Annotated in this window: 57 protein-coding genes (1 of these 57 running past the window's edge); 26 read left to right on the top strand and 31 right to left on the bottom strand. The window is 67.4% G+C overall.

Annotation, left to right across the window (positions count from 1 at the left end; translation table 11 throughout):
• A protein-coding gene (gene ampC, locus IEX25_RS05595; RefSeq protein WP_229665064.1) for a class C beta-lactamase crosses the window boundary here: on the top strand, positions 1-1069 show its 3' portion. It extends 92 nt beyond the left edge of the window; the window shows 1069 of its 1161 coding nt (coding positions 93-1161); its start codon lies off the left edge, out of view; it ends in the stop codon at positions 1067-1069.
• 206 nt (positions 1070-1275) lie between these two features.
• On the opposite strand, the gene IEX25_RS05590 is transcribed toward ampC, so the two are convergent.
• The 8 genes from IEX25_RS05590 to IEX25_RS05555 form a co-directional block, all read right to left on the bottom strand.
• Entirely contained in the window at positions 1276-2805 is a 1530-nt protein-coding gene (locus IEX25_RS05590) for a PhnE/PtxC family ABC transporter permease (protein WP_188714388.1), read from the bottom strand.
• Positions 2786-3445 carry an ATP-binding cassette domain-containing protein gene (locus IEX25_RS05585; protein WP_188714387.1) on the bottom strand — a complete coding sequence of 220 codons (660 nt, stop codon included), beginning with the start codon at positions 3443-3445 and terminating at the stop codon, positions 2786-2788. Before IEX25_RS05585 ends, IEX25_RS05590 begins: the two co-directional genes overlap by 20 nt.
• Positions 3446-3452: 7 nt before the next feature.
• The gene (locus IEX25_RS05580) at positions 3453-4322 is read right to left on the bottom strand and encodes a putative selenate ABC transporter substrate-binding protein (RefSeq protein WP_188714386.1); all 870 of its coding nucleotides are present in this window, start codon (positions 4320-4322) and stop codon (positions 3453-3455) included.
• Between the two features lie 409 nt (positions 4323-4731).
• Positions 4732-5658, bottom strand: coding sequence for an AEC family transporter (locus IEX25_RS05575; protein ID WP_188714385.1), 927 nt, complete (start codon positions 5656-5658; stop codon positions 4732-4734).
• Between the two features lie 14 nt (positions 5659-5672).
• A complete protein-coding gene (locus IEX25_RS05570) occupies positions 5673-5951 on the bottom strand; it encodes a sulfurtransferase TusA family protein (RefSeq protein WP_308421431.1) in 279 nt (92 codons plus the stop codon).
• Positions 5948-6460, bottom strand: coding sequence for a DUF2478 domain-containing protein (locus IEX25_RS05565; RefSeq protein WP_103172522.1), 513 nt, complete (start codon positions 6458-6460; stop codon positions 5948-5950). Before IEX25_RS05565 ends, IEX25_RS05570 begins: the two co-directional genes overlap by 4 nt.
• A 5-nt stretch (positions 6461-6465) precedes the next feature.
• The gene (locus IEX25_RS05560; RefSeq protein WP_103172521.1) at positions 6466-7089 is read right to left on the bottom strand and encodes a response regulator; all 624 of its coding nucleotides are present in this window, start codon (positions 7087-7089) and stop codon (positions 6466-6468) included.
• 9 nt (positions 7090-7098) lie between these two features.
• The gene (locus tag IEX25_RS05555) at positions 7099-8421 is read right to left on the bottom strand and encodes an ATP-binding protein (protein ID WP_188714383.1); all 1323 of its coding nucleotides are present in this window, start codon (positions 8419-8421) and stop codon (positions 7099-7101) included.
• 86 nt (positions 8422-8507) lie between these two features.
• Here IEX25_RS05555 and msrC point away from each other — a divergent pair, with 86 nt between their 5' ends.
• From msrC to IEX25_RS05535, 4 genes are read left to right on the top strand one after another with little or no spacing between them, the layout of a single operon-like run.
• The gene (msrC, locus tag IEX25_RS05550) at positions 8508-8960 is read left to right on the top strand and encodes a free L-methionine (R)-S-oxide reductase MsrC (protein WP_103172519.1); all 453 of its coding nucleotides are present in this window, start codon (positions 8508-8510) and stop codon (positions 8958-8960) included.
• Positions 8953-9330 (top strand): GFA family protein, encoded by a 378-nt coding sequence (locus IEX25_RS05545; protein WP_188714382.1) that lies wholly within the window; start codon positions 8953-8955, stop codon positions 9328-9330. Before msrC ends, IEX25_RS05545 begins: the two co-directional genes overlap by 8 nt.
• Positions 9327-9953, top strand: a complete 627-nt coding sequence (locus tag IEX25_RS05540; RefSeq protein ID WP_188714381.1) for a LysE family translocator — start codon at positions 9327-9329, stop codon at positions 9951-9953. The genes IEX25_RS05545 and IEX25_RS05540 overlap by 4 nt, the downstream gene beginning before the upstream one ends.
• The gene (locus tag IEX25_RS05535; protein ID WP_188714380.1) at positions 9950-10600 is read left to right on the top strand and encodes a pseudouridine synthase; all 651 of its coding nucleotides are present in this window, start codon (positions 9950-9952) and stop codon (positions 10598-10600) included. The genes IEX25_RS05540 and IEX25_RS05535 overlap by 4 nt, the downstream gene beginning before the upstream one ends.
• On the opposite strand, the gene IEX25_RS05530 is transcribed toward IEX25_RS05535, so the two are convergent.
• Positions 10597-11049, bottom strand: coding sequence for an RrF2 family transcriptional regulator (locus IEX25_RS05530; protein ID WP_103172515.1), 453 nt, complete (start codon positions 11047-11049; stop codon positions 10597-10599). The two genes, IEX25_RS05535 and IEX25_RS05530, sit on opposite strands and share 4 nt — an antisense overlap.
• A gap of 142 nt (positions 11050-11191) precedes the next feature.
• On the opposite strand from IEX25_RS05530, the gene IEX25_RS05525 reads away from it, so the two are divergent.
• The 4 genes from IEX25_RS05525 (at position 11192) to IEX25_RS05510 (ending at position 14010) form a co-directional block, all read left to right on the top strand.
• A complete protein-coding gene (locus tag IEX25_RS05525; protein WP_188714379.1) occupies positions 11192-11665 on the top strand; it encodes an Lrp/AsnC family transcriptional regulator in 474 nt (157 codons plus the stop codon).
• A gap of 89 nt (positions 11666-11754) precedes the next feature.
• On the top strand, positions 11755-12360 hold the full coding sequence (locus IEX25_RS05520) for an RBBP9/YdeN family alpha/beta hydrolase (protein WP_188714378.1): 606 nt from the start codon (positions 11755-11757) through the stop codon (positions 12358-12360).
• Positions 12357-12596, top strand: a complete 240-nt coding sequence (locus tag IEX25_RS05515) for a hypothetical protein (protein WP_188714377.1) — start codon at positions 12357-12359, stop codon at positions 12594-12596. The genes IEX25_RS05520 and IEX25_RS05515 overlap by 4 nt, the downstream gene beginning before the upstream one ends.
• Positions 12597-12612: 16 nt before the next feature.
• On the top strand, positions 12613-14010 hold the full coding sequence (locus IEX25_RS05510; protein WP_229665063.1) for an FAD/NAD(P)-binding protein: 1398 nt from the start codon (positions 12613-12615) through the stop codon (positions 14008-14010).
• Here IEX25_RS05510 and IEX25_RS05505 read toward each other — a convergent pair.
• Positions 14007-14600, bottom strand: a complete 594-nt coding sequence (locus IEX25_RS05505; RefSeq protein WP_188714376.1) for a TetR/AcrR family transcriptional regulator — start codon at positions 14598-14600, stop codon at positions 14007-14009. The two genes, IEX25_RS05510 and IEX25_RS05505, sit on opposite strands and share 4 nt — an antisense overlap.
• Positions 14601-14710: 110 nt before the next feature.
• Here IEX25_RS05505 and IEX25_RS05500 point away from each other — a divergent pair, with 110 nt between their 5' ends.
• From IEX25_RS05500 to IEX25_RS05490, 3 genes are read left to right on the top strand one after another with little or no spacing between them, the layout of a single operon-like run.
• Positions 14711-15892: an efflux RND transporter periplasmic adaptor subunit gene (locus tag IEX25_RS05500; protein ID WP_188714375.1), complete on the top strand. Its 1182-nt coding sequence runs from the start codon at positions 14711-14713 to the stop codon at positions 15890-15892.
• Positions 15893-15898: 6 nt separating this feature from the next.
• On the top strand, positions 15899-19009 hold the full coding sequence (locus IEX25_RS05495) for an efflux RND transporter permease subunit (protein WP_188714374.1): 3111 nt from the start codon (positions 15899-15901) through the stop codon (positions 19007-19009).
• Positions 19006-20358, top strand: a complete 1353-nt coding sequence (locus IEX25_RS05490; protein ID WP_229665062.1) for an efflux transporter outer membrane subunit — start codon at positions 19006-19008, stop codon at positions 20356-20358. The genes IEX25_RS05495 and IEX25_RS05490 overlap by 4 nt, the downstream gene beginning before the upstream one ends.
• A 75-nt stretch (positions 20359-20433) precedes the next feature.
• Here IEX25_RS05490 and IEX25_RS05485 read toward each other — a convergent pair whose 3' ends face one another.
• Positions 20434-21123, bottom strand: coding sequence for a fumarylacetoacetate hydrolase family protein (locus IEX25_RS05485; RefSeq protein WP_188714373.1), 690 nt, complete (start codon positions 21121-21123; stop codon positions 20434-20436).
• 57 nt (positions 21124-21180) lie between these two features.
• Complete coding sequence (locus tag IEX25_RS05480) at positions 21181-21996, bottom strand: MBL fold metallo-hydrolase (RefSeq protein WP_188714372.1); 816 nt, start codon at positions 21994-21996, stop codon at positions 21181-21183.
• A gap of 138 nt (positions 21997-22134) precedes the next feature.
• Between IEX25_RS05480 and hmuQ the strand changes: the two genes are divergently transcribed.
• Complete coding sequence (gene hmuQ, locus IEX25_RS05475; RefSeq protein WP_188714371.1) at positions 22135-22455, top strand: heme-degrading protein HmuQ; 321 nt, start codon at positions 22135-22137, stop codon at positions 22453-22455.
• A gap of 23 nt (positions 22456-22478) precedes the next feature.
• Positions 22479-24101 (top strand): acyl-CoA synthetase, encoded by a 1623-nt coding sequence (locus tag IEX25_RS05470; protein ID WP_188714370.1) that lies wholly within the window; start codon positions 22479-22481, stop codon positions 24099-24101.
• Here IEX25_RS05470 and IEX25_RS05465 read toward each other — a convergent pair.
• From IEX25_RS05465 to IEX25_RS05445, 5 genes are all read right to left on the bottom strand, one after another.
• On the bottom strand, positions 24077-24523 hold the full coding sequence (locus IEX25_RS05465) for a DUF1284 domain-containing protein (protein WP_188714369.1): 447 nt from the start codon (positions 24521-24523) through the stop codon (positions 24077-24079). The two genes, IEX25_RS05470 and IEX25_RS05465, sit on opposite strands and share 25 nt — an antisense overlap.
• Positions 24520-25083, bottom strand: coding sequence for a biotin transporter BioY (locus IEX25_RS05460; RefSeq protein WP_188714368.1), 564 nt, complete (start codon positions 25081-25083; stop codon positions 24520-24522). The genes IEX25_RS05465 and IEX25_RS05460 overlap by 4 nt, the downstream gene beginning before the upstream one ends.
• Before the next feature lie 89 nt (positions 25084-25172).
• On the bottom strand, positions 25173-25796 hold the full coding sequence (locus IEX25_RS05455) for a GntR family transcriptional regulator (RefSeq protein WP_188714367.1): 624 nt from the start codon (positions 25794-25796) through the stop codon (positions 25173-25175).
• A gap of 45 nt (positions 25797-25841) precedes the next feature.
• The gene (locus IEX25_RS05450; protein WP_188714366.1) at positions 25842-26387 is read right to left on the bottom strand and encodes a DUF924 family protein; all 546 of its coding nucleotides are present in this window, start codon (positions 26385-26387) and stop codon (positions 25842-25844) included.
• 3 nt (positions 26388-26390) lie between these two features.
• Positions 26391-27332, bottom strand: a complete 942-nt coding sequence (locus IEX25_RS05445; protein WP_188714365.1) for a pirin family protein — start codon at positions 27330-27332, stop codon at positions 26391-26393.
• Between the two features lie 165 nt (positions 27333-27497).
• Between IEX25_RS05445 and IEX25_RS20385 the strand changes: the two genes are divergently transcribed.
• From IEX25_RS20385 to IEX25_RS05435, 3 genes are read left to right on the top strand one after another with little or no spacing between them, the layout of a single operon-like run.
• Positions 27498-27773 (top strand): VOC family protein, encoded by a 276-nt coding sequence (locus IEX25_RS20385; RefSeq protein WP_308421430.1) that lies wholly within the window; start codon positions 27498-27500, stop codon positions 27771-27773.
• Positions 27722-29008, top strand: a complete 1287-nt coding sequence (locus IEX25_RS05440; RefSeq protein WP_308421429.1) for a ring-cleaving dioxygenase — start codon at positions 27722-27724, stop codon at positions 29006-29008. The genes IEX25_RS20385 and IEX25_RS05440 overlap by 52 nt, the downstream gene beginning before the upstream one ends.
• Positions 29009-29012: 4 nt before the next feature.
• Entirely contained in the window at positions 29013-29321 is a 309-nt protein-coding gene (locus tag IEX25_RS05435) for a GNAT family N-acetyltransferase (RefSeq protein WP_103172499.1), read from the top strand.
• Positions 29322-29375: 54 nt separating this feature from the next.
• On the opposite strand, the gene IEX25_RS05430 is transcribed toward IEX25_RS05435, so the two are convergent.
• The 3 genes from IEX25_RS05430 to IEX25_RS05420 are packed head-to-tail and all read right to left on the bottom strand — an operon-like array spanning position 29376 to position 31654.
• A complete protein-coding gene (locus tag IEX25_RS05430) occupies positions 29376-30134 on the bottom strand; it encodes a VOC family protein (protein ID WP_188714364.1) in 759 nt (252 codons plus the stop codon).
• Positions 30131-30691, bottom strand: coding sequence for an NADPH-dependent FMN reductase (locus IEX25_RS05425; protein WP_188714363.1), 561 nt, complete (start codon positions 30689-30691; stop codon positions 30131-30133). The genes IEX25_RS05430 and IEX25_RS05425 overlap by 4 nt, the downstream gene beginning before the upstream one ends.
• 21 nt (positions 30692-30712) lie before the next feature.
• Positions 30713-31654 carry a ring-cleaving dioxygenase gene (locus IEX25_RS05420; RefSeq protein WP_188714362.1) on the bottom strand — a complete coding sequence of 314 codons (942 nt, stop codon included), beginning with the start codon at positions 31652-31654 and terminating at the stop codon, positions 30713-30715.
• 123 nt (positions 31655-31777) lie between these two features.
• Here IEX25_RS05420 and IEX25_RS05415 point away from each other — a divergent pair, with 123 nt between their 5' ends.
• The gene (locus IEX25_RS05415) at positions 31778-32674 is read left to right on the top strand and encodes a LysR family transcriptional regulator (protein ID WP_188714361.1); all 897 of its coding nucleotides are present in this window, start codon (positions 31778-31780) and stop codon (positions 32672-32674) included.
• A 66-nt stretch (positions 32675-32740) separates the two neighbouring features.
• Entirely contained in the window at positions 32741-32923 is a 183-nt protein-coding gene (locus tag IEX25_RS05410) for a hypothetical protein (protein ID WP_188714360.1), read from the top strand.
• Here IEX25_RS05410 and IEX25_RS05405 read toward each other — a convergent pair whose 3' ends face one another.
• The gene (locus IEX25_RS05405; RefSeq protein WP_188714359.1) at positions 32924-34525 is read right to left on the bottom strand and encodes an alpha-glucosidase family protein; all 1602 of its coding nucleotides are present in this window, start codon (positions 34523-34525) and stop codon (positions 32924-32926) included.
• A gap of 114 nt (positions 34526-34639) precedes the next feature.
• Between IEX25_RS05405 and glgB the strand changes: the two genes are divergently transcribed.
• The 5 genes from glgB (at position 34640) to IEX25_RS05380 (ending at position 44144) form a co-directional block, all read left to right on the top strand.
• On the top strand, positions 34640-36832 hold the full coding sequence (glgB, locus tag IEX25_RS05400) for a 1,4-alpha-glucan branching protein GlgB (protein WP_188714358.1): 2193 nt from the start codon (positions 34640-34642) through the stop codon (positions 36830-36832).
• Complete coding sequence (glgC, locus tag IEX25_RS05395) at positions 36832-38088, top strand: glucose-1-phosphate adenylyltransferase (protein WP_188714357.1); 1257 nt, start codon at positions 36832-36834, stop codon at positions 38086-38088. Before glgB ends, glgC begins: the two co-directional genes overlap by 1 nt.
• Entirely contained in the window at positions 38085-39512 is a 1428-nt protein-coding gene (gene glgA, locus IEX25_RS05390; protein WP_188714356.1) for a glycogen synthase GlgA, read from the top strand. The genes glgC and glgA overlap by 4 nt, the downstream gene beginning before the upstream one ends.
• Positions 39509-41590 carry a glycogen debranching protein GlgX gene (gene glgX / locus IEX25_RS05385; RefSeq protein ID WP_188714355.1) on the top strand — a complete coding sequence of 694 codons (2082 nt, stop codon included), beginning with the start codon at positions 39509-39511 and terminating at the stop codon, positions 41588-41590. Before glgA ends, glgX begins: the two co-directional genes overlap by 4 nt.
• Before the next feature lie 169 nt (positions 41591-41759).
• Entirely contained in the window at positions 41760-44144 is a 2385-nt protein-coding gene (locus IEX25_RS05380; RefSeq protein ID WP_188714354.1) for a glycogen/starch/alpha-glucan phosphorylase, read from the top strand.
• Between the two features lie 51 nt (positions 44145-44195).
• Here the strand turns inward: IEX25_RS05380 and IEX25_RS05375 are convergent, their stop codons facing one another.
• The 8 genes from IEX25_RS05375 to IEX25_RS05340 all read right to left on the bottom strand — a co-directional run bounded on the left by IEX25_RS05375 (position 44196) and on the right by IEX25_RS05340 (position 50745).
• Positions 44196-44930, bottom strand: a complete 735-nt coding sequence (locus IEX25_RS05375) for an ABC transporter permease (protein ID WP_188714353.1) — start codon at positions 44928-44930, stop codon at positions 44196-44198.
• Positions 44927-45847: an ABC transporter ATP-binding protein gene (locus IEX25_RS05370; RefSeq protein ID WP_188714352.1), complete on the bottom strand. Its 921-nt coding sequence runs from the start codon at positions 45845-45847 to the stop codon at positions 44927-44929. The genes IEX25_RS05375 and IEX25_RS05370 overlap by 4 nt, the downstream gene beginning before the upstream one ends.
• Positions 45844-46983 carry an ABC transporter permease gene (locus IEX25_RS05365; RefSeq protein ID WP_188714351.1) on the bottom strand — a complete coding sequence of 380 codons (1140 nt, stop codon included), beginning with the start codon at positions 46981-46983 and terminating at the stop codon, positions 45844-45846. Before IEX25_RS05365 ends, IEX25_RS05370 begins: the two co-directional genes overlap by 4 nt.
• Positions 46984-46986: 3 nt before the next feature.
• Complete coding sequence (osmF, locus tag IEX25_RS05360) at positions 46987-47892, bottom strand: glycine betaine ABC transporter substrate-binding protein OsmF (RefSeq protein ID WP_188714350.1); 906 nt, start codon at positions 47890-47892, stop codon at positions 46987-46989.
• A gap of 72 nt (positions 47893-47964) precedes the next feature.
• A complete protein-coding gene (locus IEX25_RS05355) occupies positions 47965-48543 on the bottom strand; it encodes a DUF1190 domain-containing protein (protein ID WP_188714349.1) in 579 nt (192 codons plus the stop codon).
• Positions 48544-48555: 12 nt separating this feature from the next.
• Positions 48556-49782 carry a glutathionylspermidine synthase family protein gene (locus IEX25_RS05350; protein WP_188714348.1) on the bottom strand — a complete coding sequence of 409 codons (1227 nt, stop codon included), beginning with the start codon at positions 49780-49782 and terminating at the stop codon, positions 48556-48558.
• Between the two features lie 49 nt (positions 49783-49831).
• Entirely contained in the window at positions 49832-50293 is a 462-nt protein-coding gene (locus tag IEX25_RS05345; protein ID WP_103173052.1) for an Lrp/AsnC family transcriptional regulator, read from the bottom strand.
• Entirely contained in the window at positions 50290-50745 is a 456-nt protein-coding gene (locus IEX25_RS05340) for an Lrp/AsnC family transcriptional regulator (RefSeq protein ID WP_188714628.1), read from the bottom strand. Before IEX25_RS05340 ends, IEX25_RS05345 begins: the two co-directional genes overlap by 4 nt.
• 130 nt (positions 50746-50875) lie before the next feature.
• On the opposite strand from IEX25_RS05340, the gene ilvC reads away from it, so the two are divergent.
• A complete protein-coding gene (ilvC, locus tag IEX25_RS05335) occupies positions 50876-51898 on the top strand; it encodes a ketol-acid reductoisomerase (RefSeq protein ID WP_188714347.1) in 1023 nt (340 codons plus the stop codon).
• A 133-nt stretch (positions 51899-52031) separates the two neighbouring features.
• Here ilvC and yghU read toward each other — a convergent pair whose 3' ends face one another.
• Positions 52032-52898 carry a glutathione-dependent disulfide-bond oxidoreductase gene (yghU, locus tag IEX25_RS05330; protein ID WP_188714346.1) on the bottom strand — a complete coding sequence of 289 codons (867 nt, stop codon included), beginning with the start codon at positions 52896-52898 and terminating at the stop codon, positions 52032-52034.
• 104 nt (positions 52899-53002) lie between these two features.
• Here yghU and IEX25_RS05325 point away from each other — a divergent pair, with 104 nt between their 5' ends.
• Positions 53003-54082 (top strand): PA0069 family radical SAM protein, encoded by a 1080-nt coding sequence (locus IEX25_RS05325; protein WP_188714345.1) that lies wholly within the window; start codon positions 53003-53005, stop codon positions 54080-54082.
• On the opposite strand, the gene IEX25_RS05320 is transcribed toward IEX25_RS05325, so the two are convergent.
• Positions 54079-54399 (bottom strand): DUF983 domain-containing protein, encoded by a 321-nt coding sequence (locus IEX25_RS05320; RefSeq protein ID WP_229665061.1) that lies wholly within the window; start codon positions 54397-54399, stop codon positions 54079-54081. The two genes, IEX25_RS05325 and IEX25_RS05320, sit on opposite strands and share 4 nt — an antisense overlap.
• Positions 54400-54854: the final 455 nt, after the last annotated feature.

The following is a 54854-nucleotide window of genomic DNA, read 5'->3' as shown; positions in this document are numbered from 1 at the left end:
CAGCGAAAGTGTCTTCCGGCCGGTCATCGAGGAGTTTGACATTCCAGGTATCGCAGTCGGCGTCACGCTGGAGGGGCGGCATTACGTCTTTACCGACGGCATGGCCGATCGCGCGGCGTCTCGTCCCATAGGGCCCGATACCATTTTCGAGCTTGGATCGAACAGCAAGCTGTTCAACGTGGCGCTTGCCGCCCTGGCGGAAGAAAAGGGTCTTCTGTCATTGCAGGACCCTGTTTCGGCAGGGCTTCCCGTGCTTGCTGGCACGGCTTTCGACGGGATCTCGCTTTACGATCTGGCCGCCCATGCCACCGGCGGCCTGCCTTTGCAGGTCCCGGATGATATCGCCGATCATCAGGCGCTGATGACCTATCTTGCCGCCTGGAAGCCCGAAGGAGACACCAAATCCCTCCGTTCCTATTCGAACGTCAGCATCGGCCTGCTTGGCGTGATCACGGCCGAACGGTTCGGAAAGTCCTATGAAGATGCCATCAACGAGGATTTGCTGCCTGCGCTTGGCCTGAACAGCACCTTTGTCACGGTGCCGAAGGCGGCGATGGGACATTATGCCTTCGGATACGCGCGGACCGACGACAGCCCGGTCCGGGTAAGCCCCGGCATGCTGGATTCCGAAGCCTATGGCATCAAATCCACGGTCACAGACATGATCCGCTTTCTCGATGCCCACCTTGGCAATCTCGCCCTTGATGACGCGATGACGGCGGCACTGGCCAAGACCCGGATGTCAGAGTTCGATACCGCCCACTATGCCCAGGCCATGGTCTGGGAGGGCTATCCGTGGCCGGTGGATGCTTCCGAACTCGCGGCCGGCAACTCGGCTGACATGGCGATGACGCCGCAGCCGATGACACGACGGGCAGCGATAGCCCTGGACGGCAAGGTCCTTCTCAACAAGACCGGCGCGACCAACGGGTTCGGCTCCTATGTCGCGATGATCCCTTCCGAGCAGATCGGCGTGGTGGTGCTGGCGAACCGGAACTATCCCAACCCTGTCAGGGCCGAGGCCACGCGCAAACTGATCCACCTGCTTCTGGAGGAGGGCGCGGAATAGTCATCAAGGTGGGCGCATCGAATTGGCTCTTTCGTCCCGCATCACGGCCGCCTGGCGGCGCGGCGACAACCGGGCTGATGGGTGCCTGCGCCGAATGGCAGGGCTGCCTGCGAAAGTTTTTGCACCCCTTTTGGCGGGAAGCGGCCTGACAGCACTGCGCTGCGGCCTTCCGACCTGACATGCTCTTCAACGGTGTTCAGGCGGCCTCATGCAGCCGCGGCGCCTTGCCGCAGGTCCTTGGGCGCGATGGCCGCCCGCGTCTTTCGGGACAGCCAGTCGATGGCCACCGTCGCCAGCATCGTCACGATCAGCAGCACGACCGCCCGGTCGATGCGGATTTCCTGGATCGCGCGGTCGACGTAGAAGCCCAGGGTCGGGATGCCCAGCAGGCCGATGATCGCGGATTCGCGAACGATGATCTCCCACCGATAAAGGCACAGCGCCAGGAACGAGCCATAGATGCGCGGCAGCAGCTCATAGGCGTAAAGCACGATCCCGCGAGAGGCGTCGGGCCGCAGGTTCTGGTGGAGATGCGCCGATTGCCGGCCCAGCAGATGGGCGATGATCGCGCCATTATGCAGCCCCAGCGCCAGCACGGCAGGCAGCATCGAGGGGCCGAAGATCTGCAGGGCGATATAGGCCAGCATGTATTCGGGGGTCGAGCGGGCGATGACCAGCGCCACATGGCCGAGCGCCGCCCCCAGCCTTCCCGCGACCGGCGGAACGGTCAGCGGAAAGCCCAGCAGCGCGACAAGCCCGGCCAGCACCAGCGCCAGTTGCGCCACGATCAGCGTCGCCGCCAGCCCCGGCAGCGCCTGCCCGGCCAGCAGCGTCCACAGCCAGTCGCCGAAATGCGCCCATGTTCCCGGATCGCCGGGATCGCCGCTTCTCAGCGGCGCGGGCAGGATGTCGTGGGTCAGAAAGCGGGCCAGCGCGCCGGGGGCCATCGGCGGATTGGGCATGGCGGCCATGACAAGGATCGCGGCGGTCAGGTAGACCGGCACCAGCGGCCGGCGCATCCACAGCCGCATCGTCCCGATCAGCACATAATAGATGATGAGCACGGCGGCGACCGCGCCATACATCCCCTGCTTGAAGAACGTGTCGAGCGAAAAGCCCAGCGTCGGCAGGCCCACGAAGCCCAGGACCGCGCTGGACCGCAGCCCGCATTCCAGCCGGTAGAGCAGGTAGGTCCGGAATTCGCGCCGCGCCAGCGGCAGGCGGGCGAAGAAATGGACCGAGATCAGGTCGGCGCGCGGCGGCATGGCGGCGGCGGGCCGGGGGTCGCCCTCGTCCAGATACTCGGCAAGGACCTTGGCGAAGATGCCCGCATAGGGGATCGCGATGGCCAGGATCCCCGTCGTTGCCGAAAGCCCCGTGATCTGCATCAACAGGATCGCCCAGAACAGTTCATGGATCGACCGAACGGCGATGCAGAAGTTCCGCACCGGCACGAAGCGGTAGAATGGTGCAAGCGCGAAGCCCGCCGAGGCCCCCAGCGCGACCCCGCACATGGCAAAGGTCACGGTCAGCACGGCCGCCCAGCCAAGCGCCTCGATCGACGAGAAGTCCGGCGAGAGAAGCCCCGACGCCATCCGCTGCAACTCGGCCCAGGGGTCGTGCCCGCCCAGCCGGAAGTCCGCGAAGGGCAGCAGCATCGCCGCCAGCACGACGAAGACAAGCGCCGTGCCGACCCGGCCCAGCCGCCGCCGGCGTTCAGGCACGGTAGAGGTCATGGATGTCACCGTCCGAAACGTCGGCCGTCGGCCGGTCGAAGAATATCCGGCCCGCGCGGATACCGACAAGGCGGGTGGCGATCCGCCGCGCCAGAGCCACGTCGTGCAGGGCCAGAAGAATCGTCCCGAACCGCCGCCCCAACTCGTCGATCAGGGCGGCCGCGTGACGTTCATCCACCGCCGACACCGGCTCGTCGCCGATCAGCACGCGGCCGCCGCGATGGATGGCGCGGGCCAGTGCCGTCCGCTGCTTCTGACCGCCCGACAGGGTCTCGACGGTCGCGCGCGCAAAGCCGTCCAGCCCCACCGTTTCCAGCACCGGCGCGATGGCGCGGCGCTCGGCCCGGAAGGGCCAGACGAGGTTGGCAAGGTTGTAGGCCGCCCCATGCGCGTCGAGCCGGCCCATATAGACGTTGTGAAAGACCGACAGTTGCGGAACCAGCCCGTGTTCCTGCGGGATCAGCGCGATGTCGGGGAAGCTTTCGGCCATGCGGGCATAGGCGGCGTTGAGCAGCGTGCTCTTGCCTGCGCCGCTGCGGCCAAGCAGGACGACCCGTTCCCCCGGACGCAGGGTGAAGTCCACGTCCGAAAGAACCGTGGTGCGTCCATAGGACAGCGCCTCTCCGCTGAAGTTCAGCATGGGCGCTTCAGTCCAGGATGCCCAGCGCCCGCCCCGTTTCCTCGATCGGCGCATAGTCGTCGTTGGTGGCCTCGACGAACCCCTCGCGCGGGAACGAGGCGAGAAGCTCGGGGTCGTCCATGCCGATCAGCGCCTGCTTCACCTTCTCGGTGAAGCCCGCGCCGAAGCGTTCGTCGGCATCGCCCCGGATGGTCCAGTTATAGTCGGGATAGGGCGGCGTCTTCCAGATGACGCGGGTGGTCGCAACCTCGGGGGCGCCTTCGGCCACCGCCGTGTCATAGACGGTATAGTTCAGCGCGCCCACCTGATAGGCGCCGGTCGAGACGAGCCGCAGCGTCTGCCCGTGATCGCCCGAGAAGCCCACCTGCGAGAAGAATTCCTCCGGCGCCTTGCCCGTTTCCTCGCGGATGTGGAACTCCGGCATCAGCCGGCCCGAGGTCGAGGTCTGGGCCCCGAATGTGAAGCTCATCCCTGCCGCGTCCAGGGGGAAATCCTCGGACGGCTCCAGCCCCGTGCTTTCATGGGCGATGAAGTAGGACACGAAGGCCCCGTCCTCGGTCCCCTGCGCCAGCGCCTGCGAGCCGGGCACCGCCAGCCGCGCCTGCACGCCCGAAAGGCCGCCGAACCAGGCCAGCTGGATCTGGTCGTTGCGGAAGGCCGTGACCGAAGCGGCATAGCTTTTCACTGGCACATATTGCACGTCCACGCCAAGTTCCTCCGACAGATATTCGGCGACCTTGCCGAACCTCTCCATCAGGCGGGTCTCGTCGTCGTCCGGGATGGCCGAGAAATAGAGGGTCGGGGTCTGGGCGCTTGCCGCAATGCCGCCGAGCACAAGGCCGAGGGCTGCGACCGCGCCGCCGATCAGGCGATGCATGTCGATTCTCCGTGATAAAACTGGGCCTGCACCTGAACGGCGCCGACAGCCGCTTTCGGCCGTCCGCAGGTTCGACCGCCATACGTCGTCAGACGTGAGCGCCCACGGCGCATCGAGGGTCTATTCCAGAGCTTGGAGGGACGCTAGCCGCAGACGCTTGCAGAGGCAAGATTGCTGATCACCGGGCAGCGGGTCGGTTTGGGTTGGGGCGCCGACAGGGCCCGCAGGGACCGCACTTCCCCGGCAGATCCCCCGGACGCCTCGACCCGCCAGGATGTCCTCGATCTCCCCGGCCAATTCGGCAAGCCGTTCGGCCGGTTCAGCGGGCAAGTCCACCATCATGGCGCTGCGGACGCCCACGCTCTTGACGAAGATTGCGGGGCGGAACTTCAATGCCCGGATCTCCCTTCTACGCCTGCCCGATCAACAGCATGACCACCGGTATCGTCACGATGCTGGCGGCGGTCGATATCAGGATCGCGGCCGATACGCGCTGCTGGGCCACGCCGAAATACTGCGCCAGGATATAGACATTGCCCGCCACGGGCAGGGCGGCTGCGGCCACCATGACGCCCGCCGCCACCGGCTCGACCCGCAAGGCCCAGGCTGCCAGCCCGACGGCCAGCGGATGCAGCACCAGCTTGGCCGCGCTCAGCCAGCCAGAGGCCGCAAGCCTGCCGATCCGGCGCCCGGCCAGGCTGGCACCGATGGCGAACAGCGCCCCCGGTGTCGCGGCCGCCCCCAGCATCACCAGGAACTCGTCCAGGGGACCGGGCAGGGGCAGCCGCATCTGCGCCCAGGCCAGCCCCGCCACCATCGACAGGATCATCGGATTGGCGACGATGCCGCGCAGGATCGGCACGACCGTCGCCAGGCGAAGCCCGCCGCTGCGGCCCGCATGGATGATCAGGGTGATCAGCGTGGAAAAGACCAGCATGTCGATGGTCAGCACCATCAGCACCGGCCCGACGGCCTGTTCGCCCAGCAGCACCACAAGCATCGGCACGCCCAGAAAGCCCGTGTTGCCGATCATGCAGCACTGCGCCTCCATCGCCGCCTCGGCCACGGGCAGGCCGCGCGCCCGCGCCGCGGCCATGCCGATCACCCAGACGGCCAGCGATCCCCCAAGATAGGCCAGGACGAACCGCCCGTCGAACAGCGCCGCCAGATCCAGCCCTGCCGCAAACCGGAACAGCATGGCCGACAACGCGAAATAGAAGACGAACTTCGTCAGCCATGCCGCGCCTTCCTGCGGAAAGAACCGCGTCCGCGCGGCCAGCCAGCCCAGGCCGATCAGCCCGAAGAAGGGCAGGGTTTTCAGAAAGACCGCCAGCATCCCATCTTCTGTGTCTAAATATCCTCGGGGGGTAAGGCCGCCATGGCGGCCGAGGGGGCGGAAGGCCCCCTTTCGACGGTGAATTCATGGACACCGCCGCCGATGTCGCGCTGCGCCACCAGCCGATGCCCGGCGCCGTCGCAGAAATGCGGCACATCGACCAGGGCCATGGCATCGCTCGCCCACAGCCGCACCCGCGCGCCTGCCGGCTGGTCCAGCAGGACCTTGCGCAGCCGCAGGACCGGCAGCGGGCACAGCAGCCCGCGCGCGTCGATGACCGGGGCCTGGGTCACTGCACGCCCGTGACCTGGTCCAGGCACCATTCGATCAGGCCCCCCGGCGGGACAGGCTCTCCCATGCCGTCGCAGAATTCCGCAAAGGCCGCGCGCTGTTCGGCGGGCACATGCAGCAGGACCGGCACGTCCTGGGCAATGGCCTGGGCGATCACGCTGCGAAAGCCGCGGCCAATCGCCTCTTGCCGGCCGAACTTCGGCACGATCAGCAGTTCCGCCCCGGCAAGCCTTGCTGAGACCCGCGCCGCCGCCATCTCCAGGGCGCCGGGATCCAGGCGGCAGCCGCTGGAGCCCGTGCCCAGCGACTGGGAAATGCGGATCGGCATGTCTTCCTCGCCCAGGACCAGCACGTCCATGTCGCAGGCGCAATCCGCGCCGCGGTCGGTGTTCTGCTGAATGGCGCCCGCCAGCCGCAATCCCGCATCCGCCAGGCCGGAACACAGCCGCGCCAGGATGCGGTCGGCCTCTCCCGGCGGGGCGTCGTCGTCCAGGCTGAACCATCCCAGCATCGGTCTCATACTCCGCTGTCCAGGGCGAATTTCATCAACCCGTTGATGCCATCCACGCCCAGCTTCTTCTTCAGGGCCGAGGATGTGTTCGCCGCCGTCTTGTAGCTGACATCCAGTTCGTCGGCGATGGCCTGAAGGCCAAGACCCCGGCCGATCAGCGCCAGCACCTGCCTTTCGCGGTCCGACAGCGCCCCCAGCGGATCGGCCGAAGCCCCCGCCCGCAGCGTCGCCAGGGCCATCGCGTGCTTGGGCGACAGAAAGAATTCGCCCGCTTCCAGCACCCGCACCGCCTCGCGGAAATCGGCGGGGGGCGCGTTCTTCGACAGGAATCCCTGCGCGCCCGCCTGCAGGGCGCGGGCGGCAAAGCCGGTCTGGTCGTTCATCGAAAAGATCAGGATGCGCGCGTCGGGGGCGACATTTCGCAGCGGCGCCACCAGGTCAAGGCCGCCCGCGCCCGGCAGGCTGATGTCCAGCACGATCAGGTCCGGCGCCTCGCCCGATGCCAGTTGCGCCAGCGCATCCTCGCCCGACATGGCCTGGCCGATCCGCTCGTATCCCAGGTCGCGCAGCAGGCGGTTGGCGCCCAGATGGGTGATCGGGTGATCGTCGATGACAAGCGCGGATTTCATCTGTGGCCTTCATTCGGACTGCTGCAAGGGCAGGCTGGCGCTGATGGTGGTCCCCCCCGCCCCCGAGGACAAGGACAAATCGCCGCCCAGCAAGGTGATGCGTTCGCGCATCCCGGTCAAGCCGGTGCCTTCGCGCGTGCCGGGCGCCATGCCTTGCCCGTCGTCCGACAGTTCGATCCGCCAATGGGCGGGATCGGTCCACAACCGCACCGTCACGCGCGACGCCCCCGCATGGCGCAGCGCGTTCGTCGTGCCCTCCTGCACGATGCGGAACAGGGTCAGGGCGGTCGCCTCGTCGGGTTCGGCCAGGCCGGGTGCCAGATCCAGGTCGATGTCGAGGTCCGGGAAACGCCGCCCCAGATCGGACAGGTAATCCGACAGCACCGCCGCCAGCGGCAATTGCCCGATGGCGGCGGGGCGCAGATCGCCCAGCAGGGCGCGGTTCACGCGGGCGATCTCCTCGGCGATCTGGGAAATGGCGGCCGCATGGCCGGCAATGGCGGGGGTCGGGGCGGCCTCGTGCAGGGCATCGGCCTCGACCCGCAGGCCGAACAGGCAGGGCCCCATCTCGTCATGCAGGTCGCGGGCTATGGCCTTGCGCTCCTCGTCGCCGCGGGTGACGACGCGGCGTTGCAGCCGCGCGCGGTCCGCCTGGGCCCGTTGCAACGCCTGGGCCAGGTCGTCCACGCCTGCGGCGATGGGTGCCAGGTCGCGCTGCGCCACCGGTCCCACGCGCGCCGACAGATCGCCCCGGCGCAAATCGGCCAGCCGCCGGGCGATGTCGGCGACGGGCCGCAGCGCCTGCCGGGTCGCCAGCAGGATCAGGATGCCCTGGACGACCGAGGCAAGCGCGGCCAGCCCCAGGAAGGCCGACAGGTTGCGCCAGGCCAGGGCGATCTCCTCGGCCGGGTCGCTGGCGATGAAGACATAGCCGCGCGGGCGGCCCTGGATCACCACCGGCAAGCGGGTTTCCAGCAGGTCCGGGGCCACAAGCCGGGCGAACCAGGCGGGTGCCTGGGCATGGGCGGCCGAAGGCGCCAGCGCCCGGCGCACCACGCCGTCCATGACATCGACCGTGCCCAGGGTCACATGGCGCGGCACCACCAGCCGTTCGGGCAGAAGCTGCATGATGCGGTCGGGCGGCACGGCCCCGTGCATGGTGCCGACGGTGGCCAGCACCAGGGCACGGGCGGTGTCCACGGCCAGCCGGGTTTCCGAGACGATGTCGCGGCGCGCGCCTTCCAGGCTGGCCACGGCCAGGGCCGCGAACAGCGCGGCCTGCATCGCCAGGATCACCAGAAGAATGCGCTGAGTCAGGGAAAGCCGGTTCATGGCGCGCAGATTGGCCGACCGGCCGGGTCGCGTAAATGGAAAGATGGCGGCTTTTCGTGCCGCCCCGCGCGGCATAGAAGGGCGCCATGACAGATTATGACGCCCTTTCCGCCCGCATCCGCGCCCTGGCTCATGGCGAGACAGACGAGGTCGCATTGATGGCGACGCTTGCCTGCGAAATCCACCATTCGGACGACCGCTTCGACTGGACCGGCTTTTACCGCGTGGTGGCGCCCGAATTGCTGAAGATCGGCCCCTATCAGGGCGGCCACGGCTGCCTGGTGATCCCGTTCTCGCGCGGGGTCTGCGGGGCTGCGGCGCGCACGCGGCAGATCCAGCTTGTCCCCGACGTGGACGCATTTCCCGGCCATATCGCCTGCGCCAGTTCCACCCGGTCGGAAATCGTCCTGCCGGTTTTTGGCAACGGTGGCCGCCTGATTGGCGTTCTGGACATCGACAGCGACCAGCCGGACGCCTTCACCGACGAAGACGCGACCCGCCTGGCCGCCATTCTGGAGGAGGTTTTCGGCCATGTCTGACTTCACCGGGCGCTGCCTGTGCGGTGCCGTCACCTTCAGCGGCACCTGGGGCGGCGATCCGCTGCGGGCCTGCCATTGCAGCCAGTGCCGCCGCTGGTCGGGTCATGTCTGGGCCGCCGCAGGGACCGAGGGCCTGACGCTGGACGGGCCGGTCAAATGGTTCCGGTCCTCGGACCAGGCCGAGCGGGGCTTCTGCCCGGAATGCGGCAGCAGCCTGTTCTGGCGCCGCCTGGACGGCAGCGGGGTCGAGGTCGCGCCGGGCGCCGTGGACAACCCGACGGGGCAGCGGTTGCAGGGTCATATCTTCGTGGCCGACAAGGGCGATTACTATGACATCGCGGACCGCCTGCCCCAGGAACAGCAGGGATGATCTGGGACACCGTCGCCGCCATCCCCCTGGCGCAGCTGACCGCCTTCGTCGCGGGCGGGCTGATGCTGAACGTCGCGCCCGGCCAGGACGTGTTCTTCGCCAGCGCCTGCGGCATCCAGGGCGGGCCGCGCGCGGGCGCGCTTGCGGGCTTCGGGGTCGGTTTGGGCGTGCTGATGCATGTGACGCTGGCGACCGTGGGCCTGGGCGCCATCGTCGCCGCCCATCCCGGCGCGTTGCTGGCCGTGAAATACGCGGGCGCGGCCTATCTGCTGTGGCTGGCGTGGAAAAGCTGGCGGGCCGGTCCCGCCGATCCGTCGGCGCGCGGCAGCGTCAGGCCCTGGAACATCATCCGGCGCGGCTTCCTGTCCAATGCCCTGAACCCCAAGCCCGTGCTGTTCCTGCTGGCCTTCCTGCCGCAGTTCACCAACCCGGCCTGGGGTCCGGTCTGGCAGCAGATCCTGGGCCTGGGGCTGATCTTCGCCTTCACCGGCACGCTGGTCACGATGGGCTACGGCATCGTCGCGGGCTATGCGGGCCATGCGATCGGGCGGCGCCTGGGCCTGATCAACAAGATCGCCGCCGTGATGTTCGCGGGCCTGGCCATCCGGCTGGTCACGAAGTGACCGCCTTCACCTATGCCCCGCCGCCCGATGCGCCCCAGGTGATCCATGCCGATCACGAGATCCTGGTGGTGGGCAAGCCTGCGGGCCTTCTGTCCGTCCCCGGCCGGGGCGAGGGCAAGGAGGATTGCCTGATCAACCGCCTGCGCGGGGCGTTCCCGACCGTGCTGCTGGTGCATCGGCTGGACCAGGACACCTCGGGCGTGATGGTCTTCGGCCTGACCCCCCATGCGCAACGCACCCTGGCCAAGCAGTTCGAGGAACGCAAGGTCAAGAAAACCTATGTCGCGCGCCTGTCCGGGCGGCTGGAGCCGAAGACCGGCACCGTCGATCTGCCGCTGATCGTGGACTGGCCGAACCGCCCGCGCCAGAAGGTCGATCACGACCAGGGACGGCCCGCGCTGACCGAATGGCGGGTGATCCGCGCGAGCGATGCCGAAACCCGCGTCCGGCTGTTCCCGCTGACCGGGCGCAGTCACCAGTTGCGCGTCCACATGGCCGAAACCGGCCACCCGATCCTGGGCGATCCGCTTTACGCGACGGGTGCGGCGGCCGATCATCCGCGCCTGATGCTGCACGCCGAAAGCCTGCGCCTGCGCCATCCCGACAGCGGCGTGCAGGTCAGCTTCAGCCAGCCCGCGCCCTTCTAGGCCCCGATCACCTGTTCGGCCACCTGTTCGGACCGCAGCATGTCTTCCAGCGTCAGCGATTCGATCAGGATCAGATAGGACCAGAAGATCTCGGCGAAGACCTTGCGGATGCGGCAGGACGCCTCGTCCCGGCAATCCTCGCAGCGCTGATAGGCGCGGCGTGACAGGCAGGGCAGGGGGGCGATCGGCCCGTCGATCAGCCGCAGCAGTTCCGAAATGGAAATGTCGCTGGGCCGCTTGATCAGAAGATAACCGCCCGACCGCCCGCGGATGGAGCTGACCATGCCCGCATTGCGCAGTTCCAGCAGGATCTGTTCCAGGAACCGCTTGGGCGTGTCGGACCTGCGGGCGATCTTTTCGATGGTCAAGGCCTCGGGCGCGGGCTGGGCGGCCTCGTCCCCCAGAACCAGCATCGCCTTCAAGGCGTATTTCATCTTCTGCGTGATCATGGCCCACACTAGGGCGAAGAAATACCCGTATCAAGGTCGAGATTTGCAGACGAGACGATCTCTCCATAATATACGATTAAGACGCTAGACATTTGCTGTTTTTATGGCACTCTGGCCGCAAAACTGCTTCCCCGAGGCCCGTATGACCAGCCTGGACCTGATCGACCGCAAGATCGTCGCCGCCCTGATGCAAGACGCGACGCAACCCATCGCCCAGATCGCAGATCGTGTGGGACTGTCGCAGACTCCCTGCTGGAAGCGGATCCAGAAGCTGGAATCGACGGGCGTTCTGACCCGGCGCGTGGCCTTGGCGGATCCGGCCAAGCTGGGCTTCGGCCTGACCGTCTTCGTGGGGATCGAGGCCGCCGACCACGGTGCCGCCTGGCGCGACGCCTTTCTGGCCGCGGTCGAGAAGTTCCCCGAGGTCATGGAAGCCTATCGCATGGCCGGAGAGATGGATTACCTGCTGCAGGTCGCGGTGTCCGACATGGCGGCCTATGACGATTTCTATCGCCGCCTGACCGATGCCGTGCCGATCAAGAACCTGACCTCGCATTTCGCGATGGAGCGATTGCGCCATACCACCGCCTATCCCGTCAACACCCGCGACCGCTAGATCCTTGTTCTCTTTGGCGGGCGATCTTTGGGAACTAAATCACGACAAACTATGTAGAGTTATTGTGGATAGACGGAAGGAATCGCACCATGTCCAAGACCATGATCGTTCCCGGCCTTGACGGATCGCCCAATCCACACTGGCAGGACTGGTGGGCGCGCACCGATCCCAATGCAATGATCGTCGATCTGCCCGATCCCCGCCGCCCCGTGCGCGAGGCATGGGAGGCTGCCCTGGCGGTGATGATCCTGCGCCATCCCAACAGCATCCTGGTCGGGCATTCGCTGGGTTCGGTGCTGATCGCGCAGATGCTGGCCCGCTGGTCGGGGCTGCGGGTGCGCGGCGCCATGCTGGTCGCCCCCGCCGACCCGCTGGCAGGGACCGATGGCTGCCGGCGCATCCGTCGTTTCGGCCCCTTGCCCGACATGGCCCTGGACGTGCCGACGGTGCTGGTGGCCAGCCGCAACGACCCCTGGATGGCCTTCGACCGCAGCCGCGACCTGGCCGAGGCGCTTGGCGCCGACCTGATTGACCTGGGCCATGCGGGCCATGTCAACGTGGCCTCCGGTTTCGGTCCCTGGCCCGGCGGCAAGGTGATCCGCGACCGCCTGCTGGACCAGACCGAACGCCCTTCGGTCCTGCGCCGGTGGCTTGGCCAGGCAGCCGCTGTCAGGCCGCGTCTGACGGGGGCGTGACGATGCCCGGCCGCAGCTTTCATCGCGGTGCCGGACCTGTTCCCGCCGAACCCCTGCCCGCTGAGCCTGTTCCCATCGTCGATTTCGGAGTTCCCGCGATGTTCGACATCCAGACCGAACTGCATCTGCGCCGCACGGGGCGCCCTCCACAGGGTGACGACAGCGGCACCATCCGGGCCATCCTGATCGTGGCGAACCTGTCGGCCCTGGCGCTGCTGGCCGCCGTGCTGATCTGACCTGAAGGGTGCCGCCATGATCCTGGATCCCATTCCGACCGCCCCCCTGGCACCGATGGCGGATGGCGCCGGTCCCCATGTCGTCATCATCGGCGGCGGCGCCAGCGGCGTCCTGATGGCGGCCCATCTGCTGCGCGACCCGCAGGGCCAGGCCCGTGTCACGATCATCGAGGGCCGGAACATGCTGGGCTGCGGGGTCGCCTATTCCACCAGCGATCCCGACCATCTCCTGAACACCCGCGCCAGCAGCATGAGCGCCTTTCCCGACCAGCCGGACCATTTCCGCGACTGGCTGGCCACCCAGGGGATCGCCACAGGGCCGGACCAGGGCGACGGCTTCGTCAGCCGCTCCACCTATGGCGCCTATATGGCCAGCCTGACCCTGCCCTGGTCCCATGGCGACGGCCCGCGCCGGCTGCGCTGCCTGCGGGCGGTCTGCGTGGCCCTGGCCGAAGACGGCTGCGGCGTCGTCGCGCATCTGGCCGACGGGCGGGCGGTGCGGGCCGACCGGGCGGTCCTTGCCACCGGCCATGCGCTGCCCGAACCCGATCCCGAGGGGCTGATGCAGGGATCATGGGAACAGGGGCCGATGCCCGACCGCGACGACCGGGTGGTGATCGTGGGCTCGGGGTTGTCCATGGTGGACCAGGTTCTCAGCCTTCTGCGCTGCGGCCATCGGGGCGAGATCCTGGTGGTGTCGCGCCGCGCCCAGTTGCCGCGCGTCCATGCCGCCACCCGGCTCCTGTCCATCGACATCGGCGATGTGCCGCTGGGCGCGCCGGTCAGCCGGCTGATGGCCTGGCTGCGCGGCCTTGTCCGGCAGGCCGAGGCCGGGGGCGGCACCTGGCGCGATGCCCTGGACGGGCTGCGTCCGCATATCACCCCGATCTGGCAGGCCTTGCCCCAAGCCGAACGCGCCCGCTTCCTGCGCCATGCGGCGTCCTGGTGGGAAATCCATCGCCATCGCCTGCCCCCCGAAAGCGCCGCCCCGATCCGGGCCGCCATCAGGACCGGGCGGATGCGGTTGCTGGCGGCCAGCTTCCTGGGGGTGGAACGGGACGGCGAGGGGGCCTTGCGGGCGGTCATCCGTTGCCGGGGCGGGCGGACGCAGCAGCGCGTCAAATGCGCCCATGTCATCGACTGCCGGGGCATCCGGCGCGATCCGGAACAGAATGCCACGCCGGTCGTGGCCAGCCTTCTGGGTGCCGGCAAGGCGCGCGTCGACCCGTTGCGGCTGGGCCTGGACATCGGCCCCGACGCGGCGGTCATCGACGCCCAGGGCAGGCCGTCGGACCGGATCTTCGCCATCGGGCCGGTATCGCGCGCGGCCTTCTGGGAAATCACCGCGATCCCCGACATCCGCAACCAGGCTGCGGACCTGGCCCGCCGGATGGTCGCGCAGCCGGTGCCCTAGGCCTGTTCCAGAAAGCCGCGCAGGGTCTTCAGCTTGGCCGCGATGACATCGACGATGCTGCTTTCGGACATCGCGTCGTCATTGGCCCAGATGCGGAACGTGTCCGCCAGCGCATGAGAGATCGCCTGCGCCAGCAGTTCGGCGTCCGGGCGCGCGTCCTCTCCCAGGCGGGTGACGGCCAGGTCGGCGATCTGGTCGCCCAGCCGCTTCAGCGACCCATAGAAGATCGGCAGCAGTTCCGGCGACTGGTCCAAAAGCCGGTTGATCAGCTGCGACATGCCCCGGTCCAGGTCGGCATGGCACAACAGATGCCGCAGCGCCTTCAGCAGATCGCCCAGCAACAGGCCCGAGGATGCCCGGAACCAGGCCACGGTGTCGTCGTCGAAGCTGGGCGCCGTGCCGATGATCGCCGCGTCCTTGTTCAGGTAATAGTTGAAGAAGGTCCGCGGGCTGATCCCCGCCTCGGCCGCGATCTGCTCTGTCGTCACCGAATCATATCCCAGACGCAGCGCCAGCGTCAGCGCGGCGCGCTGAATGTCGCGCGATGTCTGGAGCCGCCTGCGGTCACGCAGCGTTGATCTTGGCGTCATGACGCACCCTCGGAATTCAGTTCAGGCAAATATTGCACAGTATGCATTATTGTGCAACAAGCCCCCTCAAGCATCGCCGTTCTGCCGGCCATCTCAATAGGAATCATCCGATGTCTCGTCTTCGCCCGGTGGTTGCCGCCGCATTTCTTGGTCTCTGGTTCCTGTCCCTGCCCGCCTTGGCGCAGCAGGAACAGATGCCCCCGCCGACGGTGGGCGTGGTCACGCTGCAGCCCCAATCGGTTCCGCGCATCCTGACCCTGCCCGGCCGGGCCGTGGCGGAATCCGAGGCCGCGATCCGCCCCCGCGTCACCGGCCTGGTGACGGAAATCCTTTACGAACCCGGCACCGCGCTCGAGATCGGCGCGCCGATGTTCCGCATCGACCCCACCACCTACGAGGCGAACCTCAAAAGCGCCCAGGCGCAGGTGACCTCGGCCCAGGCGGCGCTGACGCAGGCGCGCACCTCGTTCAGCCGGACGGAACGGCTGCTGGGATCGGGCACGACCCAGGCCCAGGTGGACGAATCCCGCGCGGCCCTGGAACAGGCCGAGGCCGCGCTGCAATCGGCCGAGGCCGCGCTGACCCTGGCGCAATCCGAACTGGACTGGACCACCGTGACCAGCCCGATCGCGGGCATGGCCAGCGTCGCGGCGGTGTCGGTGGGCGATCTGGTGACGGCGGGGCAGGCCGATCCGCTGGCGACGGTCACGCAACTGGATCCCATCGACGTGGACATGTACGAACCCTCGGCCCGGATGCTGGCCCTGCGCGACGACATCGGCGACGGGCGGTTGCAACTGAACGAGACATTGCAGGCCACGCTGACGCTGGAAACCGGCGAAACCTATGCCGCGACGGGCGAACTGGTCGCGCCGGGCTTCACCGTCTCGACCTCGACCGGGGCGGTGGACACGCGCTTTCGCTTCGACAACCCGCGGCGTCTGATCCTGCCCGGCATGTTCCTGCGCGGTCAGATCGACCTGGGCACGACCGAGGCCTTCCTGGTCACCCAGAATGCCGCCACCCGCAGCAAGATCGGCCAGTTGACGGCATGGGTCGTGCGCGACGGCAAGGCCACGCAGGTGGAACTGACCGACGACGGCACCTGGCAGAACCACTGGATCGTGACCGATGGCCTTGAACCCGGCGATACGCTGATCGTGGACAATTTCGCGGCGCTTTCCGAAGGCGCAACCGTGACCACCGTTCCCGTCACGCTGGACGAAAACGGCGTAGTGCGCGAACAGCCTGCCCCCGAGGCTGCGGCTGAAACCGCCCCTGCTGCCGAGTAACCGCGCATGGCCCGTTTCTTCATCCACCGCCCCGTCTTCGCCTGGGTCCTGGCCTTCGTGACCATGCTGGTCGGCGGCCTTGGCCTGCAAACCCTTGCGATCGAGCAATATCCCCAGATCGCCCCCACCACCGTCCGCATCAGCGCGACCTATACCGGCGCATCCGCCGAGATCGTCGAAAACTCGGTCACCACGGTGATCGAGGACGCGATGACGGGGATCGACGGGCTGATCTACATGACCTCGAACTCGACGCCGGGGTCGGCGTCGATCTCGCTCACCTTCGACGACACGGTCGATGCCGACATCGCGCAGGTCCAGGTGCAGAACAAGCTGCAGCTTGTCACCAGCCAGCTTCCCAACATCGTGCAGCAGCAGGGCGTGAACGTGTCGCGCTCGACCTCGTCGATCCTGCTGGTGGGCGCGCTGACCAGCACGGATGGCAGCCATTCCACCGTGGAACTGGGCGATCTGGTGTCCCAGATGATCGAGGATCCGGTCAAGCGGACGCCGGGCGTGGGGTCCATCGACACTTTCGGGTCGGGCTATGCCATGCGCGTCTGGCTGGATCCGATGAAGATGGCGCAATACCAGGTCACGCCCGCCGACGTGACGGCCGCCGTGTCCGAACAGAACACCAACGTCACCGTGGGCGACCTGGGCGCCGAACCCAGCGCCGAGGGCCAGCGCCTGACCCTGACCCTGTCGGCGCAGTCGCAGTTCTCATCCGTCGAGGAATTCGAGCGGATCCTGCTGCGCGTGGACCCGGACGGATCGACGGTCTTTCTGGGCGACGTGGCCCGGATCGAGATCGGCCAGGAAAGCTATGGCGCATCGGCCCGCTATAACGGCAACCCGGCGGCGGGCTTCGGCGTGAACCTGGCGACCGGCGCCAATGCCGTGGACACCGCCCATGCCGTGCGCGAGGTCATCGCGGGCATCGCGCCATCGCTGCCCCAGGGGGTCGAGGTGGTCTTTCCCTATGACACCGCGCCCTTCGTCGAAAAATCCATCCACCAGGTCTACAAGACCCTGGCCGAGGCCGTGGTGCTGGTCTTCCTGGTGATCCTGGCCTTCCTGCAAAGCTGGCGGGCGACCATCATTCCGGTGATCGCCATCCCGGTCGTGCTGCTGGGCACCTTCGGGGTGCTGGCGGCCGCGGGCTTTTCCATCAACACCCTGACCATGTTCGCCCTGGTCCTGGCCATCGGCCTTCTGGTCGATGACGCCATCGTCGTCGTCGAAAACGTCGAGCGCGTGATGGAGGAAGAGGGCCTCGGCCCCGTCGAGGCCACCGAGAAGAGCATGGGGGAAATCACCTCGGCCCTGGTCGGCATCGTCATGGTGCTGTCGGCGGTGTTCCTGCCCATGGCCTTCATGGGCGGCGCCACGGGGGTGATCTATCGTCAGTTCTCGCTGACGATCATCACGGCCATGGTGCTGTCCCTGGGCGTTGCCGTGATCCTGACGCCCGCCATGTGCGCAAGCCTTCTGAAGCCCCGCAAGCATGGCGAGGGGATCGCGCCCGCCCGCTGGTTCAACCGCAACCTGGACCGCGCCACCAACGGCTATGGCAATGCCGTGGCCCGGCTGGTGCGCCGTCCGTTCCGCATGCTGATCGTGCTGGTGGCGATCGGCTTCGGCGCCGCCGCGCTTTACGGCAAGCTGCCCGGATCCTTCCTGCCGGACGAGGATCAGGGCGTGATGATGGTGATGATCGAGACGCCCGAGGGTTCCACCACCGCCCAGACCCAGGCGCTTGTCGAACGGGTCGAGGAATACCTGAGCGTGCAGGAAGCCGAGACGGTGGAATCGACCTTCTCGGTCCTGGGCTTCAGCTTCGGGGGGGCGGGCCAGAACCAGGCCCTGCTGTTCGCCAAGCTGCGCGACTACGAGGAACGGCCCGGCCTTGACGTGGCGTCCCTGGTCACGCGTGCCAATGGCTATTTCTTCATGAACAACCGCGCGGGCCAGGCCTATTTCCTGCAACCGCCGGCGATCCCCGGCATGGGCGCGTCCTCGGGCTTCTCGATGTATCTCGTGGACCAGTCGGGCCGGGGACAAGAGGCGCTGACGGCCGCCGCCGACCAGCTTGTCGCGACCGCCCAGGAAGACGGCCGCGTCACCAACCTGCGCGGCAACGACGCCCCCTTCGAGACGTCCCTGCGCCTGGACATCGACCAGCAGAAGGCCGCGGCCTTCGGGCTGTCGATATCCGAGGTGAACGCGATGCTGTCGGTGATCTTCTCGGGGCGCGACGTGAACGACTTCGCCCTTGGGACGGAACTGCGCCCCGTGGTCGTCCAGGGCGAGGCCGAGGCCCGGTCCCAGCCGGAAGACATCGACCGCTGGTTCGCGCGCAACCGCGACGGCGACATGGTCAGCTTCGGCGCCTTCACGACCCGCGTCTGGGACCAGGAACCGCAGGCCCTTGCCCGCTACGGCGGCACCCGCGCGCTGGAACTGTCTGGTGCCGCGGCCCAGGGCCTGTCGTCCGGCGCGGCGATGGACGCGATGGAGGAGATGGTGGCCGACATGCCCGGCGGATACGGCACGGCCTGGACGGGCCTGTCCTATCAGGAACGGCTGTCGGGCAACCAGGCGCCGCTTCTGTTCGCGCTGTCGGCCTTGGTCGTGTTCCTGGCGCTTGCCGCGCTTTACGAAAGCTGGACCGTGCCCCTGGCGGTCATGATGACCGTGCCGGTGGGGATCCTGGGCGCGCTGGCCGCCGCGCTGTTCTTCGACCAGACGAACGACGTCTACTTCAAGGTGGGCCTGCTGACGACCATCGGCCTGGCGGCCCGGAACGCCATCCTGATCGTGGAATTCGCGCAATCGCTGGTGGCCCAGGGACGTCCGCTTCTGGAAGCCGCGACCGAGGCATCCAAGATGCGCCTGCGCCCGATCCTGATGACCACCTTCGCCTTCATGCTGGGCGTGCTGCCCCTGGCGATTGCCAGCGGCGCGGGGGCGGGGGCGCAGAACTCGATCGGGATCGGGGTTCTGGGCGGCATGGCGTCGTCTGCCGTGATCGGGATCTTCCTGGTGCCGGCCTTCTATGTGGCCGTGCTGAAGGCGGTCGAGCTTGTGACAAGAAGAAAGAGAAAACTCGCATGACGATTGGAATGCACCGCCGCGCGATGCTTGGTTCCGTCCTGGCGCTTGGGGCCTGCGCGGCGGTCGGCCCGGATCCGAACGCCCTGCCCACACCCGCCGTCCCCGCCGGTATCGACGAGGGCGAGGGGGCGGCCACGCCCCCGCAGGCGGCCTTCTGGTCGGGCTACAACGACGCCACCCTGAACCGCCTGATCGGGCAGGGCATGGGCCAAAGCTTCGACATCATGGCCGCCAACGAACGCATCCGCGCGGCCCAGGCCGATGTGCAGGCGGCCCAGCCCTGGGCGTCCCAGATCGGCGGCACGACCACGGCCGGGCGGGAACGCACGGGCGGCGACGGCATCGCCGCCGGCACCGCCAACACCGCCGCCCTGTCGGCCAGCTTCGTCTTCGACCTGTTCGGCGGCGCCCGCCGCGCCCGCGAAGGCGCGGCGGCGGGCCTGCAATCGGCCCAGGCCCAGGCGCAGACCGTCCGCCTGGCCTGGCTGGCCGAGGTGATCGCGGCCTATGCCGACGCGCGTTTCTTCCAGCAGGCTCTGGCCCTGACGCGCGAGACGATCCGCACGCGCGAAGGCACGCTGGACGTGACGCGCAACAGCCAGTCCTTGGGCATCGCCACCGAATATGACGTGGCCCAGACCGAGGCGCTGCTGCAAACGGCCCGCGCCGACCTGCCGAATTACGAGGCGCAGTTCAACGCCCAGATCTATCGCCTGTCCACGCTGCTGAACCTGCAGGCCGCTCCGCTGATGGGGCAGATGCGCGGCGGATCGGCCCAGTTGCGCACGCCGCCGGGGCCTGGCACCGGGGTTCCCGCCGACCTGCTGCGCTCGCGCCCCGACATCCGCGTGGCCCAGGCCGATTACGCGGCCGCGCTTGCGGCGGTGGGGGTGGCCACGGCCGACCTGCTGCCTGCGATTTCGCTGACCGGGCGGGTCACGGACCAGGGCGGGGCCACCGCCTGGGGTTTCGGTCCCGGCCTGTCGCTGCCGGTCCTGAACCAGGGCGCGTTGCAGGCCACCCGGTCCCGCCGCCTGTCCGAGGCCCGCCAGGCCGAGATTGCCTGGAAATCCGCCATCGCGGCGGCGGTCGAGGATGTGCAGACCGCCCAGTCGAACCTGCGCCGCTTCCGCCAGCGGGCCGCGACCCTGGACGGGGCTGCGGCGTCATACGACCGCGCCTATGCGCTGGCCCGCCAGAATTTCGAGGAAGGCGCCCTGGCACTGGTCGATCTGCTGGAGGCTGACCGGTCCCGCGCAAGCGCCCGCTTGGCTGCCGCACAGGCCCGCAATGCCGCGGCAAAGGAATGGGCGACGCTGCAGATCGCCACGGGGGCAGGATCGCGGTAAGGCATGGTGCGTGTGAACACGCACCCTACGCCGCCACGACCGTAGGGTGCGTGCTTGCACGCACCTTGCGCCCCATCAGACGATCCGCGTTACCAGCGGCGTCAGTCCCTCGATCTCGACGGTCACGACCTGGCCCCGCGTGACCGCACCGACCCCTGCCGGGGTTCCCGTGAAGATCAGGTCGCCTGGTTCCAGCCGCACGGATTGCGACAGGTGGGCGATAACGTCGGCCACCGGCCAGATCATTTGCGACAAATCCGACTCTTGGCGCAACGCGCCATCGACCGACAGCGCGATCCGCCCGTCGTTCAGCGCGCCGGTCTGGCCGACCGGATGCAGCAGCCCGCAGGCCGCCGACAGGTCGAAGCCCTTGGCCAGATCCCAGGGCCGCCCCGCCTTCTTCGCCGCCGCCTGCAAATCGCGCCGGGTGAAGTCATTGCCGGTGGCATAGCCCCAGATCAGTCCCTGCGCGTCGGTGGGGGCGATGTCCGTGCCGCCTGCGCCAAGGGCCACGACCAGTTCGGCCTCGAAATGCAGATCCCCGGTCTGCGGCGGATAGGGCAGGTCGGCATCCCCCGCCAGCAGCGTGTCGGCGGGCTTGGAAAAGAAGAAGGGCGGTTCGCGGTCCGGGTCGTGCCCCATCTCTCGCGCGTGGTCGGCATAGTTGCGCCCCACGCAATAGATGCGGCGGACGGGAAAGCGGCGGCTGTCGCCTGCCACGGGAAGGGACGGGATGGCGGCGGGCGGGATGACGAAATCGGACATGGAGGACAGGGGCCTTCGCTGGTTCGGCGGGCAGAGTGTTGCGCCGCCCCGTCCCCGTCAAGGCCAGCTTCGCCCCGAGGATGCCGGTTCCAGCACCACCACCGTCGGCCGGTCCGGCAGCCCGCGCAAGGACGCCAGGTATTCGCTGCCCCCCGGCCGCTGGATGGCGAACTGGCCCGACATGCCGGTCAGGAAGGTTTCCAGCCGGGCGGGGCCGAACCAATGCATGGGGATCACCACCGAACTGTTCAGCCGGCTGACCACCCGCATCATCGCCGCCTGCTCCATCGTATAGCTGCCGTCCACGGGGACCAGCAGCACGTCCACCCGGCCCAGGCGGGCGTAATCCTCGTCCGTGGGTTCGTGATGCAGGTGGCCCAGATGCGCGATGCAGAGGCCGCCCGCCTCGAAGACGAAGATGGAATTGCCGCTTTCCTCGACCGTGCCGAAGGACCGTATGTCGGTCGGCACGTTGCGGATCAGCGCGTCGTCCAGCGTCAGGTAATGGTCGGCGGCGACCCCGAACTGGTCCGACCAGCCGCGCAGCACATGGGGGATGCCCTCGACCCGGTCGGTCCAGTGGCTGGAATGGGCGCGGTTCATCGTCACCACGTCGGGGACCGGCGCGTTGGGATGCAGGTTGCCGTTGAAGTCGGTGACGATGTCCAGGCCCCCCGGCGTCTGGATCAGGAACATCGCATGTCCCAGAAAGGACAGCCTGACCGACCGTTCCGGCACAGGGTCGGACCAGGCGGCCTGCTGGATGCGTTCGGGTCCGCCGGCGATGGCGATGCAATGGCTGGGCCTGCGTTCCTGTCCCTGCGCGGCCAGCGGCAGAACGGCGATCACGGCGGCGGCAAGGGCAAGGCGCATGGTCGTCCCCTGGAAAGATCGCGGGAAGCGTAACCCGGAACGCCTCGAACCTCCGTCACAAGCGCGTGACAGGGGGCGGGCCGGGGCTTATCCATGGCGGCAGGATCGGCAGGATCGCCGGCAAAGAGGAGTTTCGCCATGTTCATCGCCATGAACCGTTTCACCGTCCCCGTCGAGAACGCCGCCGAGTTCGAGGCCATCTGGCTGTCGCGCGACAGCAAGCTGGACACCTTGCCGGGCTTTGTCGAATTCCACATGCTGAAGGGCCCCGAGGAGAATGGGCGGCGGCTTTATGCCTCGCACACGGTCTGGGAGTCCGAGGATCATTTCATCGGCTGGACCCGCAGCCAGCAGTTCCGCGACGCCCATGCGCGGGCGGGCGAGACGAAGAAGCTTTACGAAGGCGGTCCCCGCTTCGAAGGCTTCACCGCGATCCAGCATATCGGCCGGGCCGGCTGATCGCGAAACAGGGGAGGGGGGATATGACCAACACCATCTACGACCAGGGCCTTGACGCCTGCGCGGCCAATTTCGCGCAACTGACGCCGCTGGATTTCCTGGCCCGCACGGCGGCGATCCATCCCGACCGGCTGGCCCTGGTCCACGGCCCGATCCGCCGGACCTGGGCGGAAACCCAGGACCGCTGCCGCCGGCTGGCAAGCGCGCTGTCGGCGCGCGGGATCGGGCGCGGCGACACGGTGGCGGTGATCGCCCCCAACATCCCCGAGCTTTACGAGGCCCATTTCGGCATTCCCATGCTGGGCGCGGTGCTGAACGCGATCAACACCCGGCTGGACGCGGACACCGTGCGCTTCATCCTGCAGCATGGAGAGGCCAAGGCGCTGCTGGTGGACAGCGAATTCGCCCCCCTTGCGCAAGAGGCGCTGAAGGGGTGCGACATCAAGCTGGTCGTGGACATCCTGGATCCCACGATCACCCATGGCGATCCCATAGGCCACCTGGATTACGAGGCCCTGCTGGACGAAGGCGATCCCGCATTCGAATGGCGGCCGCCCGCCGACGAATGGGATGCGATTGCGCTGAACTATACCTCGGGGACGACGGGCAATCCCAAGGGTGTGGTCTATCACCACCGGGGGGCGGCGCTGAACGCGATCTCTCAGCTGCAGGACTGGGGGATGCCCGCGCATTCGGTCTATCTGTGGACGCTGCCGATGTTTCACTGCAACGGCTGGTGCTTTCCCTGGGCCATGGCCGCAAATGCCGGAACCTCGGTCTGCCTGCGCGCGGTTCGGGCCGAGCCGATCTTCGACCTGATCGCGGGCGAAGGCGTCACGCATTTCTGCGGCGCGCCCATCGTGCTGAACATGCTGGCGCAGAACGCGCATCTGAAACGCTTCGACCACCCGGTGAAGGTGATGACCGCCGGCGCATCGCCCCCCGCCGCGGTGATCCAGGCGATGGAGGACATGGGCGTCGAGGTCACCCATGTCTATGGCCTGACCGAGGTCTATGGCCCCTCGGTCGTCTGCGTCTGGAAGCCGGAATGGAACGAACTGCCGCCCGACCAACGCGCGCGGCTGAAGGCCCGGCAGGGGGTGCGCAACGCGGCCTTGGGCGGGCTGATGGTGGCCGATCCCCAGACGCTGGCCCCCGTCCCCCATGACGGGCAGACGCTGGGCGAGATCTTCATGCGCGGCAACAACGTGATGCGCGGCTACCTCAAGAACCCCGAGGCCACCGCCAAGGCCTTTCGCGGCGGCTGGTTCGCCACGGGCGACCTGGGCGTCATGCATCCCGACGGCTATGTGGAGATCAAGGACCGCAGCAAGGACATCATCATCTCGGGCGGGGAAAACATCTCCTCGGTGGAGATCGAGGACGTGCTGTATCGCCACCCGGCGGTGAACGAGGCGGCGGTGGTCGCACGTCCCGATGCCAAGTGGGGCGAAACTCCCTGCGCCTTCGTGGACCTGCGGCCGGGCAAGGACGCGTCCGAGGCCGATATCATCGCCTTCTGCCGCGACCACATGGCCCATTACAAGGCGCCGAAGACCGTGGTCTTCGGACCGCTGCCCAAGACCTCGACCGGGAAGATCCAGAAATTCGTGCTGCGCGATCAGGCCCGCAGCCTGTCGGGCTGAGGGGCGGGCAGCACCGTCCTGGCAAAGCCGTCATCGGCAATGTCGCGGCACAGGCCGGACCATTCGCAGCCTGCGCAGGCCGTCCGGATCGCGCCGCCCGCGAAGGCGCGGCGCATCCGGGCCAGGGTCGCGGGGTCCAGCACCAGCCGCTGCCCAAACGAAAGCGGGCGGCCCAGAAGCGCGGCCAGATCGCGGGCGGCTTGCGCGTCGCGGCGCGCCACGCTGTCGCCCCGGCAATGACAGCCGGGATCGTCCAGCATCGGCGCGCAGACATCGTCGGGACCGTCCACCAGCATCACCGCCTCGCCCGCCGCGATGCGGGTGGCGATAACGGTGAACCCCGCCGTGAAGGCGGGGCTGTAGCCCTTGCCCGCCCAGGTCAGCAGGCAAAGCAGGTGATGCGCGCGAAGGCGGATCGTCATGCGCGGCGCGGACGGCCCAATTGGCGCAGCGCAAGCGCGCCCACGGCGGATTTCAGCACCGCGCCGACCAGGAATGGCAGCACGCCATGGGTGATCGCCGCGTCCCAGCCGATGCCGCGCGACAGCCAGGCCGCGCCCATGGCCAGGCAGATCAGGTTGCCCGCCAGCATCGACAGGAAGGCCAGGCCCGCGCGGTCGCCGTTCCAGCCGCGTTCGGCCAGCCAGCCGATCTGTGCGGCCATCACCGCGAAGGCCGCCAGATAGCCGCCGGTCGGTCCCGCGAAATGGGCAAGGCCCCCTGCGCCGCCCGCCAGCACCGGCAGGCCCAGCGCCGCCTGTCCCAGCCAGGCCAGCACCGTCAGCGTGCCCAGCCGCCAGCCATAGAGCGCGCCGATCATCGCCACGGTGAAGGTCTGCATGGTGACCGGCACCGGGACCATCGGCACCTCGATCCGAGAGGAGACGGCCAGCAGGACCGTGCCAAAGGCGACCGCCAGCAGGCGGAGGGGCAGGGACAGGCTGTGCGGGTTTACGGGGCTGAAGGCTGGAGTCGGCGTCATTGGTCGTCCCTATCCTGAATTATAGATAATTATGGATTCGTCGTGCCAGGATAGTCCACGAATTATCTATCGGATCAAGAGGGGATCGGTCAGCGCGGCGTCCGGGGCCGCTGGCCGCTGAACTGGACATGCCGCGCAAGCACGGCGCAGGCGCGGTCCAAATCGCCCGACCGCAGCGCGTGCAGGATCGCGCGGTGGTCGCGGTCGGTCGGCGCCTCCCATTCCGCGCGCCAGCCGGAAAACAGGAAGCGGGCGCTTGCGGTGTGCAGATCGGCGATGGATTTCAGCAGGCGCGGCATCCCGCAGGGATCCAGGATCAGGCGGTGGAACTGGCGGTTTGCCTCCTCCCAGGTTTCCACATCGCCCGCGCGGTCGCCCGCCCGCGTCGCGTCCTCGGCCCGATCCAGGATCGCGGGGGTCAGGTGGGGCGCGGCATGGCGCAGGGCCAGCACCTCCAGCGCGGCGCGCATTTCCGCCACCTCGCGCACCTCGGCTAGGGAAAAGCCCGCGACGCGGAAACCGCGCCGGGGTTCGCTGACGGCAAGGCCGCGGCTTTCCAGGTGGCGAAACGCCTCGCGCACGGGGACATGGCTGGCGCCGAATTCGGCGGCGATGTGGTCCTGTCGCAGCCGTTCGCCGGGGGCAATCCGGCCGGAAACGATGCGCGCGGCAAGTTCGCGGCTGATGCGATGGGCAAGGGGTTCGGGCGGCATGGATTGTAGATAATCCAGTCGCCCGGCACCGTCCAGCCGCCGCGGTCAGAAGCCGCTGTGGGTTTTCAGGAACTCCTCCTCATCCGGGGTATTGGGCCGGTCCAGGGCCGCGTTGCGATGCGGAAAGCGGCCGAACTGCTGGACGATGTCGCGATGCGCGATCGCGAAGCGCAGGCTGTTGTCGTCGCCCAGGGCCTCGTAAAGCTCGACCGAGCGGGTCTGGTCGGGAAGATCCTCGCTGTGCATGAAGGGCAGATAGAAGAACTGCCGCCGCTTGGGATCGACCTGCCGGTCATGGCCCGCGTCAACCGAGGCGCGGGCATGTTCCAGGGCGATGTCGTTCGATTCGAAGGCCCGGCCGCTGCCCCGGAAGATGTTGCGCGGGAACTGGTCCAGCACGATCACCAGGGCAAGCGCGCCTTCGGCCGTGGCGGCCCAGTCGTCCAGTTCGCGACGGTGCGCGGCCTCGTAGGTGGCGGCAAACTTGTCACGGATCTGGGCATCCACGTCGTCGGACTTCGCGAACCACATCGGCTCCATCTGCGGCGAGAACCAGAAGTCCAGCACGTCCTGGGCGGTCTTGATCGTCATGGTTCAGGTCCTTTCGGGCAGGGGGATGTGTTCGGCGCGGTCCGTGGGCGGCAGGTCAAAGAGGCCCGCGCCCCAACGTTCCGCGCGCCATTGGCGTTTCGCCTCCTCGATGCGCTCGCGCGAGGAGGCCACGAAGTTCCACCAGATATGGCGCGGCCCGTTCAGCGTCTCTCCCCCCAGGGCCATCAGCCGCGCGCCCCGGTCGCCCGCCTGCACGGTGATCGCGTCGCCGGGGCGGAAGACCATCATCTGCCCGGCCTCGAAGTCCTGGCCGGCGATGCGGATGGAGCCTTCGGTGACATAGATGCCGCGATCCTCGTGATCGGCGGGCAGGGGAAAGCGGGCGCGGGGATCCAGCGTCACGTCCAGGTAGAAGGTGTCCGAATACATCGTCGCGGGCGCGGTTTCGCCATAGGCGCGGCCCAGGATCAGCCGCGCCGTTATTCCCGCGTCGCGGATCACGGGCAGCGCATCCTTGCCGTGATGTTCGAAGGTCGGGGCCATGTCCTCGTGGCTGTCGGGCAGGGCGATCCAGGTCTGGATGCCCAGAAGGCTGCTTGGCCCCTGGCGCGCGGCCTCGGGGCTGCGTTCGGAATGGGTCACGCCGCGCCCCGCGATCATCCAGTTCAGCGCGCCGGGCGTGATGATCTGGTCGGCCCCGGTGCTGTCGCGATGCTGGAAGCTGCCGCGATAGAGATAGGTGACGGTGCCCAGCCCGATATGGGGATGGGGGCGCACGTCGATGCCCTGGTTCGTCAGGAACTCGGCCGGACCCATCTGGTCGAAGAAGATGAAGGGGCCGACCATCTGGCGCTTGGGCGCGGGCAAGGCGCGGCGCACCTCGAACCCGCCCAGGTCGCGGGCGCGGGGGATGATCAGCGTCTCGATGGCGTCCGGTCCGATCTCGTCGGGGCAGCCGGGGGTCAGGGCGGGATTCCAGCTCATGTCGGTTCCTCCTGTGTCAGGCATCAGGATAGGTGCGCTGCGGCAGAACGGGAAGCGGAAAGCCGTTCGCCGGACGCGAACGCCGGATTGGCCCCGCCCCGACTGGCGCGGGCCCTGCCGGAACCGCATCTTCGGCGCGAATGTTTCTTGCGGCAAAGGTGCGCGATGACCAGCGGTATCCATCATGTGACGGCGATCACCCGCGACGTTCAGGCGAATGTCGATTTCTGGATGGGCTTTCTGGGCCTGTCGCTGGTCAAGCAGACGGCAGGCTTCGAGGATGCCGAACAGTTGCACCTGTTTTATGGCGACCCGCAGGGCAGCCCCGGCAGCCGGTCAGCTTCCTGGTCTGGCAGGACGGCGCGCCGGGACGGGTGGGCCATGGCCGCGTGGCGGAAATCGCCTTGGCCATTCCGCGCGCGCGGATCGGCGACTGGCTGACCCGGGCCATGCAGCGCGGATTGCGGGTCGAGGGGCCGGTGCGCGAATGGGGCGAACCCGTCCTGCGGCTGAGGGATCCCGATGGCATCATCGTCAAGCTGGTGGGCACCGAGGCGCCCGACGCGGACTGGCCCGCCGCCCCCGCCCGGATCCGCGCGGTGACGATCTGGTCGGCCCTGCCCGAACAGACCGCTGCCTTCCTTGGTCCCTTCGGCTATCGCCAGCACGGGGCCGAGGGCGGGCTGACGCGGCTGGTGTCCGATACCGATGCCATCGACATCCGCGATGCTTCGGGCTTCGTGCCGGGCATTCCGGGAACCGGCGTCATCGACCATGTGGCGCTGCGGGTGCCCGATCTGGCGGCATTGCAGGGCCATCACGATGCCTTGAAGGCCCGCAATGCCAGCGGTGTGACGGTTCACGACCGCCTTTATTTCACCTCGCTTTACGTCCGCGAACCGGGCGATACGCTGATCGAACTGGCGACCGACGGGCCGGGCATGGCGGTGGACGAAGCCGCCGATGCCTTGGGCCGGGTCTTGATGTTTCCGCCCCATGCCGGAAACATTGACAACCTGCGCCTGCGCCTGCCGCAATTCGCCCGTCCGGGCGAGGAAAGGACCGTGATGAGAGAGCTTCCCTTCGTTCACCGCCTGCGCCAGCCCGACCAGCCGGACGGATCGGCCATGCTGCTGCTGCACGGCACCGGCGGTTCCGAAACCGACCTGATGCCGCTGGCCCATCGCATCGCGCCCCATGCCACGCTGCTGGGCGTGCGGGGCCGCTCGACCGAGGAAGGCGTGGCGCGGTATTTCCGCCGCACCGCGATGACCAGCTTCGACCAGGACGACATCCGGGCCGAGGCCGAGGCCTTCGCGGCCTTCTGGACCGGCGCCCTGGCGGCTTACGGCCTGGATCCGGCGCGGATCACGGTGATGGGATACAGCAACGGCGCGAATTTCGCGGCTGCGGTGATGGGCCTGCATCCCGGCCTGATCCGCCGCGCGATCCTGATGCGCCCGATGGCCGTTCTTGACGACCTGCCCCAGGTGGATCTGACCGGCCTTTCGGTGCTGACGCTGACCGGCGCGCGCGATCCGTATGGCGTTCATGCGCCGCGCCTGAACGACTGGCTGGCGGCCCGGGGCGCGATGCTGGACGCCCGCGTCGTGCAGGCGGGCCATGATGTCGTGGCCGACGACCTGGCGGCCGCGACCGACTGGATGAAAGGGTAAACCGATGCCTGACCTGACCATCACCCGCGAGGATACCGATGCCCGCCACGGCCGCTATGTCGCCCGGATCGCGGGCATCGAGGCCGAGGCCGAACTGACCTTCACCCGGCGCGGCAAGGGCCAGGTCAGCGCCGACCATACCGGCGCCCCGGAGGCCCTGCGCGGCACCGGCGCGGCGGCGGCCCTGGTGGAGGCCATGGTGGCGGATGCGCGCAAGGAAGGCTTTCGGATCATCCCGGCCTGTTCCTATGTCGCGGACCGGCTGGCGAAGAACCCCGATTGGGCCGACGCCTTCGCGGTCGAACGCCCGTAGGGTGCGTGCCTGCACGCACCTTGGTAGGCGGCTTGGTGCGTGCAAGCACGCACCCTACAGGAACCGGAACGGCGTTCCCCACGGGTCGGTGATGGTCTGGCTTGCCCGGCCAAGGTCCCGGATCACGACCTCGGCCAGGCCCGTCATTCCTTTGTCGCGCATCCCCGCTCCGCGGCTGTTCCAGGTGTTCCCGGCAAGGTGGTGGTGATAGCCGTTCCAGCCATACCAGGCCCCGCCGGGGGCGTCGAAGGTCCGCGTCAGGCCCAGGTCGCCCGCCAGGAAGGCATCGGCCTGGTCCAGGTCGCCCACCTGCAGATGCACATGGCCCACGCTGCTGCCCTGGGGCGCGCCCTGCCAGGAGGTGTCGGCCAGGGCCAGCAGGTCGTTCAGGTCCAGGCGGTGGGTGAACATCTCGATCCGGTCGCCGCTGCGCTGCCACTGGTCGGGGGAACGGTCCCAATAGATTTCGATGCCGTTGCCCTCGGGGTCGTCAAGATACAGCGCCTCGCTGACGCCGTGGTCGCTGGCGCCCGACAGGCGCGTGCCGTTTTCGGCGGCATGGCGCAGCCAGCGGGCCAGATCGGCGCGGTCGGGCAACAGGAAGGCGGTGTGGAACAGCCCTGCCTGGCGCGGGTCGCGGGGCCGTGCGGCGCTGTCGCGGCGCAGTTCCAGCAGGGTGCTGTCCCCGGCGCCAAGCCGCGCGGTTTCGCCCTCGCCGCCCAACTGGGCCAGGCCAAGTGCGTCGCGATAGAATGCCATCATGCCGGGCAGGTCGCGCACCGTCAGCGCGACATGGTCGATGGCAGGTGTCATGATGCAGTCCTTTCCGGTGTCAGGCTGGCCACGAAGCCCGCGATGAAATCGGCAAGCTGCTGGCGGGTCTTGTCGTCGGTCAGGTTGCCCTGGGCGTCGAACAGCCCGCCCGCGCGCGACACCATCAGCCGCCCGTCCCACCAGGGCCGGGTCTTCAGCGTCCGCAGCACAGGCCACCAATGGGTCTGCGCCTGGGTGGTCCCGAAGCCGCCGGGGGACGCGCCCATGACCGCGACCGGCTTGCCCGCGAAAAGCCGCAAGCCTTCGCCCCGCGACATCCAGTCGATGGCGTTCTTGAAGACGCCGGGAATGCCGTTGTTGTATTCCGGCGTCACCAGCAGCAACCCGTCGGCCTGCGCAAGCTGGCGGTTCAGCGCGGCGACGGCAGGGGGCGTGCCGTTCGCGGCCTCGTCATCGCCGTCATAAAGCGGCACGCCCGAGATGTCGCCGATCACGATCCGCGTCCCCTCGGGCGCCACGTCGCGGGCCGCCCGCAGCAAGCCGCTGTTCAGCGAGGCGCGGCGCAGGCTGCCCGACAGGCCAAGGATGGTGGTCATGCGCGTCGTCCTTTCATGCGGTCAGTCCAGCGGCTTCAACCCGGCCTCGATGGCGGCGCGCCTGCCTTCCAGGAAGGGCGGCAGGGACAGGCCCTGGCCCATCGTCTCGCGCGGTTCGTCCACGTCGAAGCCGGGGCCGTCGGTCGCCAGTTCGAACAGGTTTCCGCCCGGTTCGCGGAAATAAAGCGAACGGAAGTAATACCGTTCCACCTCGCCGGAATTCGGCACGCGGAAGCCCCGGACCCGGTCGGCCCATGCGGTCAGCGCGTCCGTGTCCGGAACCCGGAAGGCGACGTGGTGGACGCCGCCCGCGCCCTGGCTTGCGATGGGCAGGCCCGGCTGGACCGCGACATGCAGTTCGGCCGCCGCCCCGCCATCGCCCATATGGAAGACATGGACCTGTCCCTGCCCGTCGGGGCTGGGATAGTCGCGCACAAGCGTCATGTTCATCACCTGGGTCAGCACCGCCTGGGTCGGGCCCAGGTCAGGGACGGATATGGTGATCGGACCCAAGCCCTGGATCTGGTGCGAAGCCGGGACGGGGCTTTGGTCCCAGGGCTGGCCCGTGGGTTCGGGGGCGGCCACGAGGCGCAGCCGCTGGCCTTCGGGATCCTCGACATCCAGGCTGGCGCGGCCGTCCAGCATCGTGACCTTGCCGGTGGTCAGGCCCTTGTCCGACAGGCGCGCGGCCCACCAGTCCAGGCTGTCTTCCGCGACCCGCAGCCCGGTGCGGCTGATCGAACGGGTGCCGCGCCTTTCGCGTGGGGCGGGCCAGTCGAAGAAGGTGATGTCCGTGCCCGGCGTGCCCGCGCCATCGGCGAAGAACAGGTGATAGGCCGAGGTGTCGTCCTGGTTCACCGTCTTCTTCACCCGGCGCAGGCCCAGGGTGTCGGTATAGAAACGGTTGTTGCCCGCCGCGTCGGCGGTGATGGCGGTCAGGTGGTGGATGCCGGTCAGTTGCATGATGCGGTTTCCTGTCTTGGCTTGATGCCAATATGGCGCAGCAGGGGCGTTCGTGGCAGCCGTCTTGCAGGGAATGCGGTGTTCGGTTCTTGCGAACGAAGGTCGGCGCGCTATGCTGCCCGGATGGACTGGTCGATCAGCGACATTCGGACCTTTCTGGCGGTCCTGGACGCGGGCAGCATATCCGCCGCCGCCGCGCGGGCCGATCTGTCGAAATCCGTGGTCAGCAAGCGGATCAGCGACTTCGAGGCGGCCCTGGGCGTGGCCCTGTTCACGCGCCATGCGGGTCGCATCGCCCCCACCGACAACGCCCTGGCCCTGGCCGATCGCGTGCGGCCCGCCCTGGCCGAACTGGTGGCCGCGACCGAAAGCCTGGGCGGGCAGGCCGATCTGCGCGGGCGTCTGGCCATCGCCGCGCCGATGAGCTTTGGCATCCGTCACCTTGGCCCGGTGATCGCGGGCTTCGCCCGCGCCCATCCGGGGCTGGAGGTGGTGCTGGATTACGACGACCAGTTGACCGACCTGGGCCGGGCGGGCTTCGACGTGGGGTTGCGGATCGGGCAGATGCGCGACAGCAGCCTGATGGCCCGCCGGGTTTGCGCCGATCCGCGCGCCCTTGTGGCAAGCCCCGACTATCTGGCGGTGCATGGTGACATAGACGGCCCGGCCGACCTGTCGCGCCACAGCGCCATCGGCTATCTGAACGCGCGGTTGGGCGATCTCTGGCCCTTTGCGGGCGTGGCGCAGCCGCCCCTGGGCCGCATCACCGCCAACAACGGCGAAGCGATGCGCGACATGGCCATCGGCGGGCTGGGGCTGGCGCTGTTGCCGATGTTCATCGTCCATGACGCGCTGCGCGACGGGCGGCTGGTGCGGCTGCTGCCCGACCTGCCGCAGGATCCGCTGCCCGTCAGCCTGGTCTGGCCGCCGGTCCGGCCGATGCCACGCAAGACCCGCGCCTTCATCGACCATGTCGCCACCGCCTTCGCCGGAGAGCCGCCCTGGCTGGCGGGGTTGTAGGCAGGGCCGGGGCGCTGCCCCGGACCCCGGGATATTTGAACCAAAGTGAAAGACACGAGGCAGGACATGCTGGTTGACCCCAATGCCCCCTTCTTCCGCCACCTTTGGGTGCGGATCCTTTGCGTGGTCGTGCCGCTGGCCTGGGCCGGGGTCGAGCTTTACACCGGCAACCCCTTCTGGGCTGTGATCTCGGGGGCTGCCGGGCTTTACCTGGCCTTTGAATTGTTCGTGCGGCGCAAGCCGGACTGATCAGGCCAGCAGGTCCACGGCGCGGTCCAGCCAGGCAAAGCCGTTGGGCGGCAGGTCCAGCACCGTGCCCGACAACGATGCCCGCGACGGCCCGACAAGCGCCGCGTCGTCCGACAAGGTCAGCCGCGCAGGTTCCTTGGACAGGTTGAAGACGCAGGTCAGCGCCTCGCCCCCGATGCTGCGATGGAAGGCCAGGATCGGTTCGGGGAGATCCATGAAAGAGGTCTCGCCCCGCCGCAGCGGCATCTGCGCCTTGCGGAAGGCCAGCGTCGCGCGATAGGCCGACAGCACGCTGTCATTGTCGCCCTGCTGGCCCGCCACATGGCGCGCGGCCTGGGGTTCCTTGACCGGAAGCCAGGGTTTCGCATCGGAAAAGCCCCCATTTTCGCTCTCGTCCCAGACCATCGGCGTGCGGCAGCCGTCGCGGCCCTTGATCTCGGGCCAGAAGCGCAGGGCGGGGGGATCGGTCAGTTCGTCATAGACCAGTTCGGTTTCCGTCTGGCCCAGTTCCTCGCCCTGATACAGGCAGATGGTGCCGGGGAAAGAGAGCAGCATCGCCGCCGCCTGCCGGGCCAGGGCTTCGGCGCTTTCGGCATGGGGCAGCCAGCGGGTGACATGGCGGAACACGTCGTGGTTTGAAAACGACCAGCAGGCATGGCTGTCGGGTGCGCCCTTGTGCACGCCCTCGATCGTGTGGCGGAAATGCCGGGCGGTGAAGTCATGGCTCAGCATCTCGAAGCTGTAGCACATGTGCAGCCGGTCGGTGCCGGCCGTGTATTCGGCCATGATGCGGATCGAGGTGTCGCCGCCTTCGCCCACCTCGCCCACCATCATGCGGGCGTCGTATTCGTCGGTCAGCCTGCGCATCCGCTTCAGGAAGGCGATGTTTTCCGGCCGGTTCTTCGAATAGACGTGGCGCTGCATGTTATAGGTGTCGGGCGCCGTGCTGTCGGGATTGGGCGGGTTGTTCCGCAGCCGCGTGTCGTGGAAATAGAAGTTGACCGTGTCCAGCCGGAAGCCGTCCACGCCCCGGTCCAGCCAGAAGCGCATGGTGCCCAGCAGCGCGTCCTGCACCTCGCGGTTCCACAGGTTCAGGTCGGGCTGCTCGATCAGGAAGTTGTGCAGGTAATACTGCCGCCGCTGCGGCTCCCATTCCCATGCCGGGCCGCCGAAGACGGATGGCCAGTTGTTGGGCGGCGTGCCGTCGGGGTTCGGATCGGCCCAGACATACCAGTCGGCCTTGTCGTTGTCGCGGCTGGTGCGGCTTTCCGCGAACCAGGGATGGCGGTCGCTGGAATGGCTGATCACCTGGTCGATGATGACCTTCAGCCCCAGGTCATGCGCCCGCGCCACAAGCGCGTCGAAATCGGCCAAGGTGCCGAACAGCGGGTCGATGTCGCAATAGTCGCTGACGTCATAGCCCATGTCCTTCATGGGCGAGGTGAAGATGGGCGACAGCCAGATCGCGTCCACGCCAAGCGATGCGACATGGTCCAGCCGCCGCGTGATGCCGGGCAGGTCGCCGATGCCGTTACCGTCGCTGTCCTGAAAGCTGCGGGGATAGATCTGATAGATCACCGCGTCGCGCCACCATTCGGTCATAAGGGTCTCCTGCAAGGTTCGGTGCGATAGAACACGACCAACGTGACACCGGAAAGCCGGTTTCGGCGTTAGGTGACGGATTGCCCTGCCGCAGGGGCGGGTTAAGGTGGGTGCATGGGACAGGTGCCAGAGGTGTCAGGGCTGACGAATGACGATATCGCCGCGCTGTCCGGCGGGCGTTGCGACCGGCCGTTCGACATCCTGGGACCGCATGACGGCTGGCTGACCGTCCATCATCCCGACATCGCCGCGCTGGATGCCGTGACCGAGGCGGGCAGCCTGCCGCTGGAACGGGTCTTCGGCGATCTGTTCCGGGGACGCGTCAGCGGCAGCTATCGCCTGAAGGCCCGGTCTGCGGATGGGACCGAATGGCTGTTCGACGATCCCTATCGCTTCGGTCCAGTCCTGGGGGACATCGACCTGCACCTGCTGGGCGAGGGGACGCATCACCGGCTGTGGCAGGCGCTTGGCGCCCATGTGATGGTGCATGAAGGCGTGGCGGGGACGCATTTCGCCGTCTGGGCGCCCAATGCCCGGCGCGTGTCGGTGGTGGGGCCGTTCAACGCCTGGGACGGGCGGCGCCATCCGATGCGCCGCGTCGGCGGCAGCGGCGTGTGGGAAATCTTTCTGCCCGGCGTGGCCGAGGGGGCGCTTTACAAGTATGAAATCCTCGATGCCCATGGCGGGCTGTTGATGAAGGCCGATCCGGTCGGCTTCGGCAGCCAGCATCCACCGGAAAAGGCCAGCGTGGTGCGCGACATCTCCGGTTACGGCTGGAAGGACGCGGAATGGATGGCAGGCCGCGCGACGGCGCAGGACCGCCGCGCGCCCATCAGCATCTACGAGGTGCATCTGGGGTCCTGGCGCCGCCGCCTGGACCAGGGCGGGCGGCCCCTGTCCTACAAGGAACTGGCCCGCGATCTGGTCGCTTATGCCAGGGACATGGGTTTCACCCATCTGGAACTGCTGCCGGTCAGCGAATTTCCCTTTGACGGATCCTGGGGATACCAGCCCGTCGGGCTTTATGCGCCCACGATCCGCTTCGGTCCGCCCCACGAATTCCGCGACCTGGTCGAGGCCGCGCACCAGGCGGGCCTGGGCGTGCTGCTGGACTGGGTTCCCGGCCATTTCCCGACCGACGCGCATGGCCTGGCCCGCTTTGACGGCACCGCGCTTTACGAACATGCCGACCCGCGCGAAGGGTTCCACCAGGACTGGAACACGCTGATCTACAACTATGGCCGGACCGAGGTTCGCAATTACCTGATCTCCAACGCCCTGTACTGGCTGGAGGAATATCACATCGACGGGCTGCGCGTGGATGCGGTGGCCTCCATGCTGTATCGGGACTATTCCCGCCGCGAGGGGCAGTGGATCCCCAACAGGCATGGCGGGCGCGAGAACCTGGAGGCCATTGACTTCCTGAAGGCCATGAACGTCGCGGCCTATGCGGAAAGCCCTGGCATCATGACCGTGGCCGAGGAAAGCACATCCTTTCCCCAGGTGTCCGCCCCGGTGGATGCGGGCGGGCTTGGCTTCGGCTTCAAGTGGAACATGGGCTGGATGAACGACACGCTGCGCTTCATGAGCCGCGACCCGGTGCATCGCCGGTATCACCACGACCTGATGACCTTCGGGCTGATGTATGCATTCAGCGAAAACTTCATCCTGCCGATCAGCCATGACGAGGTGGTCCACGGCAAGGGCTCGATGCTGCGCAAGATGCCGGGCGACGAATGGCAGCAATTCGCCAACCTGCGCGCCTTTTACGGCTTCATGTGGGGTCATCCGGGCAAGAAGCTGCTGTTCATGGGATGCGAATGGGGCCAGCCCGAGGAATGGAACCACAATGGCGAACTGAACTGGACCGCCGCCGCCCAACCCCGCCACCAGGGCGTGCAGGCGCTGGTGCGCGACCTGAACCGGCTTTACCGCGAAACCCCCGCGCTTTACCGCAAGGATGCGGACCCCGAGGGCTTCCAGTGGGTCGCGACCGATCCGGCGCAGTCCACATTCGTCTGGATCCGCCGGGGCGAGGCCGGCGATCCCCCGGTGGTCGTCGCCTGCAATTTCACGCCCGTCCCGCGCCCCGGCTTCCGCATCGGCGTGCCGCAGCCCGGCCCTTGGCGAGAGGCGATCAACACCGATGCGTCCCATTACGGCGGCAGCGGCATGGGCAACCTTGGCGGGGTAAAGGCCACGGACACGCCCCAGGACGGCCAGCCCGCCTCGATGGCGATCACGCTGCCGCCCTTGTCGGTGGTGATCTTTGTTGCAGGTAATGGTGATGAGGGGGAGGAAAGCTGATGTCCGAAGCAAGATTGACCCGGCGCGCGATGGCTTTCGTGCTGGCCGGCGGGCGGGGCAGCCGCCTGAGGGAGTTGACCGACCGCCGGGTGAAACCGGCGGTCTATTTCGGCGGCAAGACCCGCATCATCGACTTCGCGCTGTCGAACGCGATGAATTCGGGCATCCGCAAGATCGCGGTCGCGACGCAGTACAAGGCGCACAGCCTGATCCGGCATGTGCAGCGCGGCTGGAACTTCTTTCGCGCCGAACGCAACGAATTCATGGACATCCTGCCCGCCAGCCAGCGGATGTCGGAAGAACACTGGTATCGCGGCACCGCCGATGCCGTGACCCAGAACATCGACATCGTGGACAGCTACGACGTGGATTACATCGTCATCCTGGCGGGCGACCACATCTACAAGATGGATTACGAGATCATGCTGCGCGAGCATTGCGAAAGCCGCGCCGACGTGACCATCGGCTGCCTGACCGTGCCGCGGATGGACGCCACCGCCTTCGGGGTCATGGCGGTGGATGAAACCGGACGCATCACCTCGTTCCTGGAAAAGCCCGCCGATCCGCCGGGGATGCCCGACGATCCCGACAGCGCGCTGGCATCGATGGGGATCTATGTCTTCAACTGGCCCTTCCTGCGCGACCTTCTGCTGAAGGATGCCGAGGATCCCAATTCAAGCCACGATTTCGGCCATGACCTGATCCCCGAGATCGTCAGGAACGGCAAGGCCATGGCGCACCGCTTCGACGTGTCCTGCGTGCGCGATCCGGGCGCGCCCGCATACTGGAAGGACGTCGGCACGGTGGATGCCTTCTGGAAGGCCAATATCGACCTGACCGATTTCACCCCCGAACTGAACCTGTGGGACCGCGACTGGCCGATCTGGACCTATTCCGAAAGCGTGCCGCCGGCGAAGTTCATCCATGACGAAAAGGACCGCCGGGGCATCGCCGTGTCGTCCATGGTGTCGGGGGGCTGCATCATCTCGGGGACGGAGATCCGCAATTCGCTGCTGTTCACGCAGGTCCATACCAACAGCTATGCGTCGCTGGACCATGTCGTGGTGCTGCCCTATGTCACGGTGCAGCGGCGTGCGCGTCTGACCCGCGCGGTGATCGACCGGGGCGTGGTCATTCCCGAGGGCCTTGTCGTGGGCGAGGATCCGCAGGAAGACGCCAAGTGGTTCCGCGTCAGCGAAGGAGGCATCACCTTGATCACCCAGGACATGCTGGACCACCGGGCGGCAAGCCTGTGATCCGGGTGCTGTCGATCGCCTCGGAATGCGCGCCGCTGGTCAAGACGGGCGGGCTGGCGGATGTGGCGGGCGCGCTGCCCGCCGCGCTTGCCGCCGAAGGGGTCGGGATGCGGACCCTGCTGCCCGGCTATCCCGCCGTGATGGACGCATTGCAGGACGTGTCCGAGGTCTATTACTTCCACGACCTGTTCGGCGCCCCGGCACGGGTCATGGCCGGCCGGGCGGCGGGCCTGGACCTGCTGGCGATCGACGCACCCCATCTGTTTGCCCGGACGGGCAACCCCTACATGGCCCCGGACGGGCGCGACTGGCCGGACAATCCCGAACGCTTTGCCGCGCTGTCCTGGGTCGGCGCGCATCTGGGGGTGCATGGCGCGCTTGGCTGGCATCCGCAGGTGCTGCACGGCCATGACTGGCAGGCGGGCTTTGTCACCGAATATCTGCGCCAGATGGGCGGCGGGCCTGCCACGGTGCTGACCATCCACAACATCGCCTTCACCGGCGCCACCGATCCCGGCCGGATCGGGTCGCTGCGCCTGGATCCCTGGCGCTTCCACATGGAAGGCTATGAATTCTATGGCGGCATCTCGCCGCTGAAGGCGGGGCTGATGGGGGCCGATGCGCTGACCACGGTGTCGCCGACCTATGCCGAGGAACTGATGACCCCCGAATTCGGCATGGGTCTTGACGGGGTGATGCGATACCGGCGCGAGGCCCTGTCGGGCATCCTGAACGGCATCGACACGGATGCCTGGAACCCCGCGACCGATCCGGCGATCCGGCCCTATGACAGCCCCATGGGCAAGGCCGCCAACAAGGCCGCCCTGCGGGCCGAGATGGGTTTGCCCGATGCGGATGGCCCCCTGTGCGTGATCGTGTCGCGGATGACGCATCAGAAGGGGCTGGATCTGGTGCTGGGGGCGCTGCCCGCCCTGCTGGATCATGGCGGGCAACTGGCGGTGCTGGGGTCGGGCGATCCCGGCCTGGAACAGGCCTTTCGCGCCTTGGGCGAACAGAACGCCAATGTCGCCGTCCGCATCGGCTATGACGAGGCGCTGTCCCACCGCCTGATCGCCGGGGGGGACGCGATCCTGGTTCCGTCGCGCTTCGAGCCCTGCGGGCTGACCCAGATGTATGGGCTGCGCTATGGCACCGTCCCGGTGGTGGCGCTGACGGGCGGTCTGGCCGACACGGTCATCAACGCATCGCCTGCCGCCCTGGCGCGGGATGCGGCGACGGGCCTGCAGTTTTCCCCGGTGACGGCGGATGCCCTGCGCGGCGCGCTGACCCGGCTTTGCCTGCTTTACCGGGACAGGGATACCTGGGCCCGCCTTCAGCGGAACGCGATGTCGCATCCCGTGGGCTGGGACCAGTCGGCCCGCGCCTATGGCGCCCTTTACGCCAGGCTTGCGACGAACCGATGACCCATTCGATCACGGCGGGCCATCCGCTCCCGCTTGGCGCCAGTTTCGATGGGGGCGGCGTCAATTTCGCCCTCTTTTCCCAGCATGCCGAACGGGTCGTCCTGTGCCTGTTCGACGACCAGGACCGGGAAACCCGCATCCCCCTGCCGGAACGCGAAGGCCACATCTGGCACGGATACATCGCCGGCCTTTTGCCGGGGCAGCGATACGGATACCGCGTCCACGGCCCCTATCGCCCCCGCGACGGGCATCGCTTCAACCCCAACAAGCTGCTGATCGACCCTTATGCCAAAAGCCTGACCAAGCCGCCGCGCATCCATGACGCGCTGTTCGGATACCGGGCCGGGCACGCGGATGCGGATCTGTCCTTCGACCGCCGCGACAGCGCCGCCTTCATGCCGCGCTGCGTGGTGGTCGATCCGGCCTTCAGCTGGGGCGAGGACCGCCCCCTGCGCACCCCCCTGACCGATACCGTGATCTACGAGGCGCATGTGAAGGGGCTGACCATGCTGCATCCGGGCATCGACCGGCCTGGCAGCTTCTCGGCCATGGCCTCGGACCCGATCCTGGATCACCTGAACCGCCTGGGCGTCACCGCCATCGAACTGCTGCCGGTCCATGCCTTCGCGGACGACCGCTTCCTGACCGACCGGGGGCTGACGAATTACTGGGGCTATATGTCCTATGGCTTCTTCGCGCCCGATCCGCGTTACCTGCAGGGGGGCGACATCGCCGAATTCCAGCAGATGGTGGCGCGGTTCCACCAGGCAGGGATCGAGGTGATCCTGGACGTGGTCTATAACCACACGGCCGAGGGGGACGAGCTTGGCCCCACCCTGTGCTTCCGTGGCATCGACAACGTCGCCTATTACCGCCTGGCCGAGGACCGCCGCTTCTATGTGAACGACGCGGGGACGGGCAATGTGCTGGACCTGGACAACCCCTTCGCGCTGCGGCTGGTGATGGACAGCCTGCGATACTGGGTCGAGACGATGCATGTGGACGGCTTCCGCTTCGACCTGTGTTCGGTGCTGGGCCGGACGCGCGGGGCGTTTGACCCCGACGGGCCGTTCTTTCGCGCGGTGCGCCAGGATCCCGTCCTGAATCGCGTCAAGCTGATCGCCGAGCCCTGGGATCTGGGCCGGGACGGTTATCGGCTGGGCGCCTGTCCCGCGCCCTTCTGCGAATGGAACGACCGGTTCCGCGACCAGGTGCGCAGCTTCTGGCGCGGCGATGCGGGGAAGGTCGGCAAGCTGGCGAAACGCATTGCCGGGTCGGCAGCGCGGTTCGATCATGACGGCCGGGCGGCCACGTCCTCGGTCAACTTCGTGGCCGCGCATGACGGGTTCACGCTGATGGATACCGTCAGCTTCATGCGCAAGCACAACGATGCCAATGGCGAGGGCAACCGCGACGGCCACGACCACAACATGTCGGACAACATGGGCGTCGAAGGCCCGACCCTTGATCCCGAAATCCTTGCCCGCCGCGACCGCCGCCGCCGCAACCTGATGGCCACCCTGATGCTGAGCCAGGGCACGCCGATGATCCTGGCGGGGGACGAGCTTGGCAATTCCCAGAACGGCAACAACAACGCCTATTGCCAGGACAATCCGATCGGCTGGGTCCGATGGGAAGGCGCGGACCCGGCCTTCCTGGATTTCTGCCGCCAGGCCATCGCCTTTCGCAAGGCCCATCCGATCCTGCGCCAGCGGCGGTTCCTGCACAGCCAGCCGCGCGAACAGGACGGGCTGCCCGACCTGTTCTGGCGCCGCGCCGACGGGGCGCCCATGACGCTTGCGGACTGGTCCGACCCGGACCTGTGCCTGCTGGCGGCGGAAATGCGCATGGCATCGGGGACACCCCCCTATGCCGCGCTGCCGGGGGCGGTGTTCCTGGTCTTCAACAACGGCCCCGACACGTCCGTGCGCCTGCCCGATACGACCCAGGGCGGCCATTGGCGCAGACGCCTGGATACGGCTCGGAACGGTCCCCCGGATGAACGGGCGGGGCAGGTGGAACGGATCGCTGCGGAAAGCGTGGCGGCCTTTGTCTTGTGCGACCTGATGCAGATGTGACAGCAGGGCCCATGTTCCAGGCAATAGGGTGCACAGGGCGGCGGTCCGCACCCCAAACCCTTTTCAACCGGCCGGAAAGCTGGCAACAGAAAATCAACCCCTGCCCGGTATTCTGGCCCTTCGGCGGCGCGACACCTGATTCCCTTCCCCTCCCCAGCGAGGTTCGATCTTGAAAAACCCACCTACGGCCCTGGCCCTGCGCGACCAGATCCTTCATCACCTGACCCACAGCCAGGGGCGCGGGGCGGAATTCGCCACGACCTTCGACTGGCGGATGGCCGTCAGCTATACCGTGCGCGACCTGACGGCGGGCACCTGGGTGGATGCCTTCCGCGCCGCGCGCGACCAGGGGGCAAAGCGGGTCTGCTATCTGTCGATGGAATTCCTGATCGGGCGGATGCTGGGCGATGCGATCATCAACCTGCGCCTGGAAAAACCGATGGAGGAGGCGCTGGCGATGCTGGGCCTCGACCAGCAGCAGATCCTGGACAACGAACCGGACGCGGCGCTTGGCAATGGCGGGCTGGGGCGGCTTGCCGCCTGCTTCATGGAATCGCTCTCCTCGCTCAACTGCCCGGCCTTCGGCTATGGCATCCGCTATGAACACGGGCTGTTCCGGCAGCGGTTCGAAGGCGGCCAGCAGGTCGAAACGCCCGAGGATTGGCTGAACCAGCCCCATCCCTGGGAATTCGTCAAGATCGACTACAGCTATACCGTGGGCTTCAAGGGCCATGTGGAAACCGTGGATGGCCGCGCCGTCTGGCATCCGGGCGAAAGCGTGATCGCACGGGCCTATGACACGCCGGTCGTGGGATGGGGCGGCACCTGGGCCAATACGCTGCGCCTGTGGGGGTCGCATCCGACGACCCTTCTGGACCTGCACCGCTTCAATGCGGGCGACCACACCGCGGCGGCGGAACCCGAGGCCTTGGCGCGCACCCTGTCGCGCGTGCTTTATCCCGACGACACGACCGACGCGGGCAAGGAACTGCGGCTGAAGCAGGAATATTTCCTGACCTCGGCCTCTCTGCAGGATATCCTGCGGCGCTTCATGCAGGAACATGGCGATCTGCGGCTGCTGCCCGACAAGGTCGCGATGCAGTTGAACGACACCCATCCGGCAATCGCCGGACCGGAGCTGATCCGCATCCTGATGGACGACCACGGCCTGCCCTTCGGCGAGGCGCAGGATCTGGCGCGCCGGACGCTGAACTATACCAACCACACCCTCATGCCCGAGGCGCTGGAACGCTGGTCCACCTGGCTTTTGGGCGGCGTGCTGCCGCGCCACATGCAGATCATCCAGATGATCGACGACGACCACCGTGCGTCCAGCGGACGGCCTGCGGATGTCGGCATCGTCCAGCACGATCAGGTGCGGATGGGGGAACTGGCCTTCATCATGGCGAGCAAGGTGAACGGCGTGTCGGCGCTGCATACCGACCTGGTCAAGGACACGGTCTTTGCCGACCTGCACCGCCTGCATCCCGACCGGATCGTGAACCAGACCAACGGCGTCACCCCGCGCCGCTGGCTGCGCATGTCGAACCCCGGCCTGGCCCGGCTTCTGGACGACACGATCGGGGACGGCTGGACCACCGACCTGGAACAGTTGCGCGGGCTTGAACCCCATGCCGGGGACGGCGCCTTCCGCGAGGCCCTGGGACAGGTCAAGCGCGCCAACAAGGTCTGGCTGGCCGACGGGCTTCTGGCCGATCTGGGCGTCAAGGCCGACCCGGACGCGATCTTCGACATCCAGGTCAAGCGCATCCATGAATACAAGCGCCAGCTTCTGAACATCCTGGAAGCCATCGCCCTGTGGAAGCGGATCCACGACGATCCGAACGGCGACTGGACGCCTCGGGTCAAGGTCTTCGGCGGGAAGGCCGCGCCGGGATACTGGCTGGCCAAGTCGGTCATCCACCTGATCAACGACGTGGCGGCGACCATCAACAACGACCCCGTCACCCGGCGCTATCTGCAGATCGCCTATCCGCCGAACTACAACGTCTCGATGGCTGAGGATCTGATCCCAGCGGCCGACCTGTCCGAACAGATCAGCACGGCAGGCAAGGAAGCCTCGGGCACCGGCAACATGAAGTTCACCATGAACGGCGCGCTGACCATCGGCACGCTGGACGGCGCGAATGTGGAAATCCGCGACCTTGTCGGCGCCGAGAACTTCTTCCTGTTCGGCCTGAAGGCGGACGAGGCCGCGCAAGAAGCCGCAACGCCCGGCCATGCCCGTCGCGCCATCGAGAGAAGCCAGGACTTGAAGGATGCGCTGCACCTGATATCGGAAGGCCGGTTCGGCCGGGCCGAGTCCTATTACAGCCTGCTGGACCGGACCTGGAACGACGATCCCTTCCTGGTGGCCAGCGACTTTGACGATTATTTCGCCACGCAGCGCCGCATCGACGCCGCCTATCGCGACAGCGCAACCTGGGACCGGATGGCTTGCCTGAACATCGCGCGGTCGGGCTTCTTTTCATCCGACCGCACGATCCGGGGATACATGGCCGACATCTGGAATGTCGTGCCGGTGGCGATCTAGTCGGCCGGGTGGCAGGATCGGGACGCGCGGCCGGAAGCCGTCCCCGGGGGGCTAGTCCAGCCCCATCCGCCGCCTGGCCCGGACCTCGGCCGCCTGGAACGCGTGATGGATCAGCACCGCCAGGATGCCCACGACCAGCCCGCCCTGCAGCACGAAGGCGGTGTTCGATGACAAAAGCCCGGCGATGATCACCTCGCCCAGGGTGCGCGCCGCCACCGTCGATCCGATGGTCGCCGTTCCCAGGGAAATCACCGCCGTCAGGCGCATCCCGGCCAGAAGCAGCGGCAAGGCCAGCGGCAGGTCGATCTGCCACAGCCGCTGGCGGGGCGTCAGGCCCATCGCCCGCGCCGCCTCGGCCACGGGCGCGGGCTGGTTCGACAGCCCGGCAAGCGCGTTTTCAAAGACCGGCAGCAGCCCGTAGAGAAACAGCGCCACCAGCGTCGGGCCGGTGCCGAAGCCCAGGACCGGCACTGCCAGCGCCAGCACCGCGACCGGAGGAAAGGTCTGGCCCACGGCGGTGACGGTGCGTGCGAGCGGCAGGAATTCGCGCCCCGCCCCGCGCGTCACCAGGATCGCCAGCACCAGCCCCGCGACGGTCGAGGCCGCGACCGCCAAGGCCACGATCGCAAGATGCGACAGGGTCAGCGACAGCAGGCTGGTCTGGGTATAGATGGCGGGCGCATTGTTGCGGGTGAAGGGCTGGAAAAGCGGGGCGAAGCTGCCGGGCGAGATCAAGAATGCCAGCAGCGCCAAGCCTGCCAAAGCCGGCAGGATGCGGCGGATCATCGCGGCCTTGCCTCGGCGCGCAGCGCGTCCAGCGTCACGATCCCGCCCCCCTGGACTGGCAGGGCGGTGCGCCCGGTCCACAGGCATTCGGCAAGGGCATCGTGCAAGGTCGCCTCGGGCGGGATGGCGGGGCCTTCCGCATCGCCGGGCTGCGCCAGATCGCCGACCGTCTTCAGCGACAGCAGTCGCAGCGGCCGATCGGTCGCGCCGATCAGGTCGCGGACGAAGGGCGCGGCCGGCTGGGTCAGGATGCGGGCCGGGTGGTCGTATTGCAGCAGCCGCCCCCCGTCCATGACGGCGATCCGGTCGCCCAGATCCACGGCCTCTTGCATGTCGTGGGTGACAAGGATCAGCGTCGTGCCCAGCTTTTGCTGGATCGCGCGCAGATCCGCCTGGGCCTTGGCGCGGATCAGCGGGTCGAGCGCGCCGAAGGGCTCGTCCATCAGCAGCAGATCCGGCTTGGCGGCAAGGGCGCGGGCCACGCCCACGCGCTGTGCCTGACCCCCCGACAACTGGTGCGGCATCCGGTTGCGGAAGGTGGCCGGGTCCAGTTGGAACAAGGCCAGCAATTCGTCCACGCGGGCGTCGATCCGGGCGCGCGGCCAGCCCAGCAGGCGCGGCACGGTGGCGATGTTCTGCGCGACCGTGCGGTGCGGAAACAGCCCGTGGCCCTGGATGGCATAGCCGATGCGGCGGCGCAGCAGATGGGCGGGCAGGGTGGCGGTGTCCACGCCCTCGACCAGAACCTGGCCCGACGTTGGCTGGACCAGCCGGTTGATCATCCGCAGCAGCGTTGTCTTGCCCGACCCCGAGGTGCCGACCAGCACCGCAAGTTCCCCCGTCCCGATCGTCAGGCTGACGTCGTTAACCACCGGAACCCCGTCATAGACCCGCGTGAGGTGCCGGATCTCGATCATGCTGCCCCCCGGCGCGTTCCCTGCACCAGCAGATCCAGCGCGATTCCCGCCACCAGTGCCAGGGCGATGGTGGGCAGCGCGCCCAGCAGCACCAGGTCCATGGCGGTCTGGCCAAGCCCCTGGAAGACGAAGGTGCCGAAGCCGCCCCCGCCGATCAGCCCCGCAATGACCGCAAGGCCGATGTTCTGGACCAGCACGATCCGCACGGCGGCCAACAGCACCGGCAGGGCCAGCGGCAGCAGCACCTGCGCCATGACCTGCGCGCGGGTCATGCCCAGGCCCACCGCCGCTTCCCGGGTGGGGGCCGGCACGCCCGACAGGCCGGCCAGCGTGTTCGACACCACCGGCAGCAGCGAATACAGAAACAGCGCGACCAATGCGGGGAAGGTGCCGATGCCCGACACGCCCGCCTGCGTCGCGCCGGGAACGGTGGCCGCAACCCAGCCCAGGACCGGGATCATCATCCCGAACAGCGCCAGCGACGGGATGGTCTGCAGGATGTTCAGCACCCCCAGGACCGGGCCGCGCCAGCGCCGCACCTGAAAGATCGCGATGCCCAGGGGGATGCCCGCCAGCAGCGCAAGGCCAAGCGATCCGAAGGCAAGCGCCAGATGGGCCTGCGCCTCGCGCCCGAACAGGTCGCGGCGGGTGGCGTATTCGCGCATCACCGACACGCCATCCAGCAGGCCGGATGCCAGGATCCCGGCCGCCAGCGCCACCGCCCCCGCCAGCATCACCCATCGCAGCGCCAGCGAAGGGCGAAGCCGGTTCACCGCATCGGCCACCATCAGCCCGAAGGCAAGAACCAGAAGCCAGAAGCCCGATGCCGGGGCGACCCGCGCCAGGCTGTTGCCCGCCGGCGGCAGATGGGACGCCGCCATCCCCAGCATCAGCGTTGCAGCGATCAGCCCCGCGACCGCCGATGCCAGACGTGCCACCGCAGGCCAGCGGTCAGGGCAGGCCAGGACCAGAGCGGCGCCAAGGCCCAGCATGACCCAGGGACCATGGGGCAGGGCGGCCAATCCCACCCCTTCGCCCGGCACGATGCGGTTTGCCTTGAACTGGACCAGGGGCAGGGCCAGACCCGCCAGCCCGATCATGGCGAACAGGACGGCCGGGGGCCACAGCCGGGGCATGGATCAGTCCAGGAAGCCCGCCTGGGTCAGGTAATCCTCGGCCACTGCCGCCGCAGGCTCTCCGCCGATCTGGATGCGGCCGTTCAGCGTCTGCAGCGTTTGCAGGGTCAGGGAGGTGAAGATCGGTTCCAGCACCTCGGCGATCTGGGGATGGGCCTCCAGCACCGACGCGCGGACGATGGGGGCGGGCTGGTAAACCGGCTGGACAGCCTTGTCGTCCTCCATCACCAGCAGCCCGGCCTCGGCAATGGCGCCGTCGGTGCCATAGACCATCGCCGCGTTCACGCCCGACGTCTGCTGCGCCGCCGCCGCGATGGTCGCCGCCGTGTCGCCGCCCGCAAGCTGCACAAGCTGGTCGGGCGTCAAGGTGAAGCCATAGGTTTCCTGGAAGGCCGGCAGGGCCGCGGGCGAGGTCACGAATTCGCTGGAAGCCGCCAGTTTCACCTGGCCCCCGCCGGCGATCCATTCGCCCATCTGGGTCATGGTGGTCAGGCCGTTTTCCTCGGCCACTTCCTGGCGCAGGGCGATGGCCCAGGTGTTGTTGGCCGGCGAGGGCGTCAGCCAGACGATGTCGTTCTGTTCCTTGTCCAGTTCCGCCACGCGGGCATAGCCCTGGGCCGCATCCTTCCAGACCGGGCTGTCGGCCTCGTTGAAGAAGAAGGCGCCATTGGCGGTGTATTCGGGATAGATGTCGATCTGACCCGCCACGATGGCGTCGCGCATGATCGGCGTGCCGCCCAGTTGCAGCCGGTCCTGGACCGGCAGGCCCGCGTCCCGCAGCGCCAGCAGGATCATGTTGCCCAGCAGCCCGCCCTCGGTGTCGATCTTCGAGGATACGACGATATCCTGCGCGGCAAGCGGCGTTGCCGCCATCAGCAGGGTGACGGCAAGCGGGGCAAGACGGGACATGCTGGAACTCCTGACATGGGAACAGGGGCGAACGCCCCGAATGGGTCAAGGTTCACGTAAATCCGCAATGGGTCAACCGCCAAAGGACCGGCTGCCCGCGCTTGATCCGAACCCCCCGCGCGAGGCGGCGGTCGCCCGCGACATCGGCGGCTGACCTGCGGTCGCGGCGGGGCGGGCGAACTGGTTGCTGTTCAGCGCAGCCCGGCCGGTATTGCTGGAAAACGTGCTGGTCCGCGCGGCGTTGGTATAGCCGCCCTGGGGGGTGCGATACATCGGCTGGGACCGCGACATGCCCGCGCTCCCCAGCATCGACCCGATCAGGTAACCCGCCAGCAGCGGCATGAAAATGCTGCCCGACCCGCCGTTCGAGACCTGCTGGTCTTCCGATCCGCAATTGCCGACGCCGTGCTGTTCCTCGCAGACCTGCAGGCTGTCGTATCGGGGCGCGGATTCGACATGAAGCTGTTCGGCTTCGGCAAAGGACTGGCGGCATTCGTCGGCGGTGAACAGCCCGCCTTCATCCGCAGCGGCAAGGCAGGCGTTCAGGTCGGGAAAGGCCTGCGCGTCCACCTGTTCCTCGCGGCAGCCGGCGATGGCGAAGCTGGCGGCGCCAAGGATGGTCAGGGCAACGGCTCTGGAACGTTTCCTCATGTCTTTCCCCCTTTAGTCCGCGATGAAATGCGGCTTGAAGCGCGACAGGTCCTGCGTGATGCGGGCCCGATCCTCTCGCAGGCCCATGCCCACGCAGGCATCCCCCACGATCCAGGCGCCGACGATCGGCTTGAAGCCGTCGAAGTCGGGCAAGGGCGCATAGGCCTGCACGATGCGCGGATGCTGGTCATAATCGGTATTTGGGGACGCCTCGGTCACATCGCCAGCCTCGACGATGCTGACACCCGCGCCTTCGCGCGAAAAGATCGGCTTGACCACATGGCCGCGCTTGAACTGCTCCGCCACCTTGTCGAAGGCGCTCGCCACTGCAGGCACCGGGCGGCCCCCCGCCACAAGCGCGTCGGCCACGTCATCGGCGAAGAAAGCGGGCAGCAGGTTTGGGTGGCCCTCGAACATCTGCCACAGCACGGGCAAGATGCCCTTGTTCGACACAAGCGCCTTCCAGGCCGGTTCCAGGAACAGGCAGCCAGATCCTGCGATATGGCGCGCGTAATCGTCGCGCAGCAGGTCTTCCCAGGGATACAGCTTGAACAGCGTGCCGATCACCCGATCCTCGGCATCGACGAACTGGCCCTGCTTGCTGACGCCCAGCTTGTCCAGGTCGCTGTAATGCGCGCCCATCCCGGCTTCGCGCGCGGCCCAGGCCATGGCCTCGACGGTGGCGTAATCCTCGGGGTTGTCGGCCATCGCGGTGAAGTGGATGTCGGTGTTCTTGGGGAACAAGGCGCGGAAGCGTTCCACAAGCGCCTCGTGGATGCCATTGAACTGGTCCGCGCCCTCCGGCAGCACGCCTGCCGCCAACTGGTCTTCCAGCCACTGCCACTGGAAGGATGCGCTTTCGTAAAGCGAGGTCGGCGTGTCGGCGTTGTATTCCAGCAGCTTCGCCGGACCCGTCCCGTCATAGGCCAGGTCCAGCCGGCCATAAATCTCGGGCTCGTTGCGGCGCCAGCTGTCGGCCACCAGGTCGCGGTGCTGGTCGGGGATGCCCAGACGCTCCATCATCTCCTGGCTTTGCACGATCTCGGCCACCGCGTCGCGGCACATATTGTGCAGGTCGGTCGAGGGTTCCTCGATGTCGTCCTCGATCTGGCGCAGCGTGAACCGGTATGCCGAGCTTTCGTCCCAATAAGGCTCGCCATGCATGTCGGCGAAGGTAAATCCCACCTCGCGCGCGGTGTCGCGCCAGTTGGACCGTTCGGGAAGGGTGATCTTTTGCATGAGCGGATCTGTAGCGCGGGATAAGGGGCGGGGCCAGACGAAACGCGCCTCAGGCGCCAAGGGGTCCCGGTCTGCGTTCCTCGGACAGCATCACGTTCGCCTCGACCTGGCCCACGCCGGGCAGGGTCATGATGCGGCGGCGCAGGATGCGTTCGAAATCGCTGATGTCGCGGGCGGTGATGCGCAGGCGATAGTCGAACTGGCCCAGGACATGCTGGACCACCTGCACCTCGGGGATGGCGGTGACGGCCCGCTCGAAGTCCTCCAGGCCGGTGCGGCCCTTGGCGGCCAGCTTGATGCCCAGAAAGACCGTGACGCCAAAGCCAAGCGCCGCCTGGTCCAGCACCACGCGCCGTCCCGCGATCACGCCCTGGTCGGTCAGCCGCTTGATGCGCCGCCAGGCGGCGGGCTGCCCGATGCCCACCGCGCGGCCCACATCGGCGGCGCTGCGCGTGGCATCCGTGGCCAGGACGCGCAGGATCGCCAGGTCGGTCGCATCCACATCGGTCACAGCGCCAGTTCCCCGCTGTCCTTGATGGTGGCGACCAGCATCAGCGCGTCCAGTTCGGCGATATGGGGCAGGGTCAGGATGCGGTCGCGATAGACCTGCTGCCAATGGGCCATGTCGCGCGCGATGACGGATGCCCGCCAGTCCACGCTGCCCAGGAAGGACTGGATCTCGATCACTTCGGGCACCTGGCGCAGGGCTGCCAGGAATTCGTCGAAGGCGCGGGGGTTGGTCTTGTCCAGGGTGAAGCGCAAGGACACCTCGACCGCCCAACCCATCGCGCGCCAGTCGATCCGCGCCTGCACGGCCTTCAGGACGCCCGCCTCGCGCATCCGTTCCAGCCGCCGCCACAGCGCGGCGGATGTCACACCCGCGCGTTCGGCCAGGGTGGCATTGGCAGCCTCGGGCTCGGCCAGAAGATGCCGCAGGATGCGGCGGTCGGTGCTGTCGGGCATGAAATTCATGATTATTGCCATATCACGGCATGATCTTTTCGCAAGATCAGCCTGACCCTGCATCCGCTGCGCAGGCATCATCGCGTCGGGGGGGCTAGAACGGCTCCAGCAGAATGAAAGGATCATCCCCATGCGCGTTTACTATGATCGCGATTGCGACGTTAACCTGATCAAGGACAAAAAGGTCGCGATCCTGGGCTATGGCAGCCAAGGCCATGCCCATGCTCTGAACCTGCGCGATTCGGGCGCCAAGAACCTGGTCGTCGCGCTGCGCGAGGGTTCCCCCTCGGCCAAGAAGGCCGAAGGCGAGGGCCTGAAGGTCATGGGCATCGCCGAGGCGGCCGCCTGGGCCGACCTGATCATGTTCACCATGCCGGACGAACTGCAGGCCGATACCTACAGGAAATATGTCCACGACAACCTGCGCGAAGGCGCGGCGATCGCCTTTGCTCACGGTCTGAACGTGCATTTCGGCCTGATCGAGCCGAAGCCCGGCGTCGATGTCATTATGATGGCCCCCAAGGGCCCCGGCCACACGGTGCGCGGCGAATATACCAAGGGCGGTGGCGTTCCCTGCCTGGTGGCGGTCCACAACGACGCGACGGGCAAGGCGCTTGACGTGGCGCTGTCCTATTGCTCGGCCATCGGCGGCGGCCGTTCGGGCATCATCGAGACCAACTTCCGCGAGGAATGCGAAACCGACCTGTTCGGCGAACAGGCGGTCCTGTGCGGCGGCTTGGTGGAACTGATCCGCTGCGGTTTCGAAACCTTGGTCGAGGCGGGCTATGAGCCCGAGATGGCCTATTTCGAATGCCTGCACGAGGTGAAGCTGATCGTGGACCTGATCTATGAAGGCGGCATCGCCAACATGGACTACTCGATCTCGAACACGGCGGAATACGGCCAGTATGTCACCGGCCCGCGCATCCTGCCCTATGAGGAAACCAAGACCCGCATGAAGGCGGTGCTGCAGGACATCCAGCAGGGCAAGTTCGTGCGCGACTTCATGCTGGAAAACGCCGTGGGCCAGCCGACGCTGAAGGCCTCGCGCCGCGCCAATGACGAACACCAGATCGAGAAGGTCGGCGCGAAGCTGCGCGAGATGATGCCCTGGATCTCCAAGGGCAAGATGGTGGACCGCGCGCGGAACTGATCCGTCAGTGAGGCTGGGGGCTGTCTGCCCCCAGACCCCCGAGGATATTTGGACACAGAAGATGAGGCCGGCTTATCTTCTGTGGAAAATATCCTGGGGGAGTCCGAAGGACGGGGGCAACGCCCCCCCTTTTTCAATCCGTGCCGATCTTGTCCTGCGTCCGGGTCTGGAAATCGGATGCGTCATGGCGTTCCCACAACTGTTCCGATGGCTCGCCCGAGGTCTTGTTGACCATGATCCCGCGCTGCACGGCGGGACGGGCCGCGATCTCGTCATGCCAGCGGCGGACATTGCCATAGATGCCCGCATCCAGGAAGGTCGCCGCGTCGCCATACAGCTTGCCTGCCACGACCTGCCCGTACCAGGGCCAGATCGCCATGTCGGCGATGGAATAGTCTTCCCCGGCCATGAAGCGGTTGTCGGCGAGGTGGCGGTTCAGCACGTCAAGCTGGCGCTTGGCCTCCATCGTATAGCGGTCGATGGCATATTCGATCTTGACCGGCGCATAGGCATAGAAATGCCCGAATCCGCCCCCCAGGAAGGGGGCCGAGCCCATCTGCCAGAACAGCCAGTTCATCGCCTCGGTCCGCGCGGTGGGATCGGCGGGCAGGAAGGCGCCGAACCTCTCGGCCAGATAGACCAGGATGGACCCGGATTCGAAGACCCGGCGCGGCGGCGTCACGGAATGGTCCATCATTGCGGGGATCTTGGAATTGGGATTTGCGGCCACGAAGCCGCTGCCGAACTGGTCGCCGTCGCCGATGCGGATCAGCCAGGCGTCGTATTCGGCGTCATGGCCCGCCTCCAGCAACTCCTCCAGCATGATCGTGACCTTCTGGCCGTTGGGCGTGGCCAGCGAATAAAGCTGCAGGGGATGCCTGCCCACCGGCAGGTCGCGGTCGAACTGCGCCCCGGCGGTGGGCTTGTTGATGCTGGCGAACTGGCCTCCGTTCTGGCCCTTCTGGCTCCACACCTTTGGCGGGGTATAGTCGTCGGTCATGACGGCCTCCTGTCTGTGATGGGGGCAGGATGGGCGCGGCCAAGGGGAACATCAACCACCAAAAACGCTGGCAAATGTTCCTGTAATGTTCTAGTCTTGCGGTCATGCTTCCGCCCCGCGATCCCGACGAACGCCTGAAAGCCCGAGGCACGGATACCCGCCCCGACGGCCGGTTCGAGCCGCATCAAAGGATCCGCGAAGCCGACGGCTGGGACATCCCCGAGGAAAGCCGGTTGCTGCGCACCCAGGTCACGATGGAACGGCCGCGCAGCATCATCACGCGCAACACCTCGCCCGACATTTCCTTCGACCGGTCCATCAATCCCTATCGCGGCTGCGAACATGGCTGCATCTACTGCTATGCCCGGCCGACCCATGCATATCTTGGCCTGTCGCCGGGCCTGGATTTCGAGACGCTGATCACCGCCAAGCTCGATGCCGCCGCCTTGCTGGCCCGCGAATTGGGGCGGCCCGGCTATCGGCCCGCGCCGATCGCGCTTGGCACCAATACCGACCCTTACCAGCCCATCGAAGCGAAGTTGGCGATCATGCCGGGGATCCTGCGGGTGCTGTCGGACTGGAGCCATCCGGTCACGCTGGTCACGCGCGGACAGGTCGTGCTGCGCGACCTGGCCTTGTGGGCTGAACTGGCGGCCAAGCGGATGGCGGCGGTCGGCATCAGCATCACGACGCTGGACGCCGATCTGGCCCGCGCAATGGAGCCGCGCGCGCCCGCGCCTGCCACGCGGCTGCGGATGATCCGTGAACTGGCCGGGGCAGGGGTGCCGGTGCGCGTGATGGTCGCCCCGGTCATCCCCGTTCTGACCGAGCCCGAGATCGAGGCGATCCTGGCGGCCGCGCGCGAAGCAGGCGCCACCACCGCCAGCATGATCCCGCTGCGCCTGCCGTTGGAGGTCGCGCCCCTGTTCCGCGACTGGTTGGATCGCCATCGCCCCGGCATGGCAGCGCATGTGATGAACCGGGTTCAGGCCATGCGCGGCGGCAAGGACAACGATCCCCGCTTCGGCCACCGCTTCCAGGGTCAGGGGACCTTCGCGGACCTGGCCTTGCAGCGGTTCCGGCTGGCACGCAGGCGGCTGGGCTATCACAGGGACGCCGCGCCCCTGGATTGCAGCCGCTTCGGCCCGCCGCCCAAGGCCGGGGACCAGCTGTCGCTGTTCTAGGCGCCGCGATCCTGTTCGTTCTTGGCCCAAAGATAGCCAATGAACGCCCCCTTGACGAAGCGCAGCAGGATCAGGGTCAGCACGGTCGTGATGACGCCGGTGATGACCAGCAGCATCCCCGGGCTGGGCCGGAACAGCACCCAGGTGAACCCGATCAGCGGGATCAACAGCAGCAGCATGATGGTCATGGCAAAGAAGGCCGGACCGTCCGCCGCAGGATAGCGGCCCAGTGGCGCATGGCAGACCTCGCACTGGGCGGGCACTGCCAGATATCCCCGAAGCAACCGGCCTTCGCCGCAATTGGGGCATTTGTTCATCAGACCCCGAAGAACGGAAGTCTTGCTGTCGCGTTTTTCAGTCATGGTCAGGGTCCTGGCTGTTGGGATCCGGATCGACTGCCTGACACCGGGCTTGGCGACGAGGGGAATTGTCGAGAAGGAACAAGGATAGGAAGCACGGACAACATCCGCAAAGCGGATATGTTCCATTGATATGCTCCGTCACCCGCAGACATATTCATCAATTGAAACATAATGCATTAATAAACAAAAATTAATTAAAAATGGCGGGAAAAAAGTTTCCCTTTTGCGTTATAGTGAGGCTGAGTGACGTCTGCCAGAACTTATCTACCGCGCATTTGGGCAATGGGAATCGATAAATGGTAAGAAGTCGGCTCTGAACAACTCCTCAGGCGGCCACTGCATGGCGGTGATGGGTCCTTTCGCCCCGGATGATCGCCGTGATCAGGTGAAGCAATAGAGTCCAAAGAGCC

Origin of the sequence: Paracoccus acridae, assembly GCF_014642735.1 — a bacterium.
In the GTDB taxonomy this organism is placed as follows: Bacteria; Pseudomonadota; Alphaproteobacteria; order Rhodobacterales; family Rhodobacteraceae; genus Paracoccus; species Paracoccus acridae.
Note: the sequence above shows the minus strand (reverse complement) of the source record. Positions and strands in the feature narration are given on the sequence as shown.

Coding starts and splice junctions, on each gene's coding strand:
- IEX25_RS05580 (WP_188714386.1), bottom strand. CDS start 4,322: ATGCATCGCCTGATCGGCGGCGCGGTCGCAGCCCTCGGCCTTGTGCTC.
- IEX25_RS05430 (WP_188714364.1), bottom strand. CDS start 30,134: ATGACACCTGCCATCGACCATGTCGCGCTGACGGTGCGCGACCTGCCC.
- IEX25_RS05455 (WP_188714367.1), bottom strand. CDS start 25,796: ATGCCGCCCGAACCCCTTGCCCATCGCATCAGCCGCGAACTTGCCGCG.
- IEX25_RS05425 (WP_188714363.1), bottom strand. CDS start 30,691: ATGACCACCATCCTTGGCCTGTCGGGCAGCCTGCGCCGCGCCTCGCTG.
- IEX25_RS05325 (WP_188714345.1), top strand. CDS start 53,003: ATGCTTCCGCCCCGCGATCCCGACGAACGCCTGAAAGCCCGAGGCACG.
- msrC (WP_103172519.1), top strand. CDS start 8,508: ATGACAGATTATGACGCCCTTTCCGCCCGCATCCGCGCCCTGGCTCAT.
- IEX25_RS05480 (WP_188714372.1), bottom strand. CDS start 21,996: ATGCGCCTTGCCCTTGCCGCCGCCGTGATCGCCGTTCTGCCGCTGGCC.
- IEX25_RS05450 (WP_188714366.1), bottom strand. CDS start 26,387: ATGACGATCAAGACCGCCCAGGACGTGCTGGACTTCTGGTTCTCGCCG.
- IEX25_RS05365 (WP_188714351.1), bottom strand. CDS start 46,983: ATGCCCCGGCTGTGGCCCCCGGCCGTCCTGTTCGCCATGATCGGGCTG.
- ilvC (WP_188714347.1), top strand. CDS start 50,876: ATGCGCGTTTACTATGATCGCGATTGCGACGTTAACCTGATCAAGGAC.
- yghU (WP_188714346.1), bottom strand. CDS start 52,898: ATGACCGACGACTATACCCCGCCAAAGGTGTGGAGCCAGAAGGGCCAG.
- IEX25_RS05540 (WP_188714381.1), top strand. CDS start 9,327: ATGATCTGGGACACCGTCGCCGCCATCCCCCTGGCGCAGCTGACCGCC.
- IEX25_RS05435 (WP_103172499.1), top strand. CDS start 29,013: ATGCCTGACCTGACCATCACCCGCGAGGATACCGATGCCCGCCACGGC.
- IEX25_RS05485 (WP_188714373.1), bottom strand. CDS start 21,123: ATGTCCGATTTCGTCATCCCGCCCGCCGCCATCCCGTCCCTTCCCGTG.
- IEX25_RS05510 (WP_229665063.1), top strand. CDS start 12,613: ATGATCCTGGATCCCATTCCGACCGCCCCCCTGGCACCGATGGCGGAT.
- IEX25_RS20385 (WP_308421430.1), top strand. CDS start 27,498: ATGACCAGCGGTATCCATCATGTGACGGCGATCACCCGCGACGTTCAG.
- IEX25_RS05560 (WP_103172521.1), bottom strand. CDS start 7,089: ATGAAATCCGCGCTTGTCATCGACGATCACCCGATCACCCATCTGGGC.
- IEX25_RS05470 (WP_188714370.1), top strand. CDS start 22,479: ATGACCAACACCATCTACGACCAGGGCCTTGACGCCTGCGCGGCCAAT.
- IEX25_RS05520 (WP_188714378.1), top strand. CDS start 11,755: ATGTCCAAGACCATGATCGTTCCCGGCCTTGACGGATCGCCCAATCCA.
- IEX25_RS05375 (WP_188714353.1), bottom strand. CDS start 44,930: ATGATCCGCCGCATCCTGCCGGCTTTGGCAGGCTTGGCGCTGCTGGCA.
- IEX25_RS05445 (WP_188714365.1), bottom strand. CDS start 27,332: ATGAGCTGGAATCCCGCCCTGACCCCCGGCTGCCCCGACGAGATCGGA.
- IEX25_RS05415 (WP_188714361.1), top strand. CDS start 31,778: ATGGACTGGTCGATCAGCGACATTCGGACCTTTCTGGCGGTCCTGGAC.
- IEX25_RS05555 (WP_188714383.1), bottom strand. CDS start 8,421: ATGAACCGGCTTTCCCTGACTCAGCGCATTCTTCTGGTGATCCTGGCG.
- IEX25_RS05370 (WP_188714352.1), bottom strand. CDS start 45,847: ATGATCGAGATCCGGCACCTCACGCGGGTCTATGACGGGGTTCCGGTG.
- IEX25_RS05590 (WP_188714388.1), bottom strand. CDS start 2,805: ATGACCTCTACCGTGCCTGAACGCCGGCGGCGGCTGGGCCGGGTCGGC.
- IEX25_RS05545 (WP_188714382.1), top strand. CDS start 8,953: ATGTCTGACTTCACCGGGCGCTGCCTGTGCGGTGCCGTCACCTTCAGC.
- IEX25_RS05410 (WP_188714360.1), top strand. CDS start 32,741: ATGCTGGTTGACCCCAATGCCCCCTTCTTCCGCCACCTTTGGGTGCGG.
- IEX25_RS05350 (WP_188714348.1), bottom strand. CDS start 49,782: ATGCAAAAGATCACCCTTCCCGAACGGTCCAACTGGCGCGACACCGCG.
- IEX25_RS05320 (WP_229665061.1), bottom strand. CDS start 54,399: ATGAACAAATGCCCCAATTGCGGCGAAGGCCGGTTGCTTCGGGGATAT.
- glgB (WP_188714358.1), top strand. CDS start 34,640: ATGGGACAGGTGCCAGAGGTGTCAGGGCTGACGAATGACGATATCGCC.
- IEX25_RS05585 (WP_188714387.1), bottom strand. CDS start 3,445: ATGCTGAACTTCAGCGGAGAGGCGCTGTCCTATGGACGCACCACGGTT.
- IEX25_RS05525 (WP_188714379.1), top strand. CDS start 11,192: ATGACCAGCCTGGACCTGATCGACCGCAAGATCGTCGCCGCCCTGATG.
- IEX25_RS05355 (WP_188714349.1), bottom strand. CDS start 48,543: ATGAGGAAACGTTCCAGAGCCGTTGCCCTGACCATCCTTGGCGCCGCC.
- IEX25_RS05340 (WP_188714628.1), bottom strand. CDS start 50,745: ATGCCCGACAGCACCGACCGCCGCATCCTGCGGCATCTTCTGGCCGAG.
- IEX25_RS05420 (WP_188714362.1), bottom strand. CDS start 31,654: ATGCAACTGACCGGCATCCACCACCTGACCGCCATCACCGCCGACGCG.
- glgC (WP_188714357.1), top strand. CDS start 36,832: ATGTCCGAAGCAAGATTGACCCGGCGCGCGATGGCTTTCGTGCTGGCC.
- IEX25_RS05495 (WP_188714374.1), top strand. CDS start 15,899: ATGGCCCGTTTCTTCATCCACCGCCCCGTCTTCGCCTGGGTCCTGGCC.
- osmF (WP_188714350.1), bottom strand. CDS start 47,892: ATGTCCCGTCTTGCCCCGCTTGCCGTCACCCTGCTGATGGCGGCAACG.
- glgX (WP_188714355.1), top strand. CDS start 39,509: ATGACCCATTCGATCACGGCGGGCCATCCGCTCCCGCTTGGCGCCAGT.
- hmuQ (WP_188714371.1), top strand. CDS start 22,135: ATGTTCATCGCCATGAACCGTTTCACCGTCCCCGTCGAGAACGCCGCC.
- IEX25_RS05465 (WP_188714369.1), bottom strand. CDS start 24,523: ATGACGATCCGCCTTCGCGCGCATCACCTGCTTTGCCTGCTGACCTGG.
- IEX25_RS05530 (WP_103172515.1), bottom strand. CDS start 11,049: ATGATCACGCAGAAGATGAAATACGCCTTGAAGGCGATGCTGGTTCTG.
- IEX25_RS05405 (WP_188714359.1), bottom strand. CDS start 34,525: ATGACCGAATGGTGGCGCGACGCGGTGATCTATCAGATCTATCCCCGC.
- IEX25_RS05505 (WP_188714376.1), bottom strand. CDS start 14,600: ATGACGCCAAGATCAACGCTGCGTGACCGCAGGCGGCTCCAGACATCG.
- IEX25_RS05575 (WP_188714385.1), bottom strand. CDS start 5,658: ATGCTGGCGGTCTTTCTGAAAACCCTGCCCTTCTTCGGGCTGATCGGC.
- IEX25_RS05500 (WP_188714375.1), top strand. CDS start 14,711: ATGTCTCGTCTTCGCCCGGTGGTTGCCGCCGCATTTCTTGGTCTCTGG.
- IEX25_RS05565 (WP_103172522.1), bottom strand. CDS start 6,460: ATGCTGGGATGGTTCAGCCTGGACGACGACGCCCCGCCGGGAGAGGCC.
- IEX25_RS05460 (WP_188714368.1), bottom strand. CDS start 25,083: ATGACGCCGACTCCAGCCTTCAGCCCCGTAAACCCGCACAGCCTGTCC.
- IEX25_RS05490 (WP_229665062.1), top strand. CDS start 19,006: ATGACGATTGGAATGCACCGCCGCGCGATGCTTGGTTCCGTCCTGGCG.